This window comes from Bradyrhizobium sp. LTSP885, from assembly GCF_000938305.1.
Lineage (GTDB): Bacteria > Pseudomonadota > Alphaproteobacteria > Rhizobiales > Xanthobacteraceae > Bradyrhizobium.
In genome coordinates this window covers 169,369-221,083 of record NZ_JYMT01000036.1, presented here as the reverse complement: position 1 = coordinate 221,083, position 51,715 = coordinate 169,369, and the positions used below count along the sequence as shown (strand labels likewise).

At 64.9% G+C, this 51,715-nt stretch carries 45 protein-coding genes and 1 pseudogene; 15 read left to right on the top strand and 31 right to left on the bottom strand.

Going from position 1 to position 51,715, the window contains the following annotated elements:
- The 4 genes from UP09_RS38610 to UP09_RS23580 form a co-directional block, all read left to right on the top strand.
- On the top strand, window positions 1-495 hold a 495-nt coding region (locus UP09_RS38610), incomplete at its 5' end, for an ABC transporter ATP-binding protein (protein ID WP_044540676.1).
- 169 nt (window positions 496-664) lie between these two features.
- Window positions 665-1,438, top strand: coding sequence for an SDR family NAD(P)-dependent oxidoreductase (locus tag UP09_RS23590; protein WP_044540675.1), 774 nt, complete (start codon window positions 665-667; stop codon window positions 1,436-1,438).
- A gap of 27 nt (window positions 1,439-1,465) precedes the next feature.
- Window positions 1,466-3,121: an FGGY-family carbohydrate kinase gene (locus UP09_RS23585; protein ID WP_044540674.1), complete on the top strand. Its 1,656-nt coding sequence runs from the start codon at window positions 1,466-1,468 to the stop codon at window positions 3,119-3,121.
- A 13-nt stretch (window positions 3,122-3,134) separates the two neighbouring features.
- The gene (locus UP09_RS23580) at window positions 3,135-4,073 is read left to right on the top strand and encodes a carbohydrate kinase family protein (protein WP_044540673.1); all 939 of its coding nucleotides are present in this window, start codon (window positions 3,135-3,137) and stop codon (window positions 4,071-4,073) included.
- A 32-nt stretch (window positions 4,074-4,105) separates the two neighbouring features.
- On the opposite strand, the gene UP09_RS23575 is transcribed toward UP09_RS23580, so the two are convergent.
- A complete protein-coding gene (locus UP09_RS23575; protein WP_044540672.1) occupies window positions 4,106-4,993 on the bottom strand; it encodes a LysR family transcriptional regulator in 888 nt (295 codons plus the stop codon).
- A 125-nt stretch (window positions 4,994-5,118) separates the two neighbouring features.
- On the opposite strand from UP09_RS23575, the gene UP09_RS23570 reads away from it, so the two are divergent.
- From UP09_RS23570 to UP09_RS23535, 8 genes are all read left to right on the top strand, one after another.
- Window positions 5,119-6,540 carry an amidase gene (locus UP09_RS23570; protein ID WP_044540732.1) on the top strand — a complete coding sequence of 474 codons (1,422 nt, stop codon included), beginning with the start codon at window positions 5,119-5,121 and terminating at the stop codon, window positions 6,538-6,540.
- Between the two features lie 72 nt (window positions 6,541-6,612).
- Complete coding sequence (locus UP09_RS23565; protein WP_044540671.1) at window positions 6,613-7,563, top strand: ABC transporter permease; 951 nt, start codon at window positions 6,613-6,615, stop codon at window positions 7,561-7,563.
- Window positions 7,560-8,456: an ABC transporter permease gene (locus UP09_RS23560; RefSeq protein ID WP_044540670.1), complete on the top strand. Its 897-nt coding sequence runs from the start codon at window positions 7,560-7,562 to the stop codon at window positions 8,454-8,456. Before UP09_RS23565 ends, UP09_RS23560 begins: the two co-directional genes overlap by 4 nt.
- A 2-nt stretch (window positions 8,457-8,458) precedes the next feature.
- On the top strand, window positions 8,459-9,463 hold the full coding sequence (locus UP09_RS23555; protein ID WP_044540731.1) for an ABC transporter ATP-binding protein: 1,005 nt from the start codon (window positions 8,459-8,461) through the stop codon (window positions 9,461-9,463).
- Window positions 9,460-10,488, top strand: coding sequence for an ABC transporter ATP-binding protein (locus tag UP09_RS23550; protein ID WP_044540669.1), 1,029 nt, complete (start codon window positions 9,460-9,462; stop codon window positions 10,486-10,488). Before UP09_RS23555 ends, UP09_RS23550 begins: the two co-directional genes overlap by 4 nt.
- 56 nt (window positions 10,489-10,544) lie before the next feature.
- Window positions 10,545-12,038 (top strand): ABC transporter substrate-binding protein, encoded by a 1,494-nt coding sequence (locus UP09_RS23545; RefSeq protein ID WP_044540668.1) that lies wholly within the window; start codon window positions 10,545-10,547, stop codon window positions 12,036-12,038.
- A 416-nt stretch (window positions 12,039-12,454) separates the two neighbouring features.
- Complete coding sequence (locus UP09_RS23540; protein WP_044540667.1) at window positions 12,455-14,167, top strand: pyrroloquinoline quinone-dependent dehydrogenase; 1,713 nt, start codon at window positions 12,455-12,457, stop codon at window positions 14,165-14,167.
- A 68-nt stretch (window positions 14,168-14,235) separates the two neighbouring features.
- Window positions 14,236-14,802, top strand: a complete 567-nt coding sequence (locus UP09_RS23535) for a c-type cytochrome (RefSeq protein WP_044540666.1) — start codon at window positions 14,236-14,238, stop codon at window positions 14,800-14,802.
- A gap of 70 nt (window positions 14,803-14,872) precedes the next feature.
- Here the strand turns inward: UP09_RS23535 and UP09_RS36410 are convergent, their stop codons facing one another.
- The gene (locus UP09_RS36410) at window positions 14,873-15,817 is read right to left on the bottom strand and encodes an ankyrin repeat domain-containing protein (protein WP_245302166.1); all 945 of its coding nucleotides are present in this window, start codon (window positions 15,815-15,817) and stop codon (window positions 14,873-14,875) included.
- 141 nt (window positions 15,818-15,958) lie between these two features.
- Window positions 15,959-16,090 (bottom strand): annotated as a pseudogene (locus UP09_RS38605) (IS5/IS1182 family transposase); the annotation flags it as partial.
- Window positions 16,091-16,510: 420 nt separating this feature from the next.
- Between UP09_RS38605 and UP09_RS23525 the strand changes: the two are divergent.
- On the top strand, window positions 16,511-16,999 hold the full coding sequence (locus tag UP09_RS23525) for a c-type cytochrome, methanol metabolism-related (protein ID WP_044540729.1): 489 nt from the start codon (window positions 16,511-16,513) through the stop codon (window positions 16,997-16,999).
- 683 nt (window positions 17,000-17,682) lie between these two features.
- Here the strand turns inward: UP09_RS23525 and bla are convergent.
- Window positions 17,683-18,585 (bottom strand): class A beta-lactamase, encoded by a 903-nt coding sequence (bla, locus tag UP09_RS23520; RefSeq protein ID WP_156164743.1) that lies wholly within the window; start codon window positions 18,583-18,585, stop codon window positions 17,683-17,685.
- Window positions 18,586-18,690: 105 nt separating this feature from the next.
- Here bla and UP09_RS23515 point away from each other — a divergent pair, with 105 nt between their 5' ends.
- Entirely contained in the window at window positions 18,691-19,668 is a 978-nt protein-coding gene (locus UP09_RS23515; RefSeq protein WP_044540665.1) for a LysR family transcriptional regulator, read from the top strand.
- A 278-nt stretch (window positions 19,669-19,946) separates the two neighbouring features.
- On the opposite strand, the gene UP09_RS23510 is transcribed toward UP09_RS23515, so the two are convergent.
- From UP09_RS23510 to UP09_RS23485, 6 genes are all read right to left on the bottom strand, one after another.
- Entirely contained in the window at window positions 19,947-20,915 is a 969-nt protein-coding gene (locus UP09_RS23510; RefSeq protein ID WP_044540664.1) for an ABC transporter ATP-binding protein, read from the bottom strand.
- Window positions 20,912-21,892: an ABC transporter ATP-binding protein gene (locus UP09_RS23505; protein ID WP_044540663.1), complete on the bottom strand. Its 981-nt coding sequence runs from the start codon at window positions 21,890-21,892 to the stop codon at window positions 20,912-20,914. The genes UP09_RS23510 and UP09_RS23505 overlap by 4 nt, the downstream gene beginning before the upstream one ends.
- Window positions 21,892-22,809: an ABC transporter permease gene (locus UP09_RS23500; protein WP_044540662.1), complete on the bottom strand. Its 918-nt coding sequence runs from the start codon at window positions 22,807-22,809 to the stop codon at window positions 21,892-21,894. Before UP09_RS23500 ends, UP09_RS23505 begins: the two co-directional genes overlap by 1 nt.
- Window positions 22,775-23,731 carry an ABC transporter permease gene (locus UP09_RS23495; protein WP_044540661.1) on the bottom strand — a complete coding sequence of 319 codons (957 nt, stop codon included), beginning with the start codon at window positions 23,729-23,731 and terminating at the stop codon, window positions 22,775-22,777. Before UP09_RS23495 ends, UP09_RS23500 begins: the two co-directional genes overlap by 35 nt.
- A gap of 145 nt (window positions 23,732-23,876) precedes the next feature.
- Window positions 23,877-25,667 carry a peptide ABC transporter substrate-binding protein gene (locus tag UP09_RS23490; protein ID WP_044540727.1) on the bottom strand — a complete coding sequence of 597 codons (1,791 nt, stop codon included), beginning with the start codon at window positions 25,665-25,667 and terminating at the stop codon, window positions 23,877-23,879.
- A 321-nt stretch (window positions 25,668-25,988) separates the two neighbouring features.
- Entirely contained in the window at window positions 25,989-27,407 is a 1,419-nt protein-coding gene (locus UP09_RS23485) for a M20 family metallopeptidase (RefSeq protein ID WP_044540660.1), read from the bottom strand.
- 149 nt (window positions 27,408-27,556) lie between these two features.
- Here UP09_RS23485 and UP09_RS23480 point away from each other — a divergent pair, with 149 nt between their 5' ends.
- A complete protein-coding gene (locus UP09_RS23480) occupies window positions 27,557-28,918 on the top strand; it encodes a metallophosphoesterase family protein (RefSeq protein ID WP_044540659.1) in 1,362 nt (453 codons plus the stop codon).
- On the opposite strand, the gene UP09_RS23475 is transcribed toward UP09_RS23480, so the two are convergent.
- From UP09_RS23475 to UP09_RS23375, 21 genes are all read right to left on the bottom strand, one after another.
- Window positions 28,915-29,127, bottom strand: coding sequence for a hypothetical protein (locus UP09_RS23475; RefSeq protein WP_044540658.1), 213 nt, complete (start codon window positions 29,125-29,127; stop codon window positions 28,915-28,917). The two genes, UP09_RS23480 and UP09_RS23475, sit on opposite strands and share 4 nt — an antisense overlap.
- Window positions 29,128-29,505: 378 nt before the next feature.
- Window positions 29,506-30,132 (bottom strand): FMN-dependent NADH-azoreductase, encoded by a 627-nt coding sequence (locus tag UP09_RS23470; RefSeq protein ID WP_044540657.1) that lies wholly within the window; start codon window positions 30,130-30,132, stop codon window positions 29,506-29,508.
- A 10-nt stretch (window positions 30,133-30,142) separates the two neighbouring features.
- Complete coding sequence (locus tag UP09_RS23465; protein ID WP_044540656.1) at window positions 30,143-31,714, bottom strand: isochorismatase family protein; 1,572 nt, start codon at window positions 31,712-31,714, stop codon at window positions 30,143-30,145.
- An 18-nt stretch (window positions 31,715-31,732) separates the two neighbouring features.
- The gene (locus UP09_RS23460) at window positions 31,733-32,581 is read right to left on the bottom strand and encodes an MBL fold metallo-hydrolase (RefSeq protein ID WP_044540655.1); all 849 of its coding nucleotides are present in this window, start codon (window positions 32,579-32,581) and stop codon (window positions 31,733-31,735) included.
- Between the two features lie 51 nt (window positions 32,582-32,632).
- Window positions 32,633-33,523 carry an amidohydrolase family protein gene (locus tag UP09_RS23455; RefSeq protein ID WP_044540654.1) on the bottom strand — a complete coding sequence of 297 codons (891 nt, stop codon included), beginning with the start codon at window positions 33,521-33,523 and terminating at the stop codon, window positions 32,633-32,635.
- Window positions 33,520-34,638, bottom strand: a complete 1,119-nt coding sequence (locus tag UP09_RS23450) for a VWA domain-containing protein (protein ID WP_044540653.1) — start codon at window positions 34,636-34,638, stop codon at window positions 33,520-33,522. The genes UP09_RS23455 and UP09_RS23450 overlap by 4 nt, the downstream gene beginning before the upstream one ends.
- Window positions 34,635-35,516 carry an AAA family ATPase gene (locus UP09_RS23445; RefSeq protein WP_044540652.1) on the bottom strand — a complete coding sequence of 294 codons (882 nt, stop codon included), beginning with the start codon at window positions 35,514-35,516 and terminating at the stop codon, window positions 34,635-34,637. The genes UP09_RS23450 and UP09_RS23445 overlap by 4 nt, the downstream gene beginning before the upstream one ends.
- Window positions 35,517-35,525: 9 nt before the next feature.
- Window positions 35,526-36,548: a xanthine dehydrogenase family protein molybdopterin-binding subunit gene (locus UP09_RS23440; protein ID WP_044540651.1), complete on the bottom strand. Its 1,023-nt coding sequence runs from the start codon at window positions 36,546-36,548 to the stop codon at window positions 35,526-35,528.
- Window positions 36,549-36,550: 2 nt separating this feature from the next.
- Window positions 36,551-38,143: a xanthine dehydrogenase family protein molybdopterin-binding subunit gene (locus UP09_RS23435; protein ID WP_044540650.1), complete on the bottom strand. Its 1,593-nt coding sequence runs from the start codon at window positions 38,141-38,143 to the stop codon at window positions 36,551-36,553.
- A gap of 12 nt (window positions 38,144-38,155) precedes the next feature.
- A complete protein-coding gene (locus UP09_RS23430; RefSeq protein WP_044540649.1) occupies window positions 38,156-38,635 on the bottom strand; it encodes a (2Fe-2S)-binding protein in 480 nt (159 codons plus the stop codon).
- Between the two features lie 6 nt (window positions 38,636-38,641).
- Window positions 38,642-39,460, bottom strand: a complete 819-nt coding sequence (locus UP09_RS23425) for an FAD binding domain-containing protein (protein WP_044540648.1) — start codon at window positions 39,458-39,460, stop codon at window positions 38,642-38,644.
- Window positions 39,461-39,472: 12 nt separating this feature from the next.
- Window positions 39,473-39,916 carry an SRPBCC family protein gene (locus UP09_RS23420; protein ID WP_044540647.1) on the bottom strand — a complete coding sequence of 148 codons (444 nt, stop codon included), beginning with the start codon at window positions 39,914-39,916 and terminating at the stop codon, window positions 39,473-39,475.
- Window positions 39,917-39,919: 3 nt separating this feature from the next.
- Entirely contained in the window at window positions 39,920-40,357 is a 438-nt protein-coding gene (locus UP09_RS23415) for an SRPBCC family protein (protein ID WP_044540646.1), read from the bottom strand.
- Between the two features lie 9 nt (window positions 40,358-40,366).
- On the bottom strand, window positions 40,367-43,258 hold the full coding sequence (locus UP09_RS23410; RefSeq protein WP_044540645.1) for a flotillin family protein: 2,892 nt from the start codon (window positions 43,256-43,258) through the stop codon (window positions 40,367-40,369).
- Between the two features lie 26 nt (window positions 43,259-43,284).
- Entirely contained in the window at window positions 43,285-44,118 is an 834-nt protein-coding gene (locus UP09_RS23405) for a phosphoenolpyruvate hydrolase family protein (RefSeq protein ID WP_044540644.1), read from the bottom strand.
- Between the two features lie 3 nt (window positions 44,119-44,121).
- Window positions 44,122-46,332: an ABC transporter permease gene (locus UP09_RS23400; protein ID WP_044540643.1), complete on the bottom strand. Its 2,211-nt coding sequence runs from the start codon at window positions 46,330-46,332 to the stop codon at window positions 44,122-44,124.
- The gene (locus UP09_RS23395) at window positions 46,325-47,107 is read right to left on the bottom strand and encodes an ABC transporter ATP-binding protein (protein WP_044540642.1); all 783 of its coding nucleotides are present in this window, start codon (window positions 47,105-47,107) and stop codon (window positions 46,325-46,327) included. The genes UP09_RS23400 and UP09_RS23395 overlap by 8 nt, the downstream gene beginning before the upstream one ends.
- The gene (locus tag UP09_RS23390; protein WP_044540641.1) at window positions 47,100-48,185 is read right to left on the bottom strand and encodes a branched-chain amino acid ABC transporter permease; all 1,086 of its coding nucleotides are present in this window, start codon (window positions 48,183-48,185) and stop codon (window positions 47,100-47,102) included. The genes UP09_RS23395 and UP09_RS23390 overlap by 8 nt, the downstream gene beginning before the upstream one ends.
- 1 nt (window position 48,186) lies before the next feature.
- Entirely contained in the window at window positions 48,187-49,197 is a 1,011-nt protein-coding gene (locus tag UP09_RS23385) for a branched-chain amino acid ABC transporter permease (RefSeq protein WP_044540640.1), read from the bottom strand.
- A gap of 121 nt (window positions 49,198-49,318) precedes the next feature.
- On the bottom strand, window positions 49,319-50,146 hold the full coding sequence (locus UP09_RS23380; protein ID WP_044540639.1) for a helix-turn-helix transcriptional regulator: 828 nt from the start codon (window positions 50,144-50,146) through the stop codon (window positions 49,319-49,321).
- Window positions 50,147-50,288: 142 nt separating this feature from the next.
- Complete coding sequence (locus UP09_RS23375) at window positions 50,289-51,539, bottom strand: ABC transporter substrate-binding protein (RefSeq protein WP_044540638.1); 1,251 nt, start codon at window positions 51,537-51,539, stop codon at window positions 50,289-50,291.
- Between the last annotated feature and the right edge of the window lie 176 nt (window positions 51,540-51,715).

Genomic DNA, 51,715 nt, shown 5'->3' with positions numbered 1-51,715 from the left:
ATGCGGCTCGAGGTGACGCGGCTGCAGAAGCAGCTCGGCACCACGGCGGTTTACGTCACCCACGACCAGGTCGAGGCCATGACCATGGCTGACAAGATCGTGGTGCTGAATGCCGGCAAGATCGAGCAGTACGGCTCGCCGCTCGAACTCTACGAGAAGCCCGCCAACCTGTTCGTCGCCGGCTTCATCGGCTCGCCCAAGATGAATTTCGTCACCGGCGAGCCGGCCAAGCAGCAGGGCGCCACCACCATCGGCGTGCGGCCCGAGCATCTGAAGGTCGAACCGAACGGGAAGGGCGGCTGGCCCGGGACGGTCGCGGTTGCCGAGCATCTCGGCAGCGACACCTTCCTTTATATCGACGCCGGACCGCTCGGGACATTGACGGCGCGCTATGTCGGCGAGCTCGGCCTGCACCCGGGCGACAAGGTGTCAATGATCCCGGAGCCGTCGCGGGTCTATCGTTTCGACGACAGCGGAAAATCGATCCACGCGTAAGACGCGGACGACCGAAGCATGATCCGGAAAAGTGTGAAGCGGTTTTCCGAGAAGATCATGCTCAAACAAGAAGCTAAAGCGCGATGATCTCATCGCGATTTAGGGTTGGATACGCTCAGGCCAGGGCGACGCGCTCGCTGTTCGCGGGCACAGGCAAAGGAAGAAGAAAATGTATCTCGAGAAGTTCAGATTGGACGGCAAGACCGCGATTATCACCGGCGCCGGCCAGGGTATCGGTCTCGGCTGCGCCGAGGCGCTGGCCGAAGCGGGCGCCAAGGTCATCATCGGCGATCGCGACGCCAAGGCGGCCAACGATGCCAAGGCCGAGCTGAAGGCCAAGGGCTTTGACGCCGATATCGCCGTGATGGATGTCACGGACTCGAAACGCGTGTCCGAGATCGCCGACGAGCTGGTCAAAAAGTATGGAAAGGTCGACATCCTCGTCAACAATGCCGGCATTGCCCGCAGCGAAACGCCGGCCGAGACCGTGACCGACGAGCATTGGCTCAACGTCGTCGACGTCAATTTGAACGGCACGTTCTGGTGCTGCCGGGCGTTCGGCAACCACATGCTGAAGGCAAAGTCCGGAACCATCGTCAATGTCGGCTCGATGTCCGGCTTCATCGTCAACAAGCCGCAGGAACAGTGCTTCTACAATGCGTCCAAGGCCGCAGTGCACCACCTGACCAAATCGCTCGCCGCCGAATGGGCGGCGCGGGGCGTCCGCGTCAACGCGGTGGCGCCGACCTATATCGAGACGCCGCTGAATGCCTTCGTGAAGAATAGCCCCCGGATGTACGACGCCTGGATCGGTGGAACTCCGATGGCCCGGATGGGCCAGGTCGACGAGATCGCCTCCGTGGTTCTGTTCCTGGCCTCCGAGGCCGCCAGCCTGATGACCGGAAGCATCGTTTTGGTCGATGGCGGCTACACTTGCTGGTAAGCTTGCCCCGGACATAACGGAGCGGCTATGCGGCAAGCCTATATCGGGGTGGACGTCGGGAGCACCAGCGCCCGGGCGGGGGTATTCGACGAGGCCGGACAATTGCTGGGCGCGGCCCGGCATCCGATTCGCGTCTGGCATGAGACCGGCGACATCGTCGAGCAATCGTCCGAGGACATCTGGGCGGCCTGCGTCGCTTCCGTCCGCAGTGCGATGCGCGAGGCCGCGGTTGCGGCCGAGCACGTCAAGGGCATTGGCTTCGACGCGACCTGCTCGCTCGTGGTGCTCGACAAAGCCGGGCGGCCACTGACTGTCAGTCCGTCAGGCGATCATGCGCGCAATGTCGTGGTCTGGATGGACCATCGTGCGATGGACGAAACCCAGTTCGTCAACGCAACCGGCGATCGTGTGCTGCGCTACGTCGGCGGCGCCATCTCGCCGGAGATGGAAATCCCGAAGATCCTCTGGCTGAAGCGACATCTGCCGGCGACCTTAGATGCCGCGGGACACTTTTTCGACCTCGCCGACTATCTCTCGTTCCGCGCCACCGGCTCGCTGGCACGGTCGACCTGCACGGTTACCTGCAAATGGACCTATGTGGCGGGCGAGGGCGGCTGGAGCGAAGCTTTCTTCAGGCGGGTTGGGCTTGAGGATCTCGCAGCAGACCGCTTTGCGCGGATCGGCACCGAGATCGTCCCGCCGGGGTCGCCGCTCGGACGGGGACTATCGGAAGACGCCGCGCGCGATCTCGGTTTGATGCCGGGGACGGCAGTCGGCGCCTCGCTGATCGATGCCCATGCCGGCGGGGTCGGCGCGATCGGCGGCCGCGACGGGTCCGGTGCCGACGTCGATGTCTGCCAGCGGCTCGCCTACATCATGGGAACGTCGGCCTGCATCATGGCGACGACCGTCGATCCCTGCTTCGTGCCCGGCGTCTGGGGGCCGTATTTCGCAGGCATGGTGCCGGGCTTCTGGCTGAACGAGGGTGGTCAGTCTGCGGCGGGCGCTGCGATCGATCATCTGCTCCGCTCGCATCCGGCGCATGCCGAGGTTCTGGCCGCGGCGAAGAGCGACGGCGTCGATGTCATCGAGTTCCTCGAGAAGCGCATCCTTGCGCGCGCGGGCAACGCCGGCGCCGCTGCGCTGCTGGCGCGCAACGTTCACGTGCTGCCGGAATTCCTCGGCAACCGCTCGCCCTATTCCGATCCGGGATCGCGCGCCGTGATCGCGGGGCTCGATCTCGATACCGACGTGTCGGCGATGGAGCGGCTGTTCATCGCCGGCCTGTGCGGGCTCGCTTATGGCCTTGCCGACGTTATCGACGCCTTGCAGGCCCATGGGGTCGACGGCAAGACCATCGTGATCGGCGGCGGCGCCAGCCGCAGTCCGCTGGTTCGCCAGATCATGGCCGACACCACCGGCTACACCGTGGCGCTGCCGCAGACCCAGGAGCCGGTGCTGCTGGGGGCTGCGATGCTCGGTGCCGTCGCCAGCGGCGCGCACAACTCGATCAACGCGGCGATGGCCGGCATGTCGGCTTTGGGCCGATTGAGCGAACCAACCAAGCCCGAGATGGCCGAGTTCCACCGCCGGAAGCGTGGCGTGCACAAGATGCTTCGCGACCTCGATCGCGGCACGCGCGAGGCGATGAAGCGGGCGCCCGGCGAAGCACTATCGACCTAGGACGTTTTGCAAGATGCTGCTGAGTTGCGGAGATGCGCTGATCGATTTCCTGCCGTCGAAGACGGCGGACGGCCGCGAAGCGTTGACGCCCGCGGTCGGCGGCTCCTGTCTCAACATCGCGATCGGCGGCGCGCGGCTCGATGTCCCGACAGGCTTTGTCGGCGGCATCTCGACCGATACGTTCGGCAAGATGATCGCTGATCACGCGCTGAATTCGGCCGTGGATCTTCGTTACGCGACCCGAAGCGATCACCAGGCGACGCTGGCGTTTGCGCGCGTGACCGGAACCGAGACCCAATACGCGTTCTATGACGCTGACACCGCGTCGCGAAACTGGGTCTATCGGCGTGATGCGATTGCGCTCGGAGGCGTTGAATGCATTCACACCGGCTCGACAACGCTGGTTCATGACAAGGGCGCGGCCGAAACGCTGGCTCTCATCGAGGATGCCCGGCCGAGCGCGACGATTTCGCTCGATCCGAACTGTCGCCCGAACCTGGTCAAGGACAAGGATGCCTATCGCGCGCGGATGATGACCTTCTGCGGCAAGGCCGACATCGTAAAAATGTCCGACGTCGACTTCGCCTATCTGTTCGGCGACGAGCCATATGCGGAGAGGGCCGTGCAGCTGCTGTCGGACGGCTCGTCCCTCGTCGTCGTGACGCGCGGCAACCACGGCGCCTCCGCCTGGCATCATCAGACGGGACTGATCGAGGTCGACGCGCCCGTGGTGAAGGTTGTCGATACGATCGGTGCCGGCGATAGCTTTCAGGCGGCTTTGCTGGCCGCGCTACACCGGCTCGGCCGGATCGACCGGCAGCGGTTGGCGGATATCACCGCGGCCGAGCTCAAGCGCGCGTTGTCTTTTGCCTGCAAATGTGCCGCCTTCACCTGCACGCGCGCCGGCGCCGATCCGCCGCGCAGCCGCGAACTGGCCGCCGATTATTGGTAGGCTATGCCATCCGACGGCGGCGGATGCGGGCCTCAGATCCGCGCAACCACTTTCTCCGCGCTCTTGAGAAAGGTTCGGATCAGCTGGGACGAGGAATCCCGCCGCCAGCAAGCCGCGATCTCGATCGTGTCGGCGGCGTCGAGGAAGGGACGAAACACGATGCCGGGCGGCGCGCCCAGTTTGGCGCAGGCCGGCAGGATCGAGAGGCCTTCCCCGGCGAGCACGAGACCGAGCGCCGAATGCACGGTTTCAACCCGGCTGATGATCGGCATCACGACCTGATGCCGCCGAAGCAACGCCGCCACGGCGGACGAGGTCGGCTCTTCCTCCGGCCGCGGCAGCGCGATCAGAGGGCGTCCCTGCAATTTGTCGACAGGCACCGCGGTCATGCGCGCCAGCGGCGAACGTGCCGGTGCGGCGAGCATCAGTGTCTGCGTTCCGATCTGGGCGACCTGGATCTCCGGGTGATGAATCGCCGGCATGCAGAGCGCGACCCCGACGGCACGGTCGAGCAGCAACGGTTCACGCGTCGACGCACTCAGCTCGACGAAGTCGAGATCGACGCCCGGTAGCGACCGGCGCAATTCCGGCACCAGCTGCGGCAGCACGGCGCTGGCGAGCACGAACATGTATCCGACAGACAACCGTCCGCGCCGCCCGGCCGCGACCGCGCGCGCCGCTTCGACACCTTCGGCGGCGAGCGCGAGCGCTTCGCTCGCCCGTGACATCAGGGCAAGACCCGCTTCGGTCAAATCCATTCCGCGCGTCCCGCGGCGAAACAGCGGTGTGCCCAGTTCGGCCTCGAGCTTGCGGATTTGTACGGAGAGCGGCGGCTGCGCCATCCGCAGCCGTTCCGCCGCCTTGCCGACGCTGCGCTCTTCAGCCACGGCCACGAAGTAACGAAGCCGACGGAGATCCATGAGACATACCGAAAACGTATGGGTTGGTCTTCAAATTCGTATTGGACGGCGAGTTAACAGGAGTGTCATTCTGGCTGTCAATGCCGTCGGTCTTGCGGGACGGTCTTGACGGAGAGTTCTCGACGATGAGCGGCGATCCTTGCTTCCTGTCTGCGACCGAGCTTCGCGCGCGCATCGCTCGCAAGGACGTCTCGCCCGTCGAGATCACCCGCGCGGTGCTGGCCCGGGCCGAGCGGTTGCAGCCGGAATTGAACTGCTTCATCACGCTGTGCGCCGACGAGGCGATGGCGCAGGCCAAGGACGCCGAGCGCCAAATCATGGCCGGTGCGCCGCTCGGCCTGCTCCATGGCATTCCCTTCACGGTCAAGGATCTCGTCAACACCAAGGGCGTGCGGACGACGTTCGGTGCTGTGCCGTTTCAGGACAATGTGCCCGATCACGATGCGGTGGCGGTAGCTCGATTGCGCGCGCAGGGCGGAATCCTGATCGGCAAGACCACGACGCCGGAGTTCGGCAGCAAATGCCTGACCGATTCGCCGTTGTTCGGCCGCACGCGCAATGCGTGGAGCGCCGACCGCTCCAGCGGCGGCTCAAGCGGTGGCGCGGCGGTGGCGGTCGCAAGCGGCATCGCGCCGCTGGCGGTGGCGACCGATGGCGGCGGCTCGACCCGGATTCCGGCCGCTTGTAATGGCGTCGTCGGCTTGAAGCAAAGCAACGGCGTGATCCCGCACAGCCAGGTGCAAGATGCCTTCGGCAACCAGACCTATGTCACGCCGACCACGCGCACCGTCGCCGATACCGCGCTGATGCTGCAGGCGATGGCGGGCGAGGACGCCTCCGATCCCTGGTCGATCGGCGTGCCGGTGCCAGACTATCCAGATGTCGCTGCGCCGCGCGGCGATCTCAAGGCTAAGAAAATCCTGTTCTGCCTCTCGCCGCCCGGTCGTCCGGTGACCGAGGATGTGGCGGCCGCGTTCAAGGCAAGTCTCGATCGGTTGGCCAGTCTGGGCGCCGAGCTCGAGGAGTTTTCCGGCGAGGGCTTTGATATCGAGCCGATCTGGCGCGCCATCAACCACACCGCCTGGCGCACCCGCTTCGAAAAGCTCGCGGCCGATCATCCCAACAACCTCAGCGCGACGTTCCTCAAGCAGCTCGCGCTCGCCGAGAAGGTCAGCGGCGTCGATTACCAGCAGGCCATGTTCGACCGCACCGCGCTGTTCCGCCGCGTGCAGTCGATGCTCGCAACTGCCGACTGGCTCGCGATGCCGACCCTCACTCGATCAGCGCTGCCGATCGACCAGGATTTGTTCGGCAGCATCGATATCGACGGGCAGAGCTTTGACAGCGTGCGGCCGCACTGGTTTCCCTGGACCATGCCCTTCAACATGACCGGGCACCCCGCCATCAGCCTCCCGGCTGGCTTTGGCCGCGACGGCCTGCCGATCGGCCTGCATCTCGTCGGCCGTTTCCGTGCCGATGCCGATCTTTTGCGCGTCTCGGCGCTGTTCGAGCAGGCGAGCGATCTGCTCGGCCGCTGGCCGGCCTGATGTCATGCGGGGCTTGCTTTCGTCGGCGAACATGTTGAAACGTGCGGGTCCATTCACTGAATTCGGGCACGCATGAGCGTCTTCGTCCTACGGCGAATCTTGACCCTGGTGGCGACGCTGTTCGCCGCCTCGCTGATCATTTTTCTCGTGCTCGACGCGCTGCCCGGCAATGCCGCCCAGATGCTGATGGGGGCGGACGCGTCACCCGATGCGGTGCGTGCGCTCACCGTCAAGCTCGGGCTCGATCAGCCGCTCGCGCTGCGCTATTTGCTCTGGATCAAGGGCATGGCGGTCGGCGATCTCGGCAACAGCTATGTCTATGGCACGCCGGTGGCCGGATTGATCGCGGAGCGCCTGGTGCTGACCATTCCGCTTGCGATCATGTCGATGTCGATCTCCGTCGTTCTGGCGCTGACTGCAGGCATCTACACCGCCGCCAATCATAACAAGCTCGGCGACGTCGGCGTGATGTCGCTGACGCAAATTGGCATCGCGCTGCCGAACTTCTGGTTTGCGATCCTCCTGATCCTGCTGTTCGCGGTGAAGCTGCAATGGCTGTCCGCCGGCGGATTCGCCGGCTGGGACGACGGCGTATGGGCAGGTGTACGATCGCTGCTGCTGCCTTCGATCTCGCTCGCCGTGGTGCAGGCCGCGATCCTCGCCCGGGTCACGCGCTCGGCCGTGCTGGAGGTACTGCGTGAGGATTTCGTGCGCACCGCGCGGGCCAAGGGACTCGGCAGGCGCGAGGTGCTGTGGCGCCACGTGCTGCGCAACGCCATGATCCCGGTCATGACGGTGATGGGCCTGCAATTCGCCAACCTGCTGGCGGGCACCATCGTGATCGAGAACGTGTTCTATCTGCCGGGGCTCGGCCGTCTGATCTTCCAGTCGATCGCCAATCGCGACCTGATCGTGGTGCGCAATTGCGTGATGCTGCTGGCGGCCATGGTCGTGACAGTCAACTTCGTGGTCGATGTGCTCTATGCCTTCATCGATCCGCGCATCAAGGTGGCCAACCTGTGAATACGCCGCTGACCGCTGCGGCCGGCGCGCCGGCGAGTATTCCCGGCGCAAGGCCGGCGACCGGCTTCTGGCGGCGCGCGCTGCGCCATCGCAGCTTTGTGCTCGGGGCCGTGCTGAGCTTGCTGGTGCTGGGAGCAGCCTTGCTGTCGCTGGTCTGGACGCCGTGGTCAGCCTACGACATCGATGTCGCCGCAAAGCTGCGGCCGCCGTCGGCCGCGCACTGGCTCGGCACCGACGTGCTCGGCCGCGATATCGTGTCGCTGCTGCTGGTCGGCGCCCGCGCCACCATCATGGTCGGAATCATCGCTGTCGGCATCGGCCTGACGTTCGGCGTTTGTCTCGGCCTGGTCGCGTCCGCCCGCAAGGGCTGGACCGAAGAACTCATCATGCGGCTGAGCGACTTCACCTTTGCGTTTCCGGCCGTGCTCTCGGCGATCATGCTCGCCGCCGTGGTCGGTCCGGGCATGGTGACCTCGATCATCGCCATCGGCATCTTCCAGATTCCGACCTTTATCCGCGTCACGCGCGGATCGGCCAATGCGATCTGGGCGCGCGAATTTATTCTCGCGGCGCGTGCCGCGGGCAAGGGCAAATTCCGCATCACCATCGAGCACGTGCTGCCGAACATCCTGTCGATCCTGATCGTGCAGGCGACGATCCAGTTTGCGCTGGCGATCCTCGCCGAAGCTGCGCTGTCCTATCTCGGGCTCGGGACGCAGCCGCCGCAGCCATCCTGGGGACGCATGCTCAACGACGCGCAGACGCTGCTGTTCCAGTCGCCGATGCTTGCGGTCTATCCCGGCGTTGCGATCGCGATCGCCGTGCTCGGCCTCAACCTCCTCGGCGACGGGCTGCGCGACCTGCTCGATCCCCGGCTGGCGCGGGAGCGATGATTGTGAACGACGCCAATACACCCCTTATCGAAGTCAAGGATCTCGGCATCCGGCTCAACACCAGCCGCGGCCCGGCACAGGCCGTCCGTGGCGTCAGCTTTGCACTGAAGCGGGGCGAGACGCTCGGACTGGTTGGCGAGTCCGGTTGCGGCAAGTCGATCACCGCGCTCGCTTTGATGGGCCTGTTGCCCGACAGCGCCGTCGTCAGCGGCAGCATCCGGCTCGAGGGCAGCGAACTGGTGGGGCTGCCGGATGCTAGCTACTGCAGGCTGCGCGGCAATCGCATCAGCATGATCTTCCAGGAGCCGATGACCGCGCTCAATCCGATGCACACGATCGGGCGCCAGGTCGCCGAGCCGCTGCGGCGTCACACCGGCTGCTCGGCGGCGCAGGCGCGGAAAGAGACCATTGCCTTGCTCGATCGCGTCGGCCTTCCCGACGCCGCCAAGCGCGTCGACGCCTATCCGCACCAGTTCTCCGGCGGCCAGCGTCAGCGCATCACGATTGCAATGGCCTTGGCCTGCGAGCCCGACGTGCTGATCGCCGACGAGCCGACCACCGCGCTCGACGTCACGATCCAGGGGCAGATCCTCGATTTGATCGCCGATCTGGTTGCCGAGCGCGGCATGGCGATGATCCTGATCTCGCACGACCTCGGCGTGATCGCCGAGAACGTCCAGCGCATGATGGTGATGTATGGCGGCACCGTCGTCGAAAGCGGCGTCACCAATGCCGTGTTCACGCGGATGGGGCATCCCTATACCCAGGGCCTGTTCCGCGCACGGCCACGGCTCGGAGCGAAGAAGGGGACGCGGCTGACGACGATTGCCGGCACGGTGCCCGAGCTTGCCGATTTGCCGGCTGGCTGTACCTTCGCCGACCGCTGCGCGATCGTCGAGGCGGGTTGCCGCGCGGCATTGCCCGCAGTGGTGGATGTCGGCGCCGGCCATGGCGTGCGCTGCGTCAGGACGGATGTCTCGATGGCAGCCGGAGGCGTCGTCGCATGACCTTGCTCGACCAGTCCGCGCCCGCGACGCCACTGCTTGAGGTGAAGGACCTGGTGCAGCGCTACACGCTGCCGCGCGAAAGCCTGTTCAAACCGGCGCCGCAGGTGCACGCACTCAACGGCGTCACCGCGCAAGTCGTGTCGGGCAAGAGCCTCGGCGTCGTCGGCGAGTCCGGCTCGGGCAAGTCGACCTTCGCGCGGGTCGTGATGGCGCTGGAGCGGCCGTCGTCGGGGACGGTCGCGCTGCTGGGGCGCGACCTGAACCAGATGCCGGCCGACGAACTCCGTCACGCCCGGCGCGATTTCCAGATGGTGTTCCAGGACCCCTATGGATCGCTTGATCCGCGGCAGACCATTGCCCGCATCGTCGCTGAGCCACTCACGGCGCTGGGGCGGATGGACCGGAGCAGTTTGCGCGATCGCGTCGCCAAGGTGCTGCGGCAGGTCGGGCTGCGCGACGCCGACATGGACAAGTTCCCGCATGAATTCTCCGGCGGCCAGCGCCAGCGGATCGCGATTGCGCGGGCGCTGATCACCCAGCCGAAGCTGATCGTCGCCGACGAGCCGGTCTCCGCGCTCGACGTTTCGGTGCAGGCGCAGGTGCTCAATTTGATGCAGGACCTGCAGGGCGAATTCGGATTGAGCTACGTCCTGATCAGCCACGATCTCGCGGTCGTCGACCTGCTCTGTGACGAGATCGCGGTGATGTATCTCGGCCGGATCGTCGAGCAGGGGCGTTCTGAAGATCTGTTCGCGCACTCCGCCCATCCCTATACCCGCGCGCTGCTCGAGGCGGTGCCGCGTATCAGGGCCGGCGGCGTCCGCCGGCGCCGCGGGGCGCAGGCGATCGCCTCGCAGTCGACGGGTGCGACGGGGTGCCCCTATGCGTCGCGCTGTGTCCTGGCCGACCAGCATTGTCGCGAGACCGCGCCTGCGCTACGGACAGTGGGACAGGCGCATCTGGCTGCGTGCCACCACGCCGAGGCCGTGATGACGCTGCCGCCGGCGACGGCGGAGAGCGGTTAGTGTTTTGTGTGGGGCCGGCCTAAGCTGGTCGCGCAATACGTCCTGGGAGCAAGCGTATGTTGAAGAAACTGACCATTTTCGCCGTGGCCGCCACATTCGCAGCAATGCCGCTGCCGAGCCTGGCGCAGGGCAAGACCAGCGTCGTGATGGGTATGACGCTGGAGCCGCCGGGGCTCGATCCGACCAACGCGGCTGCCGCGGCGATCGCCGAGGTCACGCTCTATAACCTCTATGAGACGCTGACCAAGATCAATGAGGACGGCTCGGTGTCGCCCTTGCTGGCCGAGAGCTGGCAGGCCACGCCGGACCTGAAGACCTACACGTTCAAGCTGCAAAAGGGCGTCAAATTCCACAACGGCGAGCCGTTCGATTCCGCCGCCGTGAAATTCTCCTACGAGCGTGCCGCGGCGCCGACCTCGACCAACAAGGACAAGAGCCTGTTCCAGGCCTTCGAGACGGTGACTGCGCCCGATCCGGAAACGATCGTGGTCGCGCTGAAATATTCCGAACCGAACTTGCCGTTCCTGCTCGCCCAGGCGTCCGCCTCGATCGTCGAGCCGAAGAGCGCGCCGACCGATGTCACGCAGCCGGTCGGCACCGGGCCCTACACGCTCGGCGCCTGGGCCAAGGGATCGTCGATCACCCTGAACAAGTGGCCGGACTATCGCAACGCCGCCGCGATCAAGCTGTCCAAGGTGACCATCCGCTTCATCAGCGATCCCTCAGCGCAGGTCGCAGCACTGCTGTCGGGCGACGTCGACGCGTATCCGCGGGTCGCAGCCGCCCGCAGCCTGGCGCAGTTCAAGGCCGATCCGCGTTTCAACGTGCTGGTCGGCGGCTCCAAGGCCAAGACCATCGTCGCCATCAACGAACGCAAGAAGCCGCTCGACGACGTACGCGTCCGCCGCGCCATCCTTGCCGCGATCGATCGCAAGGCGATGGTCGACGGCGCCGTCGATGGCTTCGGCGCACCGATCGGCAGCTTCTATACGCCGGGCTCGCTTGGCTATATCGACACCACGGATATCAATCCCTACGACCCCGAAAAGGCCAAGAAGCTGCTCAGCGAGGCCGGCGTCACCACGCCGCTCGAGCTGTCGCTCAGGCTGCCGCCGCCGCCTTACGCGCGGCAGGGCGGCGAAATTCTCGCTGCCCAGCTTGCCAAGGTCGGCATAACAGCCAAGATCGAGAACATCGAATGGGCGCAATGGTTGTCGCAGGTCTTCGCCCCCAACGGCCCGCATAATTTCGACCTGACCATCGTGTCGCATGTCGAGCCGTTCGATCTCGTGAAGCTGACCGAGCCCGACTTCTATCTCGGCTACCAGTCACAGGCGTTCAACGCGCTCTACAAGCAGATCACGGCGACGCCGGCCGAGGCCGACCGCGCCAAGCTGCTCGGCGACGCGCAGCGCATGCTGGCGACCGATGCGGTGGCCGGCTTCCTGTTCCAGCCGCAATGGATCACGGTTGCCAGCAAGAAGCTGAAGGGCGTGTGGAAGGAAGTCCCGCAATTCGAGAACGACTTCTCGACCTGGTCCTGGGAGTAGCTGTGTACCCGGCGGGACGCAGACGCTCCCGCCGACCACCTCCTATTTCGATACCGTTACTTGACGCGCAGTCTCATTTTGATTGTTGCGCCGCAAAGATTCTTGCGGCGTCACCACGTGATTGCGATGTGGCCAACCCTTTATCCGGGCTGAATGGCGTGAATTTCCGTCTGTCGTTGGGATGACGCACGCGCACGCGCGGTTTGCGCTTCGCATTGCGCGCATCAGTTGTCTTTGCGCAAGACGGCAGTAAGGTGGAACTCGTCCATATTGCTTGCCGTCGTTTTGATTACCTATTGCAGTGCAAACAACCCAACGGTTGTCGCCTATGTAGGCAGCTCACCTCGGTCAGGTTTGGACAGGGTAGAAACAGAAACCATCCATAACGCTGCAACCAACAACCGCGGTGGGGAAACATGAAGAATGTGAAAGCGCTTGCGGCGTTCGCCGCAGCGGTCGGCGTTGGCCTGTTGTCAGGCGCTGCCGTCGGACAGGAAGTCAAGCAGGACCAAAAATCCCAGATCGGCAATGCCAACGTCGCTCCGGTGACGCAGGACCAGCTCAATGCGGCCGACAAGAACACGCGGGATTTCCTGCTGACCAACGGCAATTATGCCCAGACGCGTTTCTATCCGGGCAAGCAAATCGGCCGCGACAATGTGAAGAACCTGCACGTCGCCTGGATCTTCCAGACCGACGTCAAGGAATCGCTGGAGACATCTCCGATCGTCGTCGACGGCGTGATGTATGTCACGACGTCGTTCAGCCATGTCTACGCGCTCGATGCCAAGACCGGCCAGCAGCTCTGGCACTACGCGCACAAGATGGGGCCCATCACCACTTATTGCTGCGGTCCCAACAATCGCGGCGTCCAGGTGCTCGACGACCGGGTCTATCTGGCGACGCTTGATTCCAAGCTGCTGGCGCTGAACTCCAAGACCGGTGAAGTGGTGTGGACCACCAACATCGCCGATCCCGAGCTCGGCTACAGCGAGACGATGGCGCCGACCGTGGTCAAGGACAAGGTGCTGATCGGCACCAATGGCGGCGAATACGGCATCCGCGGCTTCGTGCGCGCCTATGACGCCAAGACCGGCAAGCAGCTCTGGAATTTCAACACCATTCCGGACAACTCCGTCGGCGTCTGGGCGACCAAGGATGCCACCGGCCGCGACATGCACCGCAACATCCAGGCCGAAAAGGACACGCTTGCCAAGATCGGCGATCCCTTCGCCAAGCTCGGCGGCGGCGTATGGCAGAACCCGTCGGTCGACCTCGCGACCAACCGGATCTATTTCGTCGTCGGCAACCCGTCACCCGATCTCGACGGATCGAACCGGCCCGGCGACAACCTCTACACCAACTCGCTGGTCTCGCTCGATCTCGACACCGGCAAGTACGTCTGCCACTCCCAGTACATCGCCCATGACGTGTGGGACCTCGACGCGGTCAGCCCGACCGTGCTGGTCAACGTCAAGGACAAGGACGGCAAGACCATTCCCGGCGTCATCCATGCCGGCAAGACCGGGCACATCTATGTGCACGATCGCAAGGACTGCAGCCTGATCCGCTTCTCCGAGGCGATGGTGCCGCAAGAGAACATGTGGGTGCTGCCGACCAAGGAAGGCGCGCGGATGCTGCCGGGCGCCAATGGCGGCGTCGAATGGTCGCCGATCGCGACCGATCCGGGACAGGAACTAGCCTACGCCATCAACCTGCACCAGCCGATGACCTATCACGTCGAAAGCTCGGCCTATCCGAACGGCAAGTTGTGGTTGGGCGGCGCCTTCAAGGTGATCCCGAGCGAGAAACAGTCGGGCAACATCACCGCTGTCAACTACAACACCGGCAAGATCAAGTGGCAGGTCAAGACACCCGAGCCGATGATCGGCGGCATCCTCGCCACCGCCGGCGGCCTGGTGTTCTCTGGCGAAGGCAACGGCAAGTTCGCAGCCTACAATTCCTCCAATGGCAAGGAATTGTGGAACTTCCACGCCGGTGCCGGCGTCAATGCACCGCCGTCGAGCTACATGATCGGCGGCAAGCAGTATGTCGTGGTCGGCGCTGGCGGTAACACTCAGCTCGATTTCAAGCGCGGCAACAACATCATCGCCTTCACGCTCGACTAAGAAGAAGAAAGTAATGACTATGAAGCGGGACCCGGTCGGTCCCGCTTCCGTTTTCTCCGGATGGACAGATGATCAGTAGATTGGCGATTTGCAGTGTTGCGCTGTTGCTGATTGCGACGCAGGTGCGTGCGGAAACGATCGAGGAAAAAGTCGAGATCTGCGCCGGGTGCCACGGTGCGGACGGCAAGCCGATCGACAAGACGATTCCGACGATCTGGGGCCAGCAAGCCGGCTATCTCTACATCCAGCTGCGTGATTTCAAGCGCGGCGACCGCAAGAGCGACATCATGCAGCCGATCGCGTCGCAGTTCGAGCGCGACGACATGCTGGCGATCGGCGAGTATTTCTCGCAGAAGCCATGGCCGGATCTCGGCCAGCCGCGCGCGCCCAAGGACGTCGCGGCGAAGGCGGTCAGTGCCAGCGGCTCGGTCGGCTGCCCGGCCTGTCATCTCGACCATTTCCAGGGCGACGGCACGGTGCCGCGCCTCGCCGGCATGGGACGCGATTACCTCGCCAGGACCATCGCCGATTTCCGCACGCGCGCGCGCGGTAACAACCCTGGTATGTCCGACCTGATGCTGGCGACCTCGCCCGATGACCTCGCCGCGCTGGTGGACTATCTGGCTGGGCTCTGAGCATGATCCGGAAAAGTGTGAAGCGGTTTTCCGGACAGATCATGCTCAAAAGAGAAGCTGAAGCGCGATCTCATCGCGCTTGAGCGCGTTCTGTCAGCTCCTCGCGGAGTGCCGACAGCACCGTGAGATCGGCGGCGTGCTTGCCGGCCTTGTCGGCCAGCGCAGGATCGGCGCCATGCGCCAACAGCGCCTTGACGATCGCGGGATGATTGCCTTCGGCGGCGATCATCAGCGCGGTGCGTCCGCGCGCGTCTGACATGTCAATCGTCGCGCCGGCGTCGAGCAGATATGAGACGATGTCGAGCGCCTGTGCCTCCGCCACCGCCTCGTCAGGGCCCGACGCCCACATCAACAGCGTCAGATCGTTGGCGTAGCGCGCGTTGACGTCGATATCTGATACCAGCAACTGCTTGACGATGCCAAGCTGGCCGCCGGCGGTCGCATAGACCACCGGCGGTTTGCCGGTCTCGTCTGCCTTGCGGCCATCGGCACCATGCGCCAGCAGCAGTCGCACGACCATGTCCCGGCCGGCATAGGCTGCCGCCGCGACCGGCGAGGCGCCGCTCTGTCCGGTGAGGTTGACGTCGGCGCCGCGATCGATCAGCCGCTGCACGATCGCGACATGGCCGCGCTCGGCGGCGAAATACAGCGCGGTCGATCCCGCAAGATTGCGCGCGTCGACCGGTGCGCCGCGCGCCAGCATCAGATCGACCATGTCGAGATGACCGGAGCGGGCGGCGTGGCTCAGCGGCCGCGCGCCGAGCCGGTCCCGCGCATCGACCGAGGCGCCCCGGTCGAGCAGCTCGGTCGCGAGGTTGAGGCAATCGGCGTCAGCTGCGGAAAACAGCGTCAGCGACACCTCGATCGCGGTGAACTGGGTCTTGTCGGTCTCGTATTTGCGGATCAGCTCGCGGCACCGCGCCGGATCGGCCGCCGCGAGGCTGCTGTGGATGCTGCCGACGACAAGCAGCGCGGCGAGGCCGATGCGGCGATACAAGACGTCTTCCTCCGGCATGGCGCTGCTGAGCGCAGCGTCATGTCGGTTCAAGGTCGCATGATCCTCCGCCGCTGCCAAGCTGCGTTGCGAAACTGAGCCGCGCAGCGAAGTTGAGCCGTGCAGCTTTGTCGTGTCGTGCCAGGACGCGGACTCATCAAGGCGTAGCCACAACCGGATTGACGCGAGTTGAACAAATCCAAGGTAGTTGGCGGCGAGCCTGTCGTAGCGCGTCGCCACCTGACGGCATTGCTTGATCCTGTTGAAGAACCGTTCGACCTGATTGCGAGCGCGGTGGAGGTACGGGCTGAAGCAGATCGGATCGCTGCGATTGCTTTTCGGCGGGATGTTGAGTTCGTAGCGCATGATCGGCCCCTTCCGTCTGGTGGCTTGAATCATGTCTCGGCTGTCAGGCTCAACTGGTCGCTATGCACCCGAAAGCGGACCTACTATGTTTACCTTCAGTTTTGTCGTTCATGACCCACAACGGACATAGGGGTTGATTTTGCCGCTCGCTGGCCGGTTCAAGGATGCTATAGTTTGAGTGTTGCATCAGCAACTACACCGCACTCGGCGGATCACTCACGGTATTCGCACTGCCGCAGTGACCTGACGAAAATCGCGCTGGCGCGTGGAACCTTCCACGCGCCGGTTCATCTGTCATCGAATGTCGAGGAAATGCTCTTGCGCACAATTTGTTTGGTGGCTGCCGCGATGATCTTCGCGGCATCCGGAGGAATTGCTTTCGCCGAAGGTCCGGGCGACCCGACCGCCAACAAGTCCGATGGAGGCAAATATCTGGACAACGACGGCGACCCAACCTTCAAGGTCGCGCCCGACGGCACCGTCGACTGGTACACCTACTCCGGATACCGCCGCTATCACTCGGACTGTCATGTTTGTCACGGCCCTGACGGCGAGGGCGCGACCTGCGCGCCCGCGTTGAAGAATTCCGTCAAGACCATGAACTATGGCGACTTCCTCGCCGTGGTCGCAGGCGGCCGCAAGAACGTCGGCACTGCGCAGGACAATGTCATGCCGGCATTCGGCGATAATCCGAACGTAGCTTGCTACATGGACGATCTCTACATCTATCTTCGCGCTCGCTCGGTCGACGCGGTGGGGCGCGCACGGCCCGTGAAGCATGAAGACAAGTCTCCCGCTGCGCAGCAGGCGGAAGATTCCTGCATGGGCAAGCGCTGATCGATCGACCAGGAGAAGACAGCAATGATGAATGCCGCGCCGCTCCGCTGGCTTTGATGTCGTTCGATATAGCCGGCGACGCATCGTTCTAGATCGCCCTGACATTCCAATTATCGACTTGCCCGGCATCGGAGAAATCGCCCCGAGTGTCCAACTCGCGACGGACAAATAGCTCGACATCCTCCCAATCGTATTCAGGTTTTCGGCCGGCTCTCTGCCGCGCGGGACAGCATTGGCGGGATTTCCAAGACTTGTCTCACCCCAGTATCGCGCGACAATCTCATCTTCCCTCAATTGGATATTCAGATAGGACGGTGGGGCCGTTCCGTTTCTGGGTGGATAAGGAATAAATTCGAGTTCGTGCTCTTTCCAAACCCTCCTCAGTTCATAACGCGGAAGCTTGATTTCGGAATATGCCGCATCCCGATCTAAAGGGTCCAATTTTAGTACATCTCGCTGATTTTCTTCGAAAAGCTGCAGCCTGCTCTACAGCGCGTTCTCGCGAAGGAAAAGATCATTTATAGAGTGGCTCAAGCAACACCAAATGCACTTCCGTTATTGGGCCCTTCTCGGAAGTCCGATAACGTCCGCTTTCGCGCCGCTCTTGGGGGACAAGCGGACATCGATTCACGCGATTAATTTATGAGTGCGCGGCCCAAGTCGCGCGGCGATGTCGTATCGCGCTAGCCGCCGCGCTGGGCGGCGCTCGCATTCGCGACCGCGCGCGCGACATTGGCGATCACCTCGTCGCATTTTGCCGCGGGCGCGCTTGCGCCGGTCAGGTAGACCGTCACCACGATCGGCTTGCGGCCGGGCGGCCAGAACACGCCGATATCGTTATAGGTGCCGCGATCGCCGGTGCCGGTCTTGTCGCCGACCCGCCAGTCGCGGGGAACGCCGGCGCGCAGCCGCGCGTCGCCGGTCTTGTTGGCGACCATCCAGTCCGCCAGCTTCTGCCGCGAGGTGGCTTGTAGGACATCGCCGAGCACCACGCGCTGCAAATTCTTCAGCATCGCCGCGGGACTCGTGGTGTCGCGCGGATCGCCTGATACCCCCTCGTTCAGCGCCACCTCCCAGCGGTCGAGCCGGCTGACATTGTCGCCGATGGTTCGGAAGAAGTTGGTGAGGCCGGCGGGCCCACCGAGTTCGCGCAGCAGCAGATTGGCGGCGGTATTGTCGCTTTGCGTGATCGCGGCCTCGCAGAGTTCCGACAGCGTCATGTCCGATCCGACGTGTTCCTTGGTGATGGGCGCGTAGGCCAAGATATCCTTGGCCTGAATTTGCACGCGTTGGTCGAGGCTGGATTCGCCGCGATCGACCCGGTGCAGCACCGCGGCGGTCGCCAGCGCCTTGAAGGTGCTGCACATCGGGAAGCGCTCGTCGCCGCGCAGGCTGGCGCGCAATCCGGTCTCGGTATCGAGGGCGGCGACGCCGAGCCGGCCGCTGGTCGCCAGCTCGATGCGTGCAAATTCCTGCTGCAGCCGCTGGGTCAGCGCGTCGTGTTCCGTCGCCGCGGCTTGCCGCGGCAAGGCGAAGGAGGTGGCCAGGCCCAGCGTCCGCAATCCAAATGTCCGTCTCGTCAGCATATCGATTCCCATTCTCCGTTGGCGGCGCGAACCTGCCGAACGGCGTGACGATGGACAAACAATCATTTATACAGCGAGGCATGAGAAAAACTTGGTCATGACATCGTGCGCCGCCACCTCCCGCTGAACGCGCTGCGCGCCTTCGAGGCGTCGGCGCGGCTGCTCAGCTTCACCCGCGCGGGGCTCGAATTGCGCGTGACGCAGACCGCGATCAGCCATCAGGTCAAGCAGCTCGAGGACACGCTGGGTGCCACGTTGTTTCGGCGCCTGCCGCGCGGCCTCGTGCTGACAGATGAAGGCCTGGCGCTGTTGCCGGTGCTGACCGACGCGTTCGATCGCATCGGGGGTGCGATCGAGCGGATCGAGGCCAAGGAAACCCGCGAGGTCGTCACCGTCGGCTGCGTCGCGACCTTTGCGACCGGATGGCTGCTGCAGCGGATCGATCGCTTCAAGCGCGCGCATCCCTATGTCGACCTGCGTCTGATGACCAACAACAACCGCATCGACATCGCGGGCGACGGGCTCGATCTTGCGCTGCGCTTCGGCGACGGCTCGTGGCACGGCACCGAGGCGATCCATCTGCTGGCCGCGCCGCTGTCGCCGGTGTGCCGTCCCGATGTCGCCGACCGCCTGCGCAAACCGTCCGATCTGGCGCAGGAATTTCTGCTGCGCTCCTACCGCGCCGAGGAATGGCCGCTCTGGTTCGCGGTCGCGGGCGCGCCGTGCCCGAAGATCCAGGGTCCGATCTTCGACAGCTCGGTGGCGATGGCCGAAGCCGCCGCGCGCGGCGTCGGCATCGGGCTGGTGCCTATCGCGATGTTTCAGAACGAGCTCACCTCAGGCCGGCTGGTCCGGCCGTTTTTAACAGAGGTTCCGGCGGGGTCGTATTGGCTGACCTGGCTGAAGTCAAAGGACATGACACCAGGCATGCGCGCGTTCCGGGATTGGCTGCTGGAGACGCTGCGAACGGATGCGCGTAAAGTGGAGGAGGTGGCGGTGACGCCGGCACCGAGGCGGAAGATGAAGGCAAAGGCCAGACCGAAGCCACCGACCAAGACCAAAGCCAAGACGAAGCGGCGTTAACCCCTAGAGCATGATCCGGAAAAGTGTGTAGCGGTTTTCCGAAAAGATCATGCTCAAAACAAAGAGATAGAGCGGGAGGACGATTCGAAGAAGAGTCATCCCGCTCCAGGAACGGGATTGCAGCTATCGTGGCCGTGATTTCGGAATAATGGAAGAATACCCCTGAGTTGCCCGACGTGTCAAGTAGCCGTGTCGAACGCCGGCAGCCGCCGGCTACTTTGCATGGGGGTGTTTTCGATATTTTGGCAGTGCACCCCTGTTCGCATCTGGCGCCGCAGCTACGCCAGATGGCACGCCACGAAATGTCCGTCGCTGCCTTGTCGCAATTCCGGCGCGGTCTGCTTGCAGCGCTCTTCGGCGATCGGGCAGCGGGTGTGGAAGTGGCAGCCCTTTGGCGGATTGATCGGGCTCGGCACATCGCCCTTGAGTCGGATCCGGTCGCGCTTCGCCTTGGGGTCCGGCACCGGGACGGCCGAGAGCAGCGCCCTGGTGTAGGGATGCTGCGGATTGCGGTAGAGATCATTGGCCTTGGCGAGCTCGACGATGCGGCCGAGATACATCACCGCGACGCGGTCCGAGATGTGCTCCACAACAGACAGATCGTGGGCGACGAACAGATAGGTGAGGTTCAGCTCGGCCTGCAGGTCCTCCAGCAGGTTGATCACCTGCGCCTGGATCGAGACGTCGAGCGCCGACACCGGCTCGTCGCAGACGATCAGCTTCGGCGACAGCGTGAGCGCGCGCGCGATCGCGATGCGCTGGCGCTGGCCGCCGGAGAATTCGTGCGGGTAGCGGCGCATGTGCTCGGCCTTCAGCCCGACCTTGACCAGCAGGGCCGCGACGCGGTCTTCCCGCTCGCTGGCTGACGCGACCAGATTATGGATGATGAAGGGTTCGCCGAGGATCGCGCCGATGGTCATGCGCGGATTGAGCGAGGCGAACGGATCCTGGAACACCAGCTGCATGTTGCGCCGCATGGCGCGCAGATCGCCGCCGCCGAGACCCATCACGCTCTGGCCGTCGAACACCACCTCGCCGGAGGTCGGCTCGATCAGGCGCAGCACGCAGCGGCCGGTGGTGGATTTGCCGCAGCCGGATTCTCCGACCAGCCCAAGCGTCTCGCCGCGATTGACCGAGAACGACACGCCGTCCACCGCATAGACCTGTCCGACTTCGCGCGACAGCAATCCGCCCAGCACCGGAAAATGCTTCTTCAGGTCGGTGACGCGCAGCAGCGGCTCGCTCATGGCTCATCTCCAAGATGGCAGGCGATGCGATGGCCCGGTGTGACGTTGCGCAGCATCGGCTCCGTCTCGGTGCAGATGCTCATGACGTGACGGCAGCGCGGCGCGAAGCGGCAGCCAGGCGCCGGGTTGATCAGGATCGGCACCGAGCCGCCGATCGTCTCCAGCCGCGTCTTGTGCTGGGCGTCGAGATCGATGCGCGGGATAGAGCGGATCAAGCCCTGCGTGTAAGGGTGGCGCGGATCGGCGAATAATTCGTCGACATTGGCCTCTTCCACCACCTTGCCGGCATACATCACGACGACGCGCTGCGCGGTCTCGGCAACCACGCCCATGGCGTGGGTGATCAGCATCACCGCCATGCCCAGGCGTTCCTTCATGTCCTGCAAAAGGTCGAGGATCTGCGCCTGGATGGTGACGTCGAGTGCGGTGGTCGGCTCGTCCGCGATCACGAGCTTGGGCCGGCAGGCCAGCGCCATCGCGATCATGACGCGCTGGCGCATGCCGCCCGAGAACTGGTGCGGATAATGATGCACGCGCCCCTCGGCGTTGGGGATCTGCACCAGCTTGAGCATCTCGATGGTCCGCTCGATCGCCTGCTTCCGAGTGACGGCCTCATGCTGGCGCAGGCTTTCGGCGATCTGCTCGCCGATGGTCAGCACCGGATTGAGCGAGGTCATCGGCTCCTGGAAGATGAAGCCGATCTCCTTGGCCCTGATCTCGTCGAGCTGATGGCTGGTGAGGGGGACGAGGTCGCGGCCCTCGAAGATGATCTGGCCCGCGACGATGCGGCCGGGTGGCATCGCGATCAGCTTCAGGATCGACATCGCGGTGACGGTCTTGCCGCAGCCGGATTCGCCGACCACGCAGAGCGTCTCGCCTCTGTTGACGCTGAGGTCGACACCATCGACGGCCTGGACGATGCCGTCGTCGGTGGTGAAATGGGTTTTCAGGCCCTTGATCTCGAGCAAGGGCGCCATCAGATCACCTTCCGCGCATCGAGCGCATCGCGCAGGCCGTCGCCGATGAAGTTGATGGCGACCACCGCGATGAAGATCGCGGCGCCTGGAAACAGCGCCCAATGCGGGCCGATGTCGAGAAAGTCCTTGGCGTCATAGAGGATGCGGCCCCAGGTCGGAGTGTCAGGCGGAAAGCCGAGACCAAGGAACGACAGCGTCGATTCCGCGATGATGGCCGCGGCAACGTCGATCGTGCCGGCGATGATCACGGGCCCGAGCGCGTTGGGCAGGATGTGGCGTATCACCTGCCGCGTCGGGCTGGCGCCAAGCGCACGCGCGGCTTCGACGAACTCCTTTTCGCGCAAGGAGAGGAACTGGGCGCGCACCAGGCGCGCCACCGGCATCCAGCGCAGGCCCCCGATTACGAGCACGATCAGGATGAAGATGCCGCCCTCAGGCCCGAACGCGGCCTTCAATCCGTCGCGGAACAGATAGATCAGCATCAGCAGCAGCGGCAGTTGCGGCAGCGACAGGAACAGGTCGGTGAGCCACATCAGTGCATAGCCGAGTGGGCCGCGCGACATGCCGGCAAGCGCGCCGATCAGCGTGCCGACGAACACCGAGACCAGCATCGCGGCGAGGCCCACCGCGAGCGAGATGCGGCCGCCATAGATCATGCGGGCAAGGATGTCCTGGCCGAGATCGTCGGTGCCGAAGGGATGCGCCAGCGACGGCCCCTGCATGCCCGCCACGACGTCGATGTCGCTGGCGGAGACACGCCAGATGAACGGCCCGAGCACGACCGCTGCGATCAGCAACAGCAGCAGCACGGCGCTGACCACGGCAGGCCGGTGCCGGCGATAGCGCCGCCAGGCTTCCCGCCAAGGCGAGTAGCCGCGCCGCTCAGCGGAAGGAGATGCGAGGGTCAAGCCAGCCATAAAGGACATCTGCAATCAGGTTGAACAGGACGACGAGACACGCGAAGACGAAGGTCACGGCCATCACGACCGGCGTGTCATTGGCGAGGATCGAGGAAATCAGCAACGAACCGATTCCGGGAATCCGGAAGATCTGCTCGGTGACGATGGCGCCGCCGAACACGGCGGGCATCTGCAGCGCGATCAGGGTGACGACCGGGATCATGGCATTGCGCATCACATGCTTGACGATCACCTTGGTTTGCCCGAGCCCCTTGGCGCGGGCGGTGGTGACATAGTCGAGGCGGATCACGTCGAGCATGGCCGAGCGTACGAAGCGGGTCATCGACGCCGCCTGGAACAGGCCGAGCACCATCACCGGCATGATCGCCTGCCGGATCATCTCGAGCACCCAGGGGATGCCGCTGCCGGGGACTTCGGTGTAGACGAACGGCAGCCAGTCCAGCTTCACCGAGAAGACCAGGATGAACAGGATGCCGGTGAAGAAGGTCGGCAGCGAGAAGCCGATGAAGGCGAAGGTGTTGGCGAGCTGGTCGAACAGCGAATAGGGGCGGGTGGCGGCGTAGACGCCGACCGGTATGGCGATCGACAGCGCCAGCAGTTGCGCCGAGCCGATCACGTAGAGCGTGGTGGGCAGCCGCTGCAGGATCAGTGTGTCGACATCGATCCGGCTGACAAAGGAAAAGCCCCAGTCGCCATGCACCATCGCGGCGAGCCAGTGCAGGTAGCGAAGATAGATCGGATCGTCGAGGCCGAACTTGGCCCGCAGTGCGGCCTGCACTCCGGGCGGCACGTTCGGATTGGTCGCCAGTTCGCTGAACGGGTCGCCCGGCGCGAGCGCCAGCACGACGAACAGGACAAGCGAAATCCCGAGCAGGCTCGGAATCGCGATCATCAGGCGACGCAGGATGTACTGACTCATGAACGAACAATCCGCCTAAGCACGATCAGAACAGTGTGAAGTGGTCTTCCCTCGCGACAAACGCGAAGCGTTTGCGCGGAGATCATGCTCGAACAGGAGAGCAGGTGCGACGGTCTCGTGAAGCCGTCGCACACGCTCTCCGGTCTCAGGTTTCGCGATACCAATCCTGCAGATTGTCGGTCTGGTTGGCCCAGCCCGAAAGCGCCGGCCGCAGCGTGTTGGAGCACGCTTCCACCGCGAGGCGATGCATCACGGGGATCATCACATTGTCCTGCCACATCAGATCGTTGCACTTGATGTAGAGGTCCGCCCGCTTGATCGGATCGATCTCGATGTCGGCCGCATCGACCGCCGCATCATAGTCCTTGTTGACCCAGCGCGGGAAGTTCGATCCCTGCCACTTGTTCTCCTTGGTGGCGACGTAGCGCGAGTGATAGCGGCGCATGGCCAGGGCCGGATCGGGCTGGGTCATCGGGATCTGGAACATCTCGAGGTCGGCATAGAAGTGGGCGTAGGTGTCGGGGTTGGCGACGTCGGAGGAGAAGAACACGGAGGCGACGACCGATTTCAGCTCGACGTCGATGCCGGCCTTCTGGCAGGCCTGCTTGACGATCGCCTGGGTCTTCTGGCGCGGGCCGTTGATCGAGGTCTGGTATAGGAATTTCAGCTTCTTGCCGTCCTTCTCGCGGATGCCGTCGGAGCCCGCCTTCCAGCCGGCTTCATCGAGAAGGGCGCTCGCCTTTTCGACGCTGAACTCCCACTTGGTGTTCTTGGAAACGAACTCCTCGGGGCCGTTGAGATAGTTCGCGGTGGCGCGGCCGGCGCGGCCGTAGATCACCTTCTTGATCGACTCGCGGTCGACCAGCAGCGCCAGCGCCTGGCGCACCTTTGGATCTGACAGGATCGGATGCTTGGTCTTCATCGAGGATCGCTCACCGTCGACCTCGGTGTTGGGATCGGTAAAGTTGATCGCGATGAACTCGATATCGCCCCCGACAGCATAGAGGGTCTTGCCCTTGCCGCCCTTTTCCAGCCGCAGCAGCACTTCGTCTTCGACCTGGATGTTCCAGGCAAAATCATATTCGCCGGTCTGGATCACCGCGCGCGCCGCCGAGACGGCATCGCCGCCGCCCTTCATCTCGATGGTGTCGAAGGAGGGCCGGTTGGCCATGTGGTAGTCGGGATTGATCTCACCGCGGATCAGGTCGCCGGGTTTGAACTCGACGAATTTGTAGGGACCGGTGCCGATCGGTTTCAGATTGTTCGGCGCCTCGCGAGACTTGCCGCCCTTGAACTCGGCGAACAGATGTTTTGGGATGATGCAGCCATAGGCGCCGACAAAGGCATTGGCCCAGAACGGAGTCGGCTTCTCGAACGTGATCCGGACAGTGAGATCGTCGACCTTCGTGACCGTCATGTCGGCGTAGGTGCCGCTGGAGACGGCCGCGGTCGCCGGATCGGTCGCATACTCCCAGTTGAACACGAGATCGTCGGCGGTGAAGGGCTGGCCGTCGTGCCATTTGACGCCGGGCTTGATCTTCCACGTCACCGATTTGGCGTCGGCGGCGAGGCCGCCGTTCTGGATCGAGGGGATTTCGGCGGCGAGGATCGGGTTGAGATGGCCGTCGACATCCCAGCTCGCGAGCGGTTCGTAGAAGATGCGAGAGGCGTCCTGATCCTTGGTGCCGGTGGCAAAATGCGGGTTGAGCAGGGTCGGGCCCTGCCACCACAGCAGTTTCAGCGGACCGCCACCGCCGCGTTTGGTCGGCTTGTAAGGGTTGGGACTCTGCGCCATCGCGACGCCGCCAAGGCTGAGGATCTGGTTCGCCATCGGTGCCGTGAGGCCGACCGCGATCATTCGCTTGACGAAGGCACGGCGATCCATGAGTCCGCCCTTCACGTCATCGATCATGGTTCGCAGGTTTCTATCGAACATCATCCCCTCGTCCGGTTCCGGAAATTGCGGCTGGCCACGGAAACGGGCCGCCGGGTATTTGGCGGGGGATGGCACACCGAAATGCCCCCGCAGGTCAACGTCCCGGGAGCCCCCGCCCATAGGTCTTTTGGCTAGCACTTGTGCAGAATGCCTGCAAAGCGCACATGGCTTCGGCATTCCGGAGCCAAAGCGCGCCGATGCACGTTTTGGCCTGCCGAAAGTTTGTTCGTTATCCTTTGTTCCGATGCGCTTATTCGACGCTAGCCAAGTCTCGCCCCCGAACTGGTCGGGGGCGAGGGTCGGCTTGCACGTATGCAGGCGTCATGCCACCGACATGTCCAACGGCGGTGCAACATTCTCCGGAAGCGGGCTGACATAGGGCGTCCGGGTGGTCCGCTTCTTCAAGTCCGCCTTGGCGGCTTCGATCAGCTCCGTCTCCATCAGTGCCTTGACGCCGAGTCCGGCCATCGCCTTGGCCGCCTGCACCATCGCCTTGTGCGCGGCCGGGGTCTTGCCTTGCGCCACAACCTGCCAGGTGTGGAAGGGGGTGCCGATTGCAACCGTCGGTGCATGCACCTGCACGGTCGGCACAACCCAGCTGACGTCGCCGACATCGGTCGAGCCCACCAGTGGGTTGCGCTTGGCATCCAGCGGCACGATGAAATCGGCCAAGGGACGCTCCGTCGGATCCATGCCGATCGCGTAATAAACCGAGGCGATGTCCTTGTCGGTCAGGGTCGCGCGGATCTTGCCCGCGAAATCCTTATCGGCGTCGTCGAAATGCGGCGGGCCGAGGTCTTCCATGATCCGGTGCAGGGTCTGCTCCAGCGGCGTGTTGGGCAGGATGTTGGAGACCGCGGAGATGATCTTCATCTCCATCCTGGTCTCGGTCATCAGCGCCGCGCCTTGCGCGATCTTGTTCACGCGCCCGACCAATTCGTTCATGCCGGGCAGGTCACGGGCGCGGATCGAATAGCGCACGCGGGCATGGGCCTGCACCACATTGGGCGCGATGCCGCCGGTGTCGAGCACCGCGTAATGCACGCGGGCGTCGCTCGGCATGTGCTCGCGCATGTAGTTGACGCCGACATTCATCAATTCCACCGCATCGAGCGCACTGCGGCCGAGATGCGGCGAGGCTGACGCGTGCGAGGTGCGGCCGGTGAAGATGAAGTCGGCCCGCGTATTGGCGAGCGACGGCGTCACCGCGACTTCCCAGAAGCTGTGCGGATGCCAAGTGATGGCGATGTCGACGTCGTCGAACGCGCTCGCGCGCACCATGAACGCCTTTGCCGCGCCGCCTTCCTCGGCGGGACAGCCGTAATAGCGCACGCGACCCGGCACCTTGTTGGCGGCGAGCCAGTCCTTCACCGCGGTGGCGGCGAGCAGCGCGGACGAACCCAGCAGATTGTGACCGCAGCCATGGCCATGGCCGCCGGTCTCCACCGGGCGATGTTCGGCGACGCCGGCCTCCTGGCTCAGGCCGGGCAGGGCGTCATATTCGCCGAGGAAGGCGATGACAGGCCCGCCTTCGCCCCATTCGCCCATCGCCGCGGTCGGAATGCCGGCGAGGTTTTCGGTGATGCGGAAGCCCTGGTGGCGCAGTTCGGCCAGATGTTCGGCGGACGAGCGCGCCTCGGTGTAGCAGACTTCCGGCATCGCCCACACGCGGTCGCTCAATTCGATAAAACGCGGCTTGATCGCGTCGACGCCGCGCCAAACATCACTACGGTTGTCCATTTGCTCCGGTTCCTTGGTTGCAAGGCAATCTGAAGCGGAAAAGGCTAGCAGTTTGCCGCGAGCCCGCCTAGCGCGCGTCCGCAGGGCAGGTTTTCCGCAATGTCACGTCTTGGTGTTGCTTCGCTTCTGTGCTTCGTGAAGATGCGGCCATGAATGATCCAATACCGTCGTTGCTGCCCGCCAAGCCGGGCCATCAATTTGTGATCTATGCCGATTCATGCTCCGGCGTTCCCGGTGCGCTGCATGAACGGACGTTCGCGTCGGTCAATAACGTGATCCGGCGGCTGCACCCCCGGCCCGAATTCATCCTGTTTCCCGGCGACGAGATCATCGGTCTCACCGCGGATGCCGGCGCGCTGCGTGCGCAATGGCGGCATTGGCTCGATACCGAGATGAGCTGGCTCGACCGGCGCGAGGTGCCGCTTTGGCACACGACCGGCAACCACACCACCTATGACAGGATGAGCGAGGATGTGTTCCGCGAGGTGCTGAAACTGCCGCGTAACGGCCCGCCGGGGCAGGAAGGATTGTCATACTGGGTTCGCCGCGACGATCTGCTGATGGTGTTCGTCCACACGCTCTGGAGCGGGCTCGGCGGTGAAGGGCATGTCGAGACCGATTGGCTGGAGACGACACTCGCGCAGCATCGGGACGCCAGGCATAAGCTCGTTCTCGGCCATCATCCGGTATTCCCGATCAATGGCTACACCGGCACCTATCAGCGCGAGATCGGTCACGAATATCGGGAGCGGTTCTGGAACATCCTCGTGCGCGCCGACGTGACCGCCTATCTGTGCAGCCATATCCTCGCGTTTGACGTCCAGGTTCAGCAGGGGGTGCTGCAGATCTGCACGGCAGGCGCCGGTACCGCGCATCGGATGCCTGAAGGCGTCGAGTACCTGCATTGCGTACAAGCGGCGCTTGATGACGACGGTCTTAGCTACCAGGTGCTCGATACCCAAGGGACGGTGCGCGAGCGGCTCAGATGGCCGTTGCCGTCTTTCAGCGAAGGCGGCTGGACGACGCTGCCGCGGGGCATCAGTCCGGCCCCGTTCTCCGGTCTACCGGCACTCGGGACTGTCGTCGCGCTAAGGCTCTCAGGCCACACCGTGGGTGACGCCGCCGCGCCGCAGACGATTCTTTGTGCGCCCGTGCCCGGGATGATCGCACCGCTTTGGTTCGGATTGCGAGGGCCGAAACAAACGCTCACGCTGATCCTTGGGAGGGAAAGCGGGCGCAGCCCGCATTATTGGATCGGGCCCGATCTGCTTCCCGGCCGGGACTTCGCTCTCGACGTCGCCTTCCACCCGGACATGGGACCGGGCGGCGTGCTTTGGCGAACGACAGGCGATACGCGTTGGACGTCGTTCGCCGCGGCTTCGGCCACCGGACTCGAACAGCTGTCATGGCCCGCAGCCTGGATCGTCGGTCACGGACAGAACGGGCGGGACGATACGCCTTATGCGGGATCGCAGCTCGATGTTGCAGTGGCCCTCAGCAAGCAGCCCTAATCCGGCTCGCGTGGCTTCGTGCGCGCCGTGTCCTTCAACTCCCGATCAATGAGGATGCAAACCCGGCGCTGCGCGAGCAGATTGAGCCGCGCGCGTGTCGTGCCGCGTTTGATTTTACCGTTGATTGCGAATGACCAGCTCCAGAGATCCGGTTCGATATTGGTGAGTGTGTATTCGATGTCCCGATGACGATAGATCAGCTTCTTCATGCCGTTTCTTTTTGTTGGCTGAAGGCTGCATAGCGAGATCGGGCAGGCGTCTGTATCCGGACGACTACTTACGCATTTGGTCTATAGCGCGGTGCCGTGGGGCGGAATTTCCGAACCATTGAGTTGGCTCGGGCGATTCATGTCGCGAGAACGCAAAGCTGCGTCCCCATCCACAGATGTCATCGCCCGGCCTGTGCGCAATTGCGCACATGGACCGGGCGACCCAGTACGCCGAGGCCCATTGGCTCAAGCACGACCGTCTCTGGAATACTGGATCATCCGCATGCGCGGGTGATGACACCGAGAGCTTGGCTGTTTGAAATGTGAATCCGAAACCAAACCGGCGTCGTCGCGGCGGAGGCCGGGGCGACGGAGTGGTCAAAACCTCCTCGCCATCTCCACCAGCCGCCGATGCGCAGACTCGCGCGCGGCGCGGATCGGCTCCGCGGGGCCGGTCGTCGGGCCGATCGGCACGAAGCGCACGTCCGCGATGCCGATGAAACGCAACACCTCGCGCAGATAGGGCGTCGCCATGTCGATACGGCCGCGGTTCATGCCGGTGACGAAATCGCTGCCGCTCGCGAGGATCACGACGGTTGGCCGGTCCTTGAGCAACGGCAGATAACCTATCGCCGGATCGAAGTGGAAGGTCAGCCCGGGCTGGATGATGACGTCGAGCCATTGCTTGAGCTTGTAGGGAATGCTGAAATTCCACATCGGTGTCGAGATCAGCACGCGATCGGCCAGCGACAGCCGGAGCGCGAGGCGTTCGGCGACTGCGAAGGCATCGCGCTGCGAATCGGTGAAGGGCTTGCCGCCGATGCGGGAATATTTGGCCTCCAGCAGATAGCCCTCGAAGTCGGGCAGCGGGTCGCGCCAGAGGTTCATCGCGTCGATCTCCCAGTCCGGCCGCGACTTCCGGAACTGATCGAGAAAGACGCGCGCGCCGGCAGCCGATTCCGAATCGACGCGGGGAGAGCAGGCGAGGTGAAGCAATTTTGGCAACGCTTCCCTTTCAGCCGAGCGCCTTGATGATGGCTTCGGCGTTGGTCACGACGGAGACGTTCTGCAGCGCAAAATTGATCGCGGCATTGTGCCAGTCGGCGTTCATGGTCGAGCAGCAATCCTCCGGCACGATCATGAAATAGCCCTTGTCGGCGCCGGTGCGCGCGGTGTGCTCGACCGACATGTTGGTCCAGGCGCCGGTGTTGATGATCATGTCGCGGCCGGTCGCCTTCAGGATGGTCTCCAGCTTGGTGCCTTCCCATGCGCTCATCCGCATCTTCTCGACCACGAAATCGCCCGGGCGCGGCTCGAGGCCCGAGACCGGGGCGGCACCCCAGCTGCCGCGCACCATCGCCTTGCTGTCGACCAGCCCTTCGAACAGCGGCGCATTCAATGTCACGCCGGGCGCGCCGGGCTCGACGACGAACCAGACATGGATGATGGCGACGCCCCGCGCGCGGGCGGCTTCCGCAAGGCGGCGGACATTCTCGACGACATGCTGCTGGCGCGCATGATCCGGCGCACCAGAGTCTGCGAACGCGCCGCCATCCATGATGACGTCGTTCTGCATGTCCTGGACGATCATGGCGCAGCGCTGCGGATCGAGCTTCATGTCGCCGGCGGAGAGATTGGGCGCAGGGGCGGACGAGGTGGCGCCCGTGCCGCCGCGCTTGCCGCTCATATAGGGCTCGTGACGCGGCCCGACCTTGGTCGTGATCGCATAGACCGAATGGGTCGCGGTCAGATAGAGCGTTCGGAAATCGGCGCCGCCCCAGGCGAGATTGGCGACGAGCTCCGGCAGGCGGACCTTGCCGAGCAGATTACCATCCGGCGAATAGACCCAGATGCCGCCTGGCGCCGTGACCCAGACATTGCCGCGCTGGTCGCACTTCATGCCGTCGGGCAGGCCGGGCTCGAGCTCCGAGCGGATGCCGCTGGCGAATGTACGCGGATTGGCGAGCGAACCGTCGGCATGGACGTCGAAGGCGCGGATCAGGGCTTGCACGGTGTCGTTGACATAGAGGATGCGCTCGTCGGGAGAGAAGCACAGCCCGTTCGGTTGCTCGAACAAATAGCGGTCGACCAGAAGTTTTGGCGCGCCGCCGCCCGGAGGCACGCGATAGACGCCCTGGAAGCCGAGCTGGCGCGGTCGCTCGACGCCATAAACCGGCATGCGGCCGTACCAGGGATCGCTGAAATAGATCGCGCCAGAGGAGTGAACGCAGACGTCGTTCGGGCTGTTGAGCTCCTGGTTGTCGAAATGCGAGGCCAGCACCTCGCGCCGTCCATCGGGCCGCTCGCGGATCAGCGACGACGTGGCGTGTTCGCAGACGATCAGATTGAGGTCGGCGTCATAGGTCATGCCGTTGCATTTGTTCGACGGGCGCTTGACCTCGACCACGCCGCGCTTCGCGTCCCAGCGCCGGCGCACGTCGCCGGGCATGTCGGAGAACAGCAGGAATTGGTCGAGCGGATGCCAGATCGGCCCCTCCGTGAAATCGAAGCCCGTCCCGACCTGGCCGACTGGCGCATAGGGATCGATCAGATCTTCGAATTCGCTGCGCAGGGTGACATGGGTCATCGCGTCAATCCTTCGCGGTTACGCCGGGAACCAATTGCGCTGCGGCAGGCTGTGAACGATCGGCCCCGGCACCTGGTCGTGCAACCGGCCGATCACCACGCCGCCCTCGATCTTGGCCGGACGATCATGCACCGGCAGCAGATAGCGCGAGTTGCTCAGCAGCTTCTTGATCGAAGCCTTCTCCGCCCGCTTGCTGGTGCCGTGGTTGCCGGTGGTGCGCGGCTCGGCGTCGTGGATTTCGTTGAAGGGATTGATGATCTGGTCGTTGAAATCATAGATCACGTCGCCGCAGATGGTCGCGATGCCGTCGGCGGTATGGACGTGGATGTTCATCGAGCCTTCGGTGTGGGCATTGGCGGCGTCGCAATAGACGCCTGGCATCAGCTCGACCGGGCCGGTGATCTCAAGATCGAGGAAGCGCAGCGCGCTCTTGGTGTGCAGGCGGTCGATCAAATGCTTGATGTCGGGCGCCGGATATTGCGGATGCATCAGGCCGGAGACGGAATATTCCAGCTCCTTGCGGTTGACGACGACGGTCGTGTTCATCGGGAACAGATCGTCCTTGCCGGCATGATCGATGTGCAGATGGGTATGGCAGACGAAGCGCACATCGCCCATCCGCACGCCGTGGCGGGAGAGCTGATTCTCGATCATGTGCTCGTGGAACTGGAGCCCGCGCATGCCGAGCGACTCCATGATCTGGTTGGAGCGATAACCGGTGTCGACCAGGACCGGGTAGGGGCCACCAAGGATCAGGAAGCCGAGCGTCAGCACACGGCGGGTGCGGCCGCAATTATGCCCGAGCACCAAGAAGCTCGATTCCAGCTCGATGTCGCCATAGTCCAGGATCTTGATCTCCAACGGCATCTCATCCCTCCCAATTCGTGCTTGTTGCTTGCTTGTGTAGTCACGCCGCGCCTACGGCCCCAGCCGATAGACCCGCGCTGCCGTGGTGCTGAAGATCGCCTCGTGCTGCTCGGCACTGAGCCGCGCGGTGGCGGCCTTGAACGCGTCGACGAGGTCGCGATAGCTGGTCCAGAGCTTCTCGATCGGAAAGTTCGATCCGAACAGGCAGCGATCGGCGCCGAAGATCGCAACCGTGTCGGTCACGACATCGGCGATGTGCGCGGAATCGTTGCGGTGGATGAAGGTGCCGAGCCCCGACAGCTTCGACACCACGTTCGGGCGTTGTGCGAGCCGTGCCATGCCGGCACGCCAAGCCGCGCGGCCCTGTGGCGACGGATCCTCCAGCATGCCGGCGTGCTGCAGGATGAAGGTGACCTCGGGGCACGCTTCGGCGAGGCCGGCGGCGTCCGCCATCTGCGACGTGAACACCTGGAGGTCAAAACTCCAGCCGTAGTCGGCGAGGCGGCCGACATTGCGCCGGATCACGGGATCGGTGCACAGATCAGGGCGCGCGGCGAAACGATACAGCGGGTTCTCGTGCCAGTGCAGCTGCATGCGCACCCCGCGCACCAGCGGATAGCGCTTCAGGCGGTCGAGCTGCGGGCGGACGTCGTCGGCGCTGAAATCGGCATAGGCGATGATGGCGTGCGGCCAGCCGTGGTCATCAGCGGTCTGCTGCACCCAGGCCGCCTCATCCTCGAACTTGCCGTTTGGCCAATTGGTCTGGACATAGACCGAGCGGGTGACACCGGTGCCCTTGAGGTCGTCGAGATATTCCTCGATCGGATAGTCGCGGCGGATCGGCTCATAGGGGCCGAAGATGCGCGGCTGCATCGGGCCCGACAGCCAGGCGAGATCGGCCTGGCGCCAGATATGATGGTGTCCGTCGACGATATCGGTCACGCAGCTCTCCTTCGTCCAAGCGACAGCAGGTGCGCGACCACTGCCGCGCTCGATCCGCCGTCGACGAGATCATCGACGAAACGCTGGATCGCCACCAGCGCTTCGGTTTGCGGCTTGAAGCCAGGTGTGGTCGCAAGCGGCGTCAGCCAGCTCACCCGCCACGCCCGCCGCGACAGTTTTGCGACGGCATCGCGGAGCGCGGCGGGGTCGCCGCGCTCCAGGCCGTCGGAGACGATGATAACGGCGGCGCCGCGGGCATATCCGCCGAACCGCGGCACGGCGAGGAACGCCTGCAAAGCATCGCCGATGCGGGTGCCGCCGTCCCAGTCGCTGACCAGGAACGCGGCGGCGTTCAGGGCCTGCTCGCGACGCTTCAGCCGCAGCGCGCGGGTGACGCGCGTCAGCCGCGTGCCGAAGGTGAAGACCTCGACATTGTGGGCTGCCTGCGCCAGCGCATGCGCGAGCGTCATATTCTCCTCGGTCCGCGCCTTCATCGAGCCGGAGACGTCGATCAGCAGCAGAATCTTGCGCGGGCGTTCCCGGCGGCGCAGGCGCCCCAGCCGCAGCACCTCGCCGTCATTGCGGACACTGTCGCGCAGGGTACGACGTAGATCGGCGAACGGGCCGCTCCTTGCGCGTCGCCGCCTGTGCCCGCGGCGGCGCGGCAGCCGGGCCGCCGCCTCGCGCGACAGCCGCCGCAATGCATCGCTGGTCGAGGCCGGTGCGAAATGGCGTTCGACCAGCGCCTCGGACCGTGCCGCGGCCAGACCAGACTCGTTAGCCTCGTCGGCAAGCGGCGGCTCGTCGTCACCGCGGCCTTCCTCCTGCAGGCGGACGGTCTCCTCGTCCTCGCCCTCGGCACGCTCGATCGCCTCGGCGCCGCGGAAGTGGATGTCGAACAGACGGTCATATGTCGCGCGCCGCTCGGGCGGTGGTGCCAGCGTTGCGAGCCCGGCCTGGCGGATGTGCTCGAGGCTGCGCGGCCCGAGCAGTTCGATTGCCGCCAGGAAGCTGGTGGTCTGCTCCGGCGCGACCGAAAATCCGTTGGCGCGCAGCAGCGCGACAAAGGAGACGAAGATTTGCGCGGCGCGCGGCAGCTGGAGGTCGTCGCTCACGCGGCAGCCTCCGCGATCAGCGCATCCAGCCGGGGCGAGATGAAATGAATATCCTCTTCGTCCTTCAGCGCGACGCCGATCGAGCGTTTGAACGCGTCCGGCCAGCGCGCTCCGCCCTTATGCAGGAGCGTCGCAGCCTCCGCCCAGTCGACGGCCTCGGCGATGCCGGGCACCTTGCTCAGCGGTTCGCGTCGGAGCTTGCCGACCGCCGCGACGACAGCACGGGCGGTGGCTTCGGCGACGCTGGAGGCCCGCATCATCACGATGCGCGCCTCGCGTTCGGCGTTCGGATAGTCGATCCAGTGGTAGACGCAACGTCGCCGCAACGCCTCGTGCAGGTCGCGGGTCCGGTTCGAGGTCAGGACGACGACGGGATGTTCGGTCGCGCGGATCGTGCCGCGCTCCGGGATCGAGATCTGGAAGTCGGAGAGGAATTCGAGCAGGAAGGCCTCGAACTCCTGGTCGGCGCGGTCGATTTCGTCGATCAGCAGCACCGTCGCATCGGGTGCGCGCAGCGTGGCGAGCATCGGACGCTCGATCAGGAAGGACTCGCCATAGATGTCGATGCTCTCCTCGCCGGCCTGCCGGATCGCCAGCATCTGGCGCGGGTAGTTCCACTCGTACAGCGCGGCGGACGCGTCGATGCCCTCGTAACATTGCAGGCGGATCAGCTTGCGGCCGAGCACGGCGGCGATCGCCTTGGCGGCCTCGGTCTTGCCGACACCGGGCGCGCCCTCAAGCAGCAGCGGCTTGCCGAGTGCGAGCGAGAGGTACGACGCCGTCGCAATGCCGTCATCGGCGAGGTAATAGGCCGCGCGCAGCGCCTTCTCCAGCGCCTCGGGACTGTCGATACCGACGATGTTGCTGCGGACCGGCATGTGAAAGCCTCAGCGCCGCGCCTGCGGCCGTGCGCCACCCTGCGCCCTGATCGCGCGCAGCACCTTCTCCGGCGTGATCGGCAGATCGTCGATCCTGACGCCGACGGCGTTGAAGATCGCGTTGGCGACGGCTGGCAACACCGGATTGGCGCACATCTCGCCCGGACCCTTGGCACCGAACGGGCCATCGGGCGCGGGTCGTTCCAGCACCGCGATGTCGTGCGGGCAGATATCGCCGGGGCCGGGCATCAGATACTCGACGAAGTCGCGCGGCCCGTGCACGGGATCGGGATAATGAGGTTCCGTCGTCTCATAGAGCGCATGGCTGACGCCCATCCAGGCGCCGCCGACCAGTTGCTGCTCGACCAGCCGCGGATTGAGCGCGCGGCCAAGTTCATACGCGCTGTCCATGCGCACCATGTCGACCTCGCCGGTTTCGTCGTCGACCTCGACCTCGGCGACCATGCAGGCGTGCGCGTAGCATGTCGCCGGCGACATTTCGCCGGTTTCGGGATCGACGTCGGAGAGCGGCACCAGAAAGATGCCGCGGCCCGAGATGGTCTTGCCCTGCTTGAACTGCGCGGCGATCGCGACGTCTTTGGTCGAGATCGAGCGGTGTGGCGCGCCCTTGACGTGGATGTTGCCGCGGCCGTCGGTCTCAAGGTCGGCGGCGTTGACCTCCAGCTCCTCGGCAGCGGCTTCCATCATCACGCCGCGCGCTTCGCGCGCTGCCGCCATCACGGCGTTGCCGACACGGTGGGTGCCGCGCGAAGCGAACGAGCCCATGCAGTGCGGGCCGGTGTCGGAATCGGCGGTGTCGACATAGACGTCTTCGACGGGAACGCCGAGCGTCTCGGCGCAGATCTGCCGTGTCACCGACTTCATGCCCTGGCCGAGATCGATCGAGGACAGCGCCACCGTGAACTTGCCGCTGGGATTGGAATGCACCAGCGCCTGGCTCGGATCGCCGCCGAGATTCATGCCGATGGGATAATTGACCGCCGCGATGCCGCGTCCGCGATGCCTGGTCATGGTCAGCGCCTCCTGGTGCCGAAGACGGATGAGAAGCGGGCCGCGCCGTGCGCCGGCGCGTTCGGTCGCGGCGTCGGGGGTGACGACGGAGGAGGCGGAGACGGAGGTGGCGGCGGTTCGCGCGTCGCGGCCGGCGCACGGTCATATGTCGTGCGCTGCTGGAGCGCTGCGGCCGGCGGCGCGTGCGTTTCGCGCGGAGTGAGTGTGACAGCGGCGCGGATGCCGCCACCGTCCTTGCGCGACGACATGCGCTTAAACTCGTCGCGGAGCGGCCATTTGGCCTTCTCGGCGGCGACCTGCACGCATTCGATCAGCGCGGTGTTCTTGGCCTCGCGGCGATGCGCCTTCATGTCGCCGTCGCGATACGAATTGAGGATCCGAAACTCCATGGGGTCCATGCCGACGAGATGAGCAAGCTTGTCCATCTGGCATTCGATGGCGAAATCCATCGCCGTGACCCCGAAGCCGCGCATCGCGGTCGCCGGCGTGCGGTTGGTGAAGACGCAGTAGATGTCGCCATAAACGTTCGGGATCGTGTAGGGGCCGGGCAGATGCGCCGCGCATTTCACGGCGGCGTAGCTCGACAGCCGCGTGTAGGCGCCGCTGTCGAAATAGGCGCGCACCTTGCGGGCGACGACGCGGCCGTCGCGCATCACGCCGTCCTTGATGTAGATGCGTTCGGCGCCGCGCGGTGGGCCATATTGCATTTCCTCCTCGCGCCCGAACACGTAGCGCACCGGACGCCCGGTTAGCATCGCGCCGAGAATACAAAGCGGCTCGGTCAGCGTATCGACCTTGCCGCCGAAACCTCCGCCAACCGTGCCGCCGATGAAATGGAAGGTGTTGGAAGGAACGTCGAGGATCTTTGCGCAGGTATCGACCGAGAAGAACAGCGCCTGCGTCGAGGTGTAGACGATGTAGCGGCCGTTGGTGTCGGGCGCGGCGATCGAGCCATTGGTCTCGGTCGGCGCATGCTCGATCGGCGACATCTGGTAGCGCTGCTCCAGCACATGGTCGGCCGAGGCGAGCGCACGGTCGACATCGCCGAAGCGCAGCTGCTGGCGATCATAGGTCTCGTGATATGTGAAGGTGTTCTTGGGATAGACCTCGTTGACCACGGGTGCGCCCGGCTTCAGCGCGTCCTCGACGTCGAACACCGCCGGCAGCGGCTCATAGTCGATCTTGACCTTGGCGATCGCTTCAAAAGCCTCGCGCGGGCTGTCGGCGACGATGGCGACGATCGGCTCGCCCTTGTAGCGCACCTTGTCGACGGCGAGCGACGGCTCGTCGTCCTTGCCGAAGTTGATCAGGCTGAGCAGCGTATTCAGATTGTGCGGCACGTCGGAGCCGCGAATGATCCGCCGCACGCCCTGCGACCGCTCGGCCTCGCTGGTGTCGACGCGCCTCAGCCGCGCGTGCGAATGTTCGCTGCGGACCACCTTCAGATGCAGCATGCCCTGCAGTTTGTGGTCGTCGAAATAGGGCGAGGTTCCTGTGACATGGCCGAGCATGTCCTGGCGCTGCGTGCCCTTGCCGATCTCTTTCAGGTTATCGTCGCGCTCGTCGGCGAACAGGTCCTTGCGCAGTTCCAGCATGGTTCAGGTCCTTTACGCGCGGGCCCGGCCGCCGGATGCGGCGGCGAGTACGGCGTTGATGATCGGTTCATAACCGGTGCAGCGGCAGATGTTGCCGGAGATCGCTTCGACGACCTCGTCACGGCTGGGCGATGGGTTGCGGTCGAGCAGTGCCTTGGCGGCCATCAGCATGCCCGGCGTGCAGTAGCCGCACTGAGCGGCGAAATTGTCGGCGAAGGCGCGCTGCAACGGGTGCAGATTGGGGCCGTCCTTGATGCCGTCGAGCGTCTCGACCGAGCGGCCGGTGACCGTCTCGGCGAGCGTCAGGCACGACAGATGCAATTCGCCGTCGATCAGCACGCTGCAGGTGCCGCAGCCGCCCTGGCCGCAGCCGAATTTCGGCGTCATGTCGCCAATCAGCTCGCGCAGCGCGACCAGAAGATTGGTGCCGCCATCGACGAAGATCGCGACCTCGCGTCCGTTATGGCGAAATTGGAGGGGAGTCTTGGCCATGAGATCCTATTCCTGACCGGACAGCAGGCGCTTGAGATGGACGCTGACGATTTCGCGGCGATACCAGGCGCTGGCGATCGCGCTGTCGCTCGGCGAGGTACCTTCGACGGCAGCGGCTGCGGCGGCATCGATCGTGGACGCGTCGAGTGAACGTCCTTCCAGCGCGCGCTCGGCGGCGCGGGCGCGGATCGGGGTCGGCGCCATCGACCCGAGCGCGACGCGGGCACCGACGATGCGGCTGCCATTGACAGGCAAATACGCGGCGAGCGTGATCACCGCGCCGCCCTTTGGCTTGATGCGGGCGATCTTGCGGTAGCGAAAGGCCTCGGCGTTGCCGGGCTTGGCAAAGGAGATCGCCAGCACCAGCGTGCCGGCCTGCCGGTCACGCGATTGCAGGAATTCCTCGATCGGCACCTCGCGGCTGCCGAGCCCGCCCTGCACGGAGACAACAGCATCGAGCGCGAGCATCGCGACCGTGAAATCGCCATACGGGTTCGGCGCAAACAGATTGCCGCCGACCGTGCCCATGTTGCGGACCGCCGGTCCGCCGATCGAGCGAGCCGGGGCGTGCAGGAAGCCGAGATCGCGGTCGGCCAGGATGCGCGCATAGGTGACGCCGGCGCCGAGCGTAATGCGCGAGCCGCCGGTATCGATCCGAGTCAGCGCATGGTCGCTGGCGCGCACCACGGTCGAGATCGAGATGTCGCCCTCGTTCAGGGCGCGCATCACCAGCGTGCCGCCGCCGAGATAGCGGGCGCTGCGGTCCGACGACAGCGCCGCCGCGGCCTCATTGGTGCTGGTGAAAGTCTTCACCGTGACAGGCATGATGTACTCCGCTTACGCGGCCTCCTTCAGGTGCCGGCGGATGGCTTCAAATCCGGCCTGGTAGATGTCTTCCGAAACCATATGCGTGATGCGGACGCTGTCCTCGGGGCGCGTCGAGAAGCGCGACTCCCAGTGCCAGAAGGTGCGGTCGCCGTCGGTGACCGGCAGCAAGCGGACATGCGCCACGTAATTGAACATCGGGACCGGCGTATCCAGCAGGCAGTAGCTGAAGGACTGTTCCAGATCCGACAGCGCCAGCAACTGCTCGCGCAGCTCCGCGCCGTCTCTGAGCTTGAATCGCCTGATACAGCCGATCTTGTCGGACGGCTGCGCCCGCTCGATGCCGCTGGTCGCGACCGCGGGATGCCAGCGGTCATGGCCGTTGAAATCGCGCAGCACGGTCCACACCGCGTCGGTCGGTGCGTCCAGGATCGTGCTTTTGACGATATGCGGCACGGCCTATCCCCCGAATGCCCGTTTCAGCGCGTCGAAGCCGCCCTGAAACACGCCGCCGCCGATGTTCGTCACGAGCTCGGCCTCGCGCTCCGGCGCGCAGTCGAATTCGGCGGTCCACTCCATGAACGTCTGGTCGCCGTCGGTCACCGGGGTCAACCGAAGGGTGGCGACATAATTCTCCACCCCCATCGGTGATTCCAGGATCGAGTAGGTGCAGAACATGTCGTAGTCGGACAGGCCGAGCAGCTTCTCGCGGATGCGGTCGCCATTGCGCAGCCGGAAGTCTCTGACACAGCCGATCTTGTCCGATGGCTCGCCGCCCTCGATACGGCTCTCCGCGATGGCGGGATGCCAGTTCGGCAGGCCATTGAAGTCGCGCACGCGGGCCCAGACGCGGTCGTTGCGGGCGTTGACGACGGTGGAGACGTAGACCCTTGCCATGGCGTCAACTCAGTCCTTCTTGCGCGGCGTGCGCTCGGGGCGTGGTTCGGCGGGGCCCTCCGACGCTGCCGGCTTGGCATCGCCACTGCCTTTGCGCGCCGATTCCTTGATGCCCTGCATGTCGCGCGCCTCGCGGATCAAGCCCGGCATCTTCGACAGGCTGCCACCTTCGACGCCGATATCCGCCAGCAGCGAATCGATCAGCGGCGCCTGCACGCGGTAGCGCAAGGCCGAGTCGATTACTTCGTCGGTGGCGCTGCGGCCGCCGTTGCCGCCCCCGCCATTGCCGTTGAGGCCGTCGACCTGGAGGATGCGGATGCCCTCGATCTTCTCCATCGGCTTGACGCTCTCGCGCACGATGCCCTCGATGCGGTCGAGCAGCTTGCGGCGGAACAGCGAGTAGCGGGCCTGGTCGGTCAGCACGTTCTCGGCTTCGTTGAGCAGGCGCTGCGCCTCGGCCTCGACCGTGGCGCGCACCCGTTCGGCGCCGGCCGCGATCCTGGTCTCCTCGGCCTGCTTCTCGGCGAGCAGCACTTCGATGGTCTTGCGTCGTTTGGCGATTTCGCTTTCGCGGGCCGTGATGACGCGCTCAGCCGCCTCGGTCGCTCCCACCCGCGCGTCCTCCGCGGCGACCTTGGCGGCCGACTCCTCGAGCGACTTCTGGTAAAGCGCGATCGCCTTTTCCATCAACGCGGTCTCGACGTCCTTCTCTCTGTTCACCTCGAGCTTGCGCAGGTCGCGCTCGCGGCCGACCCGGGCCTCGTCGAGGCCGCGGTCGGAGGCGATGCGGGCGCGCTCGACCTCCTCGCGCGCCGCGATCTCAGCCTCCTGCAGCGATTGGTTGCGGGCGACCTCCAACTGCTCGATCGCGCGCCGCCGTTCGATCCGGGCCGCCTCCAGCGCCTGTTCGCGCGAGACGTCTGTCGTGTCGACCTCCTTGCGAGCCACGATCTCGGCCTGCTTGACCTGCCGGTCGGCGTCGATGCGCTCCGAACGCTTGGCGGCGAGCGCGATCACGCGTTCCTCGTCGGCAAGCTCGATCGCCCTCTTTTGGTCGATGTTGAGCACCTCGCGGGTCCGGGAGGAGGCGATCCGCTCGCTTTCCAGCGCCAGCTCGACGTCGATGCGCTGCCGCTCGATGGCGTCACGGCGCTTCAGTTCGGCGGCCTCGATCGCCCCGGTGCGCTCGATCTCGAGCCCGCGGGTTTCCCTCTCGGCGCGGATGCGCTGGGCGGCGACGGTCTTTTCCTGCGAGATACGCGCCGCCTCGATCGCCTCGCGCGAGGCGATGTCGGCTTCCTCGATCGTACGGGCGCGCGCGATCTCCAGGGTGCGAACGTGTTCCTCCTGGGCGATCCGCGAAGTCTCGGTGGCCTCACGCGCTGCGATCCCGGCGATCTCGATCGCCTGGTTGCGCTCGATCTCGAGCTTGCGGGTGCTGTGGTCGGCCGTGATGCGCTCGGCCGCCAGCGTCTTCTCGCGGCCGATGCGGGCGGCTTCGACCGACCTGTGTGCTTCGATCTCGGCTTCCTGGATGTTCCGCACCTGCTGGATTTCCAGCGCGCGGGTGCGCTCGTCGGAGGCGATCCGCTCGACATTGACCGTCATGGTCTGGGTGATCCGCGCCTTCTCGGTGGACTCCCGCGCGGCGATCTCGGCTTCCTCGACCGTCCGGGTGCGCTCGATTTCGCGCCGCCGGGTCTCTTCTTCATTGGCGATACGGGCATCGGTCACGACGCGATCCTGCTGGATGCGCGCCATCTCGATCGACTCGCGCGCCGTGATCTCGGCTTCCTCCACCGTGCGCATGCGTTCGATCTCGCGCTGGCGGACCTCGCGTTCCGACGCAATACGCGTGGTGTCGACCGAGCGCTGGTTAGCAATCCGTGCCTTCTCGATCTCCTCGCGGGCCAGCAGCTCCTTCTCCTCGACCGCACGCGTCCGCTCGATCTCCCTGTGCCGGGTCTCGCGTTCGGAGGCGATGCGGGCTTCGGTGATCGCCTGCTCGTTGGCGATGCGCGCCTTCTCGATCGTCTCACGCGCCGTGATCTGAGCCTGTTCGGACTCGGTCTCGCGCAGGGCGCGTTCGCGGGCGACTTCGGTGCGTTGCAAGGCGCGGCGCATCTCGATGTCGCGTTCCTGATCGAGCCGGGCGGTCTCGCTCTCGCGCTCGATGTCCAGTGCCTGCCGCTCGGCTTCGAGGTTGCGGGAGCGGATCTTGATCATCGAGTCCTGTTCGATGTCGTTGCGCAGCTTGCGCTTGGCCTCGATGTCCTCCATCAACCGGGTCAAGCCTTCGGCGTCGAAGCGGTTCGAGGGATTGAAATATTCGAGATCAGTCTGGTCGAGGTCGGTGATCGCGACAGACTCGAGCTCGAGGCCATTCTGCGCCAGCGCTTCCGCGGCATTGGCCTTGACCCGGGCGACATATTCGCCGCGCTGCTCGTGCATCTGTTCCATCGTCATTTCGGAAGCGACAGAGCGGATCGCGGAGATGAACTTGCCCGAGAGCAAAGTGTGGAGCTGCGCCGGCTCCATGGTGCGACGGCCCAGCGTGGCGGCGGCGATCGACACGGCTTCGCGGGTCGCCTGCACGCGGACATAGAAGTCGGCCTCGATGTCGATGCGCATGCGGTCGCGGGTGCTCACCGCGTCCTGTCTGGAGCGCACGATGCCCATCGGCAGCACGTTCATATTGACCGGCGTGGTGTCGTGAATAAACGGCAGCACGAAGGCGCCGCCGTTGATCACCACGCGTTCGCCGAGGAAACCGGTGCGGACGAAGGAGACCTCCTTCGACGAGCGATGGTAGAGCCAGTTCACGACATAAACGATGATGATAATCGCGACGATCGCGACGATGAGCCAGAGGATCAATTCACCAGCCAGCATCCCTGACATCTCTTCCTCCCTTGGTCACGACGCGCTTAGCGTGCGCCGATCGCCTTGAACTTGCGAACCTGTTCCGTCAGTGCCCGTTCCACCGGCAGACGCTCCATCGAGGAGGCGCCGTAGAAGCCGTGGCAGTTGCGGGTCTTCTTCATGATGTAGTCTGCATCCGCAGGATCCGCGATCGGACCGCCATGCGCGAGTACCAGAATGTTGGAGTTGACGCTGAGCGCGGCTTCGGCCCAGGTCTCGATGCGGGCAGGGCATTCCGCGAGCTTCAGTGCGGTCTGCGCGCCGATGGTGCCGCCGGTGGTCAGGCCCATATGGCAGACGATGATGTCGGCGCCGGCGATCGCCATCGCGGCGGCCTCCTGCTCGCTGAACACGTAAGGCGTGGTCAGCATGTCCTTGTCATGCGCCTTCGCGATCATGTCGATCTCAAGCGCGTAGGACATGCCGGTCTCTTCGAGGTTGGCGCGGAAGACGCCGTCGATCAGGCCGACGGTCGGAAAGTTCTGTACGCCGGCGAAGCCCAGCACCTTGAGCTGGTCGAGGAAGACGTCCATGTCGCGGAACGGATCGGTGCCGTTGACGCCGGCGAGAACCGGCGTTTTGGTCACGACCGGCAGCACCTCGCCGGCCATTTCGACGACGATCGCATTGGCGTCGCCATAGGGCATCAGCCCGGCGAGCGAGCCGCGGCCCGCCATGCGGTAGCGGCCGGAATTGTAGATCACGATCAGGTCGACGCCGCCGGCCTCCTCGCATTTGGCCGACAGGCCGGTGCCGGCGCCGCCGCCGACGATCGGCTCGCCGCGGGCGACCATGTCGCGAAACTTCTTCAACAGCGCCGCGCGTTCAAATCTGGCCATGGGTCACCTCGCCACTCTCCGCCGTCCACCGGCGCTTCCAAGCAAAGGACGGAACGCGCTGACGATGGCGGCGGTGAATTCGGGATCGTTGATGTTGCGCTTGACGCGAATGACCTGCCGGTTGCTGGTTTGCCGCACGGTCTGCTCCAGCGCGCGGAACAGCGCCGTGTCGGCGTCGAGATCCCAGAACGGCTGGCCCGGCGCGTCGAGGGCGGAGACGCCGCCCTCGGGCAGGATAAAACGCACCGGCCCATCCATCTGGTTCAGCTTGTCGCCGATCCAGCGGCCCATCCGCTCGTTCTCTTCAGGCGTCGTCCGCATCAAGGTGACCTGCGGATTGTGGACGTGGAATTTGCGCTTCCGATAGCGCTCCGGAATCGTGTCGGGTGCGCCGAAATTGACCATGTCGAGCGCGCCGACCGAGCCGACATAGGGCACGCGGCTGCGGATGATGGCGCCGAAGCGGTCATCGGTCGCCGGGAACACGCCGCCCATCAGGAGGTCACAGACTTCGGTCGTGGTGAGATCGATGACGCCGGCGAGTTGCCCGGACTCGACCAGCTTCTCCATCGAGCGGCCGCCGACGCCGGTGGCATGGAAGACGAGGCACTCGTAGTCGTCGCGCAAGTCGGCCGCGATCTTCTGCACGGCTGGCGTGGTGACGCCGAACATGGTGATGCCGATGGAGGGAAGCGTGGCGCCTGCGTCGCGCGGCTTGGCGGCCTGTTCGTCGAGCCGTGCCTTCACCATGCCGACCAGCGCGTTGGCGCCATTGGCGAGCACCATGCGCGAGATCGAATTGAGACCCTGCACGTCGGTCACCGAATACATCATGGTGATGTCGGCGGGCCCGACATAGGGGCCGACATCGCCGGAGGCGACCGAGGAGACGATGAGCTTCGGCACGCCGATCGGCAGCGCGCGCATGCCCGGCGCGACCAGCGACGCACCGCCGGAGCCGCCAGCCGAGATGATGCCGGCGACGTTGCCCTGGCGCCGCAGCCATCTTTCAAACGCATCCGCCATCGCGGTCACCGAAGCGCCGCGATCGACACCGAACACGCTTGCGCCGCCGCGGCCATGGTTGAGCGCGATCTCCTGTGCGGTGACGTCGCAGCTTGCCGCCTTGCCGCTGGTCGAGACGTCGACCAGGCGTGTGCGCAGGCCGTTGTTCGCGACGATATCGCGGATGAAGCGTAGCTCCGCGCCCTTGGTGTCGAGCGTGCCGACAACGAGCACGACAGGCGGTCCCGACGTCCTGGATGTTGCCGGCTCGCGCCGCTGGCGGGTTGTTTCCTCGAGCCGCGTGACGCCGGTCGACTGCGTCCGAGCGGCAGCCTCGATGCGGGCGATCGGCACCGGTTGCGACCAGCGAGTCGGCGGAACGGGGTTGGAGACGTAGATGCGGACCGGTCCGTTGCGTGCCGGTTGCGGCGCGCTGCCGGCTTCCGACTTCGCCGGACCTGCCTCAACCTCCGTCGCGTCCGCGCCATGCGTGCCGACGCCGAGCAGGCGCTGCTGCAGTTCGCGGTCGGCAGCAAGGCGCGCCGATTCGATGATGCGGTTGACGCGGCCATTGACCATGATCGCGACGTTGCGAGAGACCGCCGTCGCGACGCCGATATTCTGCTCGATGACCAGGATCGCGATGTCGCCCTCGTCGCCGAGCCGCACCAGCATCTCCTCGACCTGCGCGACGATCACAGGCGCGAGGCCTTCGGTCGGCTCATCCATGATCAGGAGATGCGGGTTGGTCAGCAACGCGCGGGAGATCGCGAGCATCTGCTGCTCGCCGCCGGAAAGCTGGCTGCCGCCATTGGCCTTGCGCTCGGCAAGGCGGGGGAAGGTGTCGTAGATGCGCTCGACGGTCCAGGGGCCGCGCCGCATCCCGGCCGCAAGCTGCAGATGTTCGTCGACGGTCAGGGACCGCCACAGCCGCCGGCCCTGCGGCACATAGCCGACGCCGAGCCGGGCGATGCGCGCCGGGTTCAGCCGGGTGACCTCCTCGCCGCGAATCCGGATCGAGCCGCCGCTGGCGCGAACCAGGCCCATGATCGCCTTGCACAGCGTGGTCTTGCCCATGCCGTTGCGGCCGACCACGGAGAACACACCCGTGTCGAGCGTGAGATCGACGCCCTGCAGCGCGTGCGAATGCCCGTAGTAGACATCGAGGCCCTTCACTTCCAGCGCAGGCACGGTGCGGCGGTCATTCATGGCCGGCTCCGAGGTAGAGTTCCTGCACCTCGGGATCGGACTCGATCTCGCGCGGCGGGCCTTCCTTGAAGATGCGGCCGTTGTGCATCATCGTCACGCTCTCGACGACGCGCAGCGCAACGTCCATGTCGTGCTCGATGATGATGTAGCCGATATGCGCCGGCAGCGAGGTCAGGATCTCGATCAGCTCGCGCCGCTCGGTCGGGGACAATCCTGCCGCCGGCTCGTCGAACAGGATGAAGCGCGGTGCGCCGGCGAGCGCCAGCGCGATCTCGAGCTGACGCTGCTGGCCATGGGCCAGCTCGGCGACGCGCTGGTCCTTCACAGCGGTGAGATGCACCGCCTGCACCAGCGTTTCGGTCGCATGCATCAGCGCATCGTTCTGCCCGGGACGGAGCAACGAGAATCGCCCGCGCGACACGCCGCGGCACGCGAGGTAGACATTGTCCTGCACGGTGAGGCCGGGAAACAGTGCCGAGATCTGGTAGGTGCGGCGCAGTCCGCGGCGGATGCGCTCATAGGGCGGAAATTGTGTGATGTCCTCGCCGAAGAAGCGGATCGTGCCGGAGGAGGGCGGGAAGTCGCCGGTGATGCAGTTGAACAGCGTCGTCTTGCCGGCGCCGTTCGAGCCGAGCACCGCGCGCCGCTCGCCGGGTCGCACCGTGATGGTGACGTCGGTCAGTGCGGCGAGCGCCCCGAACAGCCGCGTCACGCCGCGCAGCTCCAGCGCTGCACCAGCGCCGACGGCGGACAGGCGTTGCGCGACGCTATCCATGGCGGCCTCCGCCTGAACGCGTCGTCGCGGCCTTGCCGCTGCGGCGCCACTGATCCCAAAGGCCGATCACGCCGTCCGACGACCAGAACACGATGGCGAGGAAGCCGAGACCGATCAGGAGCCGGAACCGATTGCCGTCGAGCCCGAACTTGACCAATAGGTCGATCGCGAAGGTGCGCAGCAGGACGAAGATGAAGGCGCCGATGAACGGGCCGACCGGCCGCGTGATGCCGCCGACCACGGCGATGATCAGGACATCGATGCAGGCGCCGACGCTGACCGAGCCGGGCGATATCTGCCGATAGTTCCAGACCTGCAGCACGCCGCCGAGGGCTGCGATGAAGGCCGCAAAGGCATAGGCCGCGATCCGGTGCGCGTTGGTGTTGAAGCCAAGCGCTGCCATGCGCCGCGGATTGTCGCGCACGCCTTGCAGCGCGAGGCCAAACGGTGCGCGCGAGACATACTGGACCGCGAAATAGCAGGTCGCGGCGACGCCGAGCGTCACATAGTAGAAGGCAATATCGGCGCGCCAGTCGACGCCCCAGAAATTCGGTGTCGCGACCGTGTTGATGCCGGTGTGGCCGTTGAAGATCGCCCAGTTCTGGTTGGTGAAATAGTAGAAGGCCGCGCCGATCGCCAGCGTGATCATGATGGTGTAGATGCCCTCGGTGCGAACCGCGAGCGCGCCACCGAGCGTGCCGAACAGCGTCGCCAGTGCCAGTGCCATCGGGGTCGCGAGCCACCACGGCCAGCCCAGGCTGATATTGGCGTTGCCGCTCATCCCGAACACCGCGACCATGTAGCCGGCAAAGCCGGCGATCGTGAGCTGCATCAGGCTGACCATGCCGCCATAGCCGGCAAGGAACATCAGGCTGAGCGCGATGATGCCGAGGATCAGCGTGGTGCCGAAGATCTCGATCAGGAAGAAGCCGTTGGCGATGACCGGCATGATCACGAGGATCAGCGCGACCAGCCAGGCCGCCGGATTCTGCAATTCGGGCCAGGCCCGGATGAAGGCGCGTCGCGCTGCTGCTGCAGTTGGCTCGGCGCGAAGCTGGGTGCTCTGCAACAGCGACATCTCATCGCCTCGCAAGCAGGCCCTGCGGCCGCACGGCCAGCACGAGCACCATGATCAGGAAAGTGACGACGATGGCGTAGGTCGGGATGTAGACCGAGCCGAGCTGCTCGGCGAGCCCGATGATGACGGCGCCGAGCGCAGCCCCCGGGATCGAGCCCATGCCGCCGACGATCACGACGACGAGGGAAGCGAGCAGGAAGCGGGTATCTTCGCCCGGCGACAGCGACTGGAAGGTGCCGCCGACCACACCGGCGATACCGGCCAATCCTGCGCCGAGCGCGAACACTAGCACGAACACCAGCTGGATCCGCACGCCCGTTGCGGCCAGGATATCGCGGTCGTCGACGCCGGCGCGCACGATCATGCCGATCCGCGTGCGATTGAGCGCGAGCCACATCGCGATCCCGATCACGACGGATGCTACGAAGATCACCAGCCGGACCAGCGGATATTGCAGGTAGACCGGCTCGCCGGAGGATTTCACCGCCGTAAGCAGTGGCAACTGGATCGGGCCGATCAGCCAGGCCGGGGTCTGGACCTGGTAGAAATCGCCGCCGAACACCCAGAGCATCAGATCGGCGAACACGATCGATAGTCCGATCGTCACCATGGTCTGGCGGAGGTCCTGGCCCTCCATGCGGCGGAACACGGCGAGCTGCAGGACCACGCCAAGCAGGGCGACGCCGATGAAGGCGGCGATGAAGCTGAGGATCCAGGAGCCGGTCCAGGTGCTGACGGCGTAGCCGATATAGCCGCCGAACAGATAGAGCGAGCCATGCGCGAGGTTGACGTTGCGCATCAACCCGAAGATCAACGTGAAGCCGCTGGCGACCAGGAAATAGAGCCCGCCGAGCGTGATGCCGTTGAAGACCGCGTTGAGGAACACGCGCTTGCGGCCGATTGCAGCCTCCAGGCCCGGCGGCCAGATCGCGAACACCAGCCACAGCAGCACCGCGATCGCGATGATCCCGATCAGCGCCCAGGCCGGATGGCGTTCGATGAATTTGGTCATCTCCGTCGCGCGTTCCCTGATTCCGGCGCGACCGTCTGCGGGCCGCGTTCCGGATATCCTATCGGGGGCGGGCGCGGCGGATTTGTTCGAGAGTATCTTTTATCGCGCGGGCGGAACCCGGTCAGGGCCGCAACACCTTGGCGGCGCGGCGGTAATCGGTCGGGGCCATGCCGACATTGGCGGCGAAGAAACGGGTGAAGCCGCTCTGCGAGGAAAAGCCGAGATCGAAGCCGATATCGGCGATCGGGGATTCGGTCGCGACGAGCGCGTCCAACGCCTGCTCCATGATCAGCGTGTTCATGTAGAGGTGAGGGGTGACGCCGGTCTGGGTGCGGAACAGCCGGTAGAAATGCGGCCGCGACAGCCCCGACTCCCGTGCGATCGAATCCAGCTCGATCTCGGCGCCGGGGCTTTCCGACATCAGCTTGATCGATTTGCGCACGCGAAAATCGGTGATTGCGGCTGCCGCGTGCGCGTCCTGTGCCGGCTCCGATAGCTGCCAGCTTTCCTCGTAGCAGGAATCGATCAGCTGCCGCAGCTCGCAATCGAGGCTGCGCAGCGATGGCGCGCCGCACACCAGCGCTGCGGTGCGGCGGATCAGCTTGTCGAGCGCCTCGGTACGCTGGAAGAAGGTGCGGCCGAACCGCAGGCTTTGCGCATTGGCGGCGGTCGGCGCGAACCATTCGGCGTTGACATAGAGCACGAAGAAGATCGCGCCATGGTCGATGTCCGACGGCAGGAAGTTGTGCGGTTCCCAAGGGTTGACCGCGACGACGGAACAGTCCTTGAGCAGAAAGCGCTGCTCGGAGACGTCGATCTGCGCCGGCGTGCCGCCGACATGAAAGATCAGGTGCCCTTCGCGGTGCGCATGCACGTTGAAAGGCCGGTTCAACTGATAGACCGTCGCGCGGCCGAACCGGCCGTGGAAGACGGCAAGCGCTCTGCTCATGCCTTCCCTCCCGCGGGATGTCCTTGTCTTTTCGACAAGCGTTCAACATCCGGGGAGGGAAAGCAAGCCGGTTTGCACCTGCAACCGCGCACTTGGGCGCGCTCCTGGGCCACCACCGGCTCGCTCGCACTTGCAAAATACGTCAGTACTTCTTGCACTCCGGAACCGTGCGGCTGGGCAGGCCGATCTTGGCGAACACCGCCGGATCGTAGCCCAGCGTCTGGTTGACGTTCGGGATCACCTTCACGACCTTGCTGAACAGCGCGCCCTTGCCGTCATCGACGACCTCGGTGACGAAATTGGTGCCGATCGCCTGCCGGTTGGCATCGAGCTTGATCTTGCCGTTGGGGGCATCGATCTCGATCTTCGCCAGCGCGTCCTTGAGCTTGGCCTGGTTATTGGAGAGGTCGCCATTGACCTGCCGCAGCGCCAGGATCAGCGCCATGGTCGAGTCGTAATAGTTGGTCGCGAGCAGCGACGGGCTCGGGAAGCGTTTGGCCTCAGGGAACGAGTCCTGGTAGGCCTTGACGAATTTCTGCCAATTCGGGTCGTCCCAGGTGTCGGCCTGGCCGCTCGCCGCGAGCGTGCCGACCAGCGCGTTCTTGGCGCTGCCCTTCGACGACAGGATGGTCTGGTCGATCATGATCGAGCCGCCCATCAAATGCGCCTTGCCGCCGGCCTGCTGGTACTGGTTGAGGAAGTTGACGGCGTCGGCGCCACCGAGGCCGAGATAGATCGCATCGACATCGTCCGGCAGCGCGGCGATCACGGAGGCGAAGTCCTTGGTGCCGAGCGGCACCCATTGCCGGTTCGTGACCTGGCCGCCAGCGCCGCAGAACTCCAGCACCAGCCCGAACACCTGGGTGTAGATGAAGGAGTAGTCCTCGCCGACGGTCGCAATCTTGCGATAGCCCTTGGTCTCATAGGCGTATTTGCCGAGGCCCACCTGCCATTGCGCGCCGTCCATGTTGTAGCGGAAGAAATTTGGCGCCGGATCGACATAGGTCGTCTCCTGCGCACCGGAGGCGGCGTTGACGAAGGCCAGCTCAGGATGGGTCTTGGCGAAATTCTTCACCGCGATGCCCTCGTCGCCGGACAGCGGCGACAGCAGGATCTGCACCTTGTCCTGCTCGATCAGCTTGCGCACCGCGCGCACCGCGGAGTCGGGCGTCGCGTCGGTCGAGGCGATGACGAATTCGAGTTCCTTGTCGCCGATCTTCTTGCCGAGCACGTTGAGCGCAGTCTGGAAGCCGCGGATGCCGTCCTCGCCGAGCACCGTATAGGTGCCTTCGAGGGTGGCGGTGACGCCGACCTTGATCTTCTCCTGTGCGAACGCCGCGCCCGAAAGCAACAGGCTGCTCAACGCAATCAGTCCCACACTGCCCTTCAACATCGCTCTCCTCCCTGGTGTTGTCACCGGCGTCCGCATTGTCTGATGCAATGCTCGCGAACGTCCGATCGTTGCGCACAACGCTAGCCGATGCCGGGCACGACGCGCATGTCGTCACCCTCCCGTGGTTTGACGGGCAGTCTCATTTTGATTGTTGCGCCGCAACGAGATCAGCGGCG

Excerpts from the sequence above, each read along its gene's own strand:
- UP09_RS23585 (WP_044540674.1), top strand. The coding sequence starts at position 1,466 with ATGCGGCAAGCCTATATCGGGGTGGACGTCGGGAGCACCAGCGCCCGG.
- UP09_RS23525 (WP_044540729.1), top strand. The coding sequence starts at position 16,511 with ATGATCTTCGCGGCATCCGGAGGAATTGCTTTCGCCGAAGGTCCGGGC.
- UP09_RS36410 (WP_245302166.1), bottom strand. The coding sequence starts at position 15,817 with ATGCCGGAGGAAGACGTCTTGTATCGCCGCATCGGCCTCGCCGCGCTG.
- UP09_RS23505 (WP_044540663.1), bottom strand. The coding sequence starts at position 21,892 with ATGGCGCCCTTGCTCGAGATCAAGGGCCTGAAAACCCATTTCACCACC.
- UP09_RS23410 (WP_044540645.1), bottom strand. The coding sequence starts at position 43,258 with ATGTCAGGGATGCTGGCTGGTGAATTGATCCTCTGGCTCATCGTCGCG.
- UP09_RS23440 (WP_044540651.1), bottom strand. The coding sequence starts at position 36,548 with ATGACCAGGCATCGCGGACGCGGCATCGCGGCGGTCAATTATCCCATC.
- UP09_RS23540 (WP_044540667.1), top strand. The coding sequence starts at position 12,455 with ATGAAGAATGTGAAAGCGCTTGCGGCGTTCGCCGCAGCGGTCGGCGTT.
- UP09_RS23475 (WP_044540658.1), bottom strand. The coding sequence starts at position 29,127 with ATGAAGAAGCTGATCTATCGTCATCGGGACATCGAATACACACTCACC.
- UP09_RS23590 (WP_044540675.1), top strand. The coding sequence starts at position 665 with ATGTATCTCGAGAAGTTCAGATTGGACGGCAAGACCGCGATTATCACC.
- UP09_RS23425 (WP_044540648.1), bottom strand. The coding sequence starts at position 39,460 with ATGCCTGTCACGGTGAAGACTTTCACCAGCACCAATGAGGCCGCGGCG.
- UP09_RS23375 (WP_044540638.1), bottom strand. The coding sequence starts at position 51,539 with ATGTTGAAGGGCAGTGTGGGACTGATTGCGTTGAGCAGCCTGTTGCTT.
- UP09_RS23480 (WP_044540659.1), top strand. The coding sequence starts at position 27,557 with ATGAATGATCCAATACCGTCGTTGCTGCCCGCCAAGCCGGGCCATCAA.
- UP09_RS23385 (WP_044540640.1), bottom strand. The coding sequence starts at position 49,197 with ATGACCAAATTCATCGAACGCCATCCGGCCTGGGCGCTGATCGGGATC.
- UP09_RS23465 (WP_044540656.1), bottom strand. The coding sequence starts at position 31,714 with ATGACCCATGTCACCCTGCGCAGCGAATTCGAAGATCTGATCGATCCC.
- UP09_RS23430 (WP_044540649.1), bottom strand. The coding sequence starts at position 38,635 with ATGGCCAAGACTCCCCTCCAATTTCGCCATAACGGACGCGAGGTCGCG.
- UP09_RS23535 (WP_044540666.1), top strand. The coding sequence starts at position 14,236 with ATGATCAGTAGATTGGCGATTTGCAGTGTTGCGCTGTTGCTGATTGCG.
- UP09_RS23495 (WP_044540661.1), bottom strand. The coding sequence starts at position 23,731 with ATGAGTCAGTACATCCTGCGTCGCCTGATGATCGCGATTCCGAGCCTG.
- UP09_RS23580 (WP_044540673.1), top strand. The coding sequence starts at position 3,135 with ATGCTGCTGAGTTGCGGAGATGCGCTGATCGATTTCCTGCCGTCGAAG.
- UP09_RS23565 (WP_044540671.1), top strand. The coding sequence starts at position 6,613 with ATGAGCGTCTTCGTCCTACGGCGAATCTTGACCCTGGTGGCGACGCTG.
- UP09_RS23550 (WP_044540669.1), top strand. The coding sequence starts at position 9,460 with ATGACCTTGCTCGACCAGTCCGCGCCCGCGACGCCACTGCTTGAGGTG.
- UP09_RS23575 (WP_044540672.1), bottom strand. The coding sequence starts at position 4,993 with ATGGATCTCCGTCGGCTTCGTTACTTCGTGGCCGTGGCTGAAGAGCGC.
- UP09_RS23545 (WP_044540668.1), top strand. The coding sequence starts at position 10,545 with ATGTTGAAGAAACTGACCATTTTCGCCGTGGCCGCCACATTCGCAGCA.
- UP09_RS23570 (WP_044540732.1), top strand. The coding sequence starts at position 5,119 with ATGAGCGGCGATCCTTGCTTCCTGTCTGCGACCGAGCTTCGCGCGCGC.
- UP09_RS23400 (WP_044540643.1), bottom strand. The coding sequence starts at position 46,332 with ATGAATGACCGCCGCACCGTGCCTGCGCTGGAAGTGAAGGGCCTCGAT.
- UP09_RS23415 (WP_044540646.1), bottom strand. The coding sequence starts at position 40,357 with ATGGCAAGGGTCTACGTCTCCACCGTCGTCAACGCCCGCAACGACCGC.
- UP09_RS23380 (WP_044540639.1), bottom strand. The coding sequence starts at position 50,146 with ATGAGCAGAGCGCTTGCCGTCTTCCACGGCCGGTTCGGCCGCGCGACG.
- bla (WP_156164743.1), bottom strand. The coding sequence starts at position 18,585 with ATGCTGACGAGACGGACATTTGGATTGCGGACGCTGGGCCTGGCCACC.
- UP09_RS23435 (WP_044540650.1), bottom strand. The coding sequence starts at position 38,143 with ATGCTGGAACTGCGCAAGGACCTGTTCGCCGACGAGCGCGACGATAAC.
- UP09_RS23510 (WP_044540664.1), bottom strand. The coding sequence starts at position 20,915 with ATGAGCGAGCCGCTGCTGCGCGTCACCGACCTGAAGAAGCATTTTCCG.
- UP09_RS23445 (WP_044540652.1), bottom strand. The coding sequence starts at position 35,516 with ATGCCGGTCCGCAGCAACATCGTCGGTATCGACAGTCCCGAGGCGCTG.
- UP09_RS23500 (WP_044540662.1), bottom strand. The coding sequence starts at position 22,809 with ATGGCTGGCTTGACCCTCGCATCTCCTTCCGCTGAGCGGCGCGGCTAC.
- UP09_RS23460 (WP_044540655.1), bottom strand. The coding sequence starts at position 32,581 with ATGCCGTTGGAGATCAAGATCCTGGACTATGGCGACATCGAGCTGGAA.
- UP09_RS23405 (WP_044540644.1), bottom strand. The coding sequence starts at position 44,118 with ATGGCCAGATTTGAACGCGCGGCGCTGTTGAAGAAGTTTCGCGACATG.
- UP09_RS23485 (WP_044540660.1), bottom strand. The coding sequence starts at position 27,407 with ATGGACAACCGTAGTGATGTTTGGCGCGGCGTCGACGCGATCAAGCCG.
- UP09_RS23395 (WP_044540642.1), bottom strand. The coding sequence starts at position 47,107 with ATGGATAGCGTCGCGCAACGCCTGTCCGCCGTCGGCGCTGGTGCAGCG.
- UP09_RS23390 (WP_044540641.1), bottom strand. The coding sequence starts at position 48,185 with ATGTCGCTGTTGCAGAGCACCCAGCTTCGCGCCGAGCCAACTGCAGCA.
- UP09_RS23490 (WP_044540727.1), bottom strand. The coding sequence starts at position 25,667 with ATGTTCGATAGAAACCTGCGAACCATGATCGATGACGTGAAGGGCGGA.